The organism is Streptomyces indicus (genome assembly GCF_900100315.1).
GTDB classification, from domain to species: domain Bacteria; phylum Actinomycetota; class Actinomycetes; order Streptomycetales; family Streptomycetaceae; genus Streptomyces; species Streptomyces indicus.
The window spans coordinates 113,470-169,664 of sequence record NZ_FNFF01000013.1; the positions used below are offsets into that span (position 1 = coordinate 113,470).

General features: G+C 70.9%; 55 protein-coding genes and 1 pseudogene (2 of these 56 only partly in view). 22 read left to right on the top strand and 34 right to left on the bottom strand.

Features of this window, described 5'->3' with window-relative positions:
* Positions 1-781, top strand: partial view of a chymotrypsin family serine protease gene (locus BLT97_RS27065; protein WP_093614670.1) — the 3' portion only. 356 nt of this gene lie to the left of the window's left edge; only the last 781 of its 1,137 coding nucleotides appear in the window; its start codon lies beyond the left edge, outside the window; the stop codon is at positions 779-781.
* Positions 782-795: 14 nt separating this feature from the next.
* Positions 796-1,245: a hypothetical protein gene (locus tag BLT97_RS27070; RefSeq protein WP_093614672.1), complete on the top strand. Its 450-nt coding sequence runs from the start codon at positions 796-798 to the stop codon at positions 1,243-1,245.
* Between the two features lie 320 nt (positions 1,246-1,565).
* Here BLT97_RS27070 and BLT97_RS27075 read toward each other — a convergent pair whose 3' ends face one another.
* On the bottom strand, positions 1,566-3,011 hold the full coding sequence (locus BLT97_RS27075) for a hypothetical protein (RefSeq protein WP_093614674.1): 1,446 nt from the start codon (positions 3,009-3,011) through the stop codon (positions 1,566-1,568).
* A gap of 306 nt (positions 3,012-3,317) precedes the next feature.
* On the opposite strand from BLT97_RS27075, the gene BLT97_RS27080 reads away from it, so the two are divergent.
* The 3 genes from BLT97_RS27080 to BLT97_RS27090 all read left to right on the top strand — a co-directional run bounded on the left by BLT97_RS27080 (position 3,318) and on the right by BLT97_RS27090 (position 6,547).
* Entirely contained in the window at positions 3,318-5,150 is a 1,833-nt protein-coding gene (locus BLT97_RS27080) for an endonuclease/exonuclease/phosphatase family protein (RefSeq protein WP_093614676.1), read from the top strand.
* 135 nt (positions 5,151-5,285) lie between these two features.
* Complete coding sequence (locus BLT97_RS27085; protein ID WP_093614678.1) at positions 5,286-5,984, top strand: antibiotic biosynthesis monooxygenase; 699 nt, start codon at positions 5,286-5,288, stop codon at positions 5,982-5,984.
* A 98-nt stretch (positions 5,985-6,082) separates the two neighbouring features.
* Positions 6,083-6,547: a GNAT family N-acetyltransferase gene (locus tag BLT97_RS27090; RefSeq protein WP_093614680.1), complete on the top strand. Its 465-nt coding sequence runs from the start codon at positions 6,083-6,085 to the stop codon at positions 6,545-6,547.
* Positions 6,548-6,583: 36 nt separating this feature from the next.
* On the opposite strand, the gene BLT97_RS27095 is transcribed toward BLT97_RS27090, so the two are convergent.
* On the bottom strand, positions 6,584-7,318 hold the full coding sequence (locus BLT97_RS27095; RefSeq protein ID WP_093614871.1) for an SDR family NAD(P)-dependent oxidoreductase: 735 nt from the start codon (positions 7,316-7,318) through the stop codon (positions 6,584-6,586).
* Between the two features lie 204 nt (positions 7,319-7,522).
* Here BLT97_RS27095 and BLT97_RS27100 point away from each other — a divergent pair, with 204 nt between their 5' ends.
* The 5 genes from BLT97_RS27100 to dapA all read left to right on the top strand — a co-directional run bounded on the left by BLT97_RS27100 (position 7,523) and on the right by dapA (position 10,557).
* Positions 7,523-7,702, top strand: coding sequence for a hypothetical protein (locus BLT97_RS27100; protein WP_093614682.1), 180 nt, complete (start codon positions 7,523-7,525; stop codon positions 7,700-7,702).
* Positions 7,699-8,352, top strand: coding sequence for a hypothetical protein (locus BLT97_RS27105; protein WP_093614684.1), 654 nt, complete (start codon positions 7,699-7,701; stop codon positions 8,350-8,352). The genes BLT97_RS27100 and BLT97_RS27105 overlap by 4 nt, the downstream gene beginning before the upstream one ends.
* 105 nt (positions 8,353-8,457) lie before the next feature.
* Positions 8,458-8,862: a phage holin family protein gene (locus tag BLT97_RS27110; RefSeq protein WP_245769572.1), complete on the top strand. Its 405-nt coding sequence runs from the start codon at positions 8,458-8,460 to the stop codon at positions 8,860-8,862.
* A complete protein-coding gene (locus BLT97_RS27115) occupies positions 8,859-9,446 on the top strand; it encodes a DUF3618 domain-containing protein (protein ID WP_093614688.1) in 588 nt (195 codons plus the stop codon). The genes BLT97_RS27110 and BLT97_RS27115 overlap by 4 nt, the downstream gene beginning before the upstream one ends.
* 205 nt (positions 9,447-9,651) lie before the next feature.
* Positions 9,652-10,557, top strand: a complete 906-nt coding sequence (dapA, locus tag BLT97_RS27120; RefSeq protein ID WP_093614690.1) for a 4-hydroxy-tetrahydrodipicolinate synthase — start codon at positions 9,652-9,654, stop codon at positions 10,555-10,557.
* A 20-nt stretch (positions 10,558-10,577) separates the two neighbouring features.
* Here dapA and BLT97_RS27125 read toward each other — a convergent pair whose 3' ends face one another.
* From BLT97_RS27125 to BLT97_RS27140, 4 genes are all read right to left on the bottom strand, one after another.
* Positions 10,578-11,708 carry a sensor histidine kinase gene (locus BLT97_RS27125; protein WP_093614692.1) on the bottom strand — a complete coding sequence of 377 codons (1,131 nt, stop codon included), beginning with the start codon at positions 11,706-11,708 and terminating at the stop codon, positions 10,578-10,580.
* Positions 11,701-12,483 carry a response regulator transcription factor gene (locus BLT97_RS27130; protein ID WP_093614694.1) on the bottom strand — a complete coding sequence of 261 codons (783 nt, stop codon included), beginning with the start codon at positions 12,481-12,483 and terminating at the stop codon, positions 11,701-11,703. Before BLT97_RS27130 ends, BLT97_RS27125 begins: the two co-directional genes overlap by 8 nt.
* Positions 12,484-12,757: 274 nt before the next feature.
* Complete coding sequence (gene dapD, locus BLT97_RS27135; protein ID WP_093614696.1) at positions 12,758-13,747, bottom strand: 2,3,4,5-tetrahydropyridine-2,6-dicarboxylate N-succinyltransferase; 990 nt, start codon at positions 13,745-13,747, stop codon at positions 12,758-12,760.
* Between the two features lie 123 nt (positions 13,748-13,870).
* Positions 13,871-15,208, bottom strand: coding sequence for an MFS transporter (locus BLT97_RS27140; protein ID WP_093614698.1), 1,338 nt, complete (start codon positions 15,206-15,208; stop codon positions 13,871-13,873).
* 131 nt (positions 15,209-15,339) lie between these two features.
* Here BLT97_RS27140 and BLT97_RS27145 point away from each other — a divergent pair, with 131 nt between their 5' ends.
* Positions 15,340-16,248: a winged helix-turn-helix transcriptional regulator gene (locus BLT97_RS27145; protein ID WP_093614700.1), complete on the top strand. Its 909-nt coding sequence runs from the start codon at positions 15,340-15,342 to the stop codon at positions 16,246-16,248.
* Here the strand turns inward: BLT97_RS27145 and BLT97_RS27150 are convergent.
* Complete coding sequence (locus BLT97_RS27150; protein WP_093614702.1) at positions 16,221-16,787, bottom strand: TetR/AcrR family transcriptional regulator; 567 nt, start codon at positions 16,785-16,787, stop codon at positions 16,221-16,223. The genes BLT97_RS27145 and BLT97_RS27150 overlap by 28 nt on opposite strands.
* Before the next feature lie 67 nt (positions 16,788-16,854).
* The gene (locus tag BLT97_RS27155) at positions 16,855-17,175 is read right to left on the bottom strand and encodes a DMT family transporter (protein WP_093614704.1); all 321 of its coding nucleotides are present in this window, start codon (positions 17,173-17,175) and stop codon (positions 16,855-16,857) included.
* Between the two features lie 178 nt (positions 17,176-17,353).
* Between BLT97_RS27155 and BLT97_RS27160 the strand changes: the two genes are divergently transcribed.
* Together BLT97_RS27160 and BLT97_RS27165 are read left to right on the top strand one after the other, a co-directional pair.
* Complete coding sequence (locus tag BLT97_RS27160) at positions 17,354-18,298, top strand: DUF7847 domain-containing protein (protein WP_143041392.1); 945 nt, start codon at positions 17,354-17,356, stop codon at positions 18,296-18,298.
* Positions 18,299-18,520: 222 nt separating this feature from the next.
* Complete coding sequence (locus tag BLT97_RS27165; RefSeq protein ID WP_093614708.1) at positions 18,521-19,501, top strand: DUF7847 domain-containing protein; 981 nt, start codon at positions 18,521-18,523, stop codon at positions 19,499-19,501.
* Positions 19,502-19,644: 143 nt separating this feature from the next.
* Here the strand turns inward: BLT97_RS27165 and BLT97_RS27170 are convergent, their stop codons facing one another.
* From BLT97_RS27170 to BLT97_RS27210, 9 genes are all read right to left on the bottom strand, one after another.
* Positions 19,645-19,980, bottom strand: a complete 336-nt coding sequence (locus tag BLT97_RS27170; protein WP_093614710.1) for a metal-sulfur cluster assembly factor — start codon at positions 19,978-19,980, stop codon at positions 19,645-19,647.
* The gene (gene sufU / locus BLT97_RS27175) at positions 19,977-20,447 is read right to left on the bottom strand and encodes a Fe-S cluster assembly sulfur transfer protein SufU (protein ID WP_093614712.1); all 471 of its coding nucleotides are present in this window, start codon (positions 20,445-20,447) and stop codon (positions 19,977-19,979) included. Before sufU ends, BLT97_RS27170 begins: the two co-directional genes overlap by 4 nt.
* A gap of 16 nt (positions 20,448-20,463) precedes the next feature.
* Positions 20,464-21,720, bottom strand: a complete 1,257-nt coding sequence (locus BLT97_RS27180; protein WP_093614714.1) for a cysteine desulfurase — start codon at positions 21,718-21,720, stop codon at positions 20,464-20,466.
* Complete coding sequence (gene sufC / locus BLT97_RS27185) at positions 21,717-22,481, bottom strand: Fe-S cluster assembly ATPase SufC (protein WP_093614716.1); 765 nt, start codon at positions 22,479-22,481, stop codon at positions 21,717-21,719. Before sufC ends, BLT97_RS27180 begins: the two co-directional genes overlap by 4 nt.
* A 7-nt stretch (positions 22,482-22,488) precedes the next feature.
* Entirely contained in the window at positions 22,489-22,821 is a 333-nt protein-coding gene (locus BLT97_RS27190) for a non-heme iron oxygenase ferredoxin subunit (RefSeq protein WP_093614718.1), read from the bottom strand.
* Entirely contained in the window at positions 22,821-23,999 is a 1,179-nt protein-coding gene (gene sufD, locus BLT97_RS27195; RefSeq protein WP_093614720.1) for a Fe-S cluster assembly protein SufD, read from the bottom strand. Before sufD ends, BLT97_RS27190 begins: the two co-directional genes overlap by 1 nt.
* Positions 24,000-24,095: 96 nt before the next feature.
* Complete coding sequence (gene sufB / locus BLT97_RS27200) at positions 24,096-25,520, bottom strand: Fe-S cluster assembly protein SufB (protein WP_093614722.1); 1,425 nt, start codon at positions 25,518-25,520, stop codon at positions 24,096-24,098.
* Positions 25,517-26,293 (bottom strand): helix-turn-helix transcriptional regulator, encoded by a 777-nt coding sequence (locus BLT97_RS27205; RefSeq protein WP_093614724.1) that lies wholly within the window; start codon positions 26,291-26,293, stop codon positions 25,517-25,519. The genes sufB and BLT97_RS27205 overlap by 4 nt, the downstream gene beginning before the upstream one ends.
* A 175-nt stretch (positions 26,294-26,468) precedes the next feature.
* Positions 26,469-27,248: a formate/nitrite transporter family protein gene (locus tag BLT97_RS27210; RefSeq protein ID WP_093614726.1), complete on the bottom strand. Its 780-nt coding sequence runs from the start codon at positions 27,246-27,248 to the stop codon at positions 26,469-26,471.
* Between the two features lie 112 nt (positions 27,249-27,360).
* Between BLT97_RS27210 and BLT97_RS27215 the strand changes: the two genes are divergently transcribed.
* Both BLT97_RS27215 and BLT97_RS27220 read left to right on the top strand, forming a co-directional pair.
* Entirely contained in the window at positions 27,361-28,284 is a 924-nt protein-coding gene (locus tag BLT97_RS27215; protein ID WP_093614728.1) for an ABC transporter ATP-binding protein, read from the top strand.
* Positions 28,281-29,048 carry an ABC transporter permease gene (locus BLT97_RS27220; protein WP_093614730.1) on the top strand — a complete coding sequence of 256 codons (768 nt, stop codon included), beginning with the start codon at positions 28,281-28,283 and terminating at the stop codon, positions 29,046-29,048. The genes BLT97_RS27215 and BLT97_RS27220 overlap by 4 nt, the downstream gene beginning before the upstream one ends.
* A 22-nt stretch (positions 29,049-29,070) precedes the next feature.
* Here BLT97_RS27220 and BLT97_RS27225 read toward each other — a convergent pair whose 3' ends face one another.
* The 3 genes from BLT97_RS27225 to BLT97_RS27235 are packed head-to-tail and all read right to left on the bottom strand — an operon-like array spanning position 29,071 to position 31,378.
* Positions 29,071-30,090, bottom strand: a complete 1,020-nt coding sequence (locus BLT97_RS27225; RefSeq protein WP_093614732.1) for an ABC transporter permease subunit — start codon at positions 30,088-30,090, stop codon at positions 29,071-29,073.
* On the bottom strand, positions 30,087-30,992 hold the full coding sequence (locus BLT97_RS27230) for an ABC transporter ATP-binding protein (protein ID WP_093614734.1): 906 nt from the start codon (positions 30,990-30,992) through the stop codon (positions 30,087-30,089). The genes BLT97_RS27225 and BLT97_RS27230 overlap by 4 nt, the downstream gene beginning before the upstream one ends.
* Entirely contained in the window at positions 30,989-31,378 is a 390-nt protein-coding gene (locus BLT97_RS27235) for a GntR family transcriptional regulator (RefSeq protein WP_093614736.1), read from the bottom strand. The genes BLT97_RS27230 and BLT97_RS27235 overlap by 4 nt, the downstream gene beginning before the upstream one ends.
* Positions 31,379-31,547: 169 nt before the next feature.
* Between BLT97_RS27235 and BLT97_RS27240 the strand changes: the two genes are divergently transcribed.
* Complete coding sequence (locus BLT97_RS27240; RefSeq protein ID WP_176953904.1) at positions 31,548-32,546, top strand: COX15/CtaA family protein; 999 nt, start codon at positions 31,548-31,550, stop codon at positions 32,544-32,546.
* Positions 32,547-32,809: 263 nt separating this feature from the next.
* On the opposite strand, the pseudogene BLT97_RS27245 reads toward BLT97_RS27240, so the two are convergent.
* The 3 genes and pseudogenes from BLT97_RS27245 to BLT97_RS27255 all read right to left on the bottom strand — a co-directional run.
* Positions 32,810-33,886, bottom strand: a pseudogene (locus BLT97_RS27245) (amidohydrolase family protein); the annotation flags it as partial.
* Between the two features lie 189 nt (positions 33,887-34,075).
* Positions 34,076-34,429: a hypothetical protein gene (locus tag BLT97_RS27250; protein WP_093614740.1), complete on the bottom strand. Its 354-nt coding sequence runs from the start codon at positions 34,427-34,429 to the stop codon at positions 34,076-34,078.
* A gap of 90 nt (positions 34,430-34,519) precedes the next feature.
* Positions 34,520-35,470: a heme o synthase gene (locus BLT97_RS27255; RefSeq protein ID WP_093614742.1), complete on the bottom strand. Its 951-nt coding sequence runs from the start codon at positions 35,468-35,470 to the stop codon at positions 34,520-34,522.
* Between the two features lie 322 nt (positions 35,471-35,792).
* Here BLT97_RS27255 and tkt point away from each other — a divergent pair, with 322 nt between their 5' ends.
* The 6 genes from tkt to BLT97_RS27285 are packed head-to-tail and all read left to right on the top strand — an operon-like array spanning position 35,793 to position 42,828.
* Complete coding sequence (gene tkt, locus BLT97_RS27260) at positions 35,793-37,880, top strand: transketolase (protein ID WP_093614744.1); 2,088 nt, start codon at positions 35,793-35,795, stop codon at positions 37,878-37,880.
* A gap of 43 nt (positions 37,881-37,923) precedes the next feature.
* A complete protein-coding gene (gene tal / locus BLT97_RS27265; RefSeq protein WP_093614746.1) occupies positions 37,924-39,042 on the top strand; it encodes a transaldolase in 1,119 nt (372 codons plus the stop codon).
* Positions 39,043-39,046: 4 nt separating this feature from the next.
* Positions 39,047-40,576 carry a glucose-6-phosphate dehydrogenase gene (zwf, locus tag BLT97_RS27270; RefSeq protein ID WP_093614748.1) on the top strand — a complete coding sequence of 510 codons (1,530 nt, stop codon included), beginning with the start codon at positions 39,047-39,049 and terminating at the stop codon, positions 40,574-40,576.
* On the top strand, positions 40,573-41,679 hold the full coding sequence (gene opcA, locus BLT97_RS27275; protein ID WP_093614750.1) for a glucose-6-phosphate dehydrogenase assembly protein OpcA: 1,107 nt from the start codon (positions 40,573-40,575) through the stop codon (positions 41,677-41,679). Before zwf ends, opcA begins: the two co-directional genes overlap by 4 nt.
* Positions 41,676-42,461: a 6-phosphogluconolactonase gene (gene pgl / locus BLT97_RS27280; RefSeq protein WP_093614752.1), complete on the top strand. Its 786-nt coding sequence runs from the start codon at positions 41,676-41,678 to the stop codon at positions 42,459-42,461. The genes opcA and pgl overlap by 4 nt, the downstream gene beginning before the upstream one ends.
* Before the next feature lie 13 nt (positions 42,462-42,474).
* On the top strand, positions 42,475-42,828 hold the full coding sequence (locus BLT97_RS27285; RefSeq protein ID WP_176953905.1) for a DUF1801 domain-containing protein: 354 nt from the start codon (positions 42,475-42,477) through the stop codon (positions 42,826-42,828).
* A 72-nt stretch (positions 42,829-42,900) separates the two neighbouring features.
* Here BLT97_RS27285 and BLT97_RS27290 read toward each other — a convergent pair whose 3' ends face one another.
* From BLT97_RS27290 to whiA, 11 genes are all read right to left on the bottom strand, one after another.
* Positions 42,901-43,860 (bottom strand): hypothetical protein, encoded by a 960-nt coding sequence (locus tag BLT97_RS27290; protein ID WP_093614754.1) that lies wholly within the window; start codon positions 43,858-43,860, stop codon positions 42,901-42,903.
* 139 nt (positions 43,861-43,999) lie between these two features.
* Positions 44,000-44,485 (bottom strand): DUF2087 domain-containing protein, encoded by a 486-nt coding sequence (locus tag BLT97_RS38660; RefSeq protein WP_093614756.1) that lies wholly within the window; start codon positions 44,483-44,485, stop codon positions 44,000-44,002.
* A gap of 126 nt (positions 44,486-44,611) precedes the next feature.
* Positions 44,612-46,264, bottom strand: coding sequence for a glucose-6-phosphate isomerase (gene pgi / locus BLT97_RS27300; RefSeq protein WP_093614758.1), 1,653 nt, complete (start codon positions 46,262-46,264; stop codon positions 44,612-44,614).
* Between the two features lie 147 nt (positions 46,265-46,411).
* Complete coding sequence (locus tag BLT97_RS27305) at positions 46,412-47,656, bottom strand: MFS transporter (RefSeq protein WP_093614760.1); 1,245 nt, start codon at positions 47,654-47,656, stop codon at positions 46,412-46,414.
* 167 nt (positions 47,657-47,823) lie between these two features.
* Positions 47,824-48,111, bottom strand: coding sequence for an RNA polymerase-binding protein RbpA (locus BLT97_RS27310; RefSeq protein ID WP_245769573.1), 288 nt, complete (start codon positions 48,109-48,111; stop codon positions 47,824-47,826).
* A 328-nt stretch (positions 48,112-48,439) separates the two neighbouring features.
* Positions 48,440-48,670, bottom strand: a complete 231-nt coding sequence (secG, locus tag BLT97_RS27315; protein ID WP_018848634.1) for a preprotein translocase subunit SecG — start codon at positions 48,668-48,670, stop codon at positions 48,440-48,442.
* Between the two features lie 134 nt (positions 48,671-48,804).
* The gene (gene tpiA / locus BLT97_RS27320) at positions 48,805-49,581 is read right to left on the bottom strand and encodes a triose-phosphate isomerase (protein WP_093614875.1); all 777 of its coding nucleotides are present in this window, start codon (positions 49,579-49,581) and stop codon (positions 48,805-48,807) included.
* A 2-nt stretch (positions 49,582-49,583) separates the two neighbouring features.
* Positions 49,584-50,795 carry a phosphoglycerate kinase gene (locus BLT97_RS27325; protein WP_093614764.1) on the bottom strand — a complete coding sequence of 404 codons (1,212 nt, stop codon included), beginning with the start codon at positions 50,793-50,795 and terminating at the stop codon, positions 49,584-49,586.
* 180 nt (positions 50,796-50,975) lie between these two features.
* Positions 50,976-51,986 (bottom strand): type I glyceraldehyde-3-phosphate dehydrogenase, encoded by a 1,011-nt coding sequence (gene gap / locus BLT97_RS27330; protein ID WP_093614766.1) that lies wholly within the window; start codon positions 51,984-51,986, stop codon positions 50,976-50,978.
* A gap of 215 nt (positions 51,987-52,201) precedes the next feature.
* The gene (locus tag BLT97_RS27335) at positions 52,202-55,156 is read right to left on the bottom strand and encodes a M14 family metallopeptidase (protein WP_093614768.1); all 2,955 of its coding nucleotides are present in this window, start codon (positions 55,154-55,156) and stop codon (positions 52,202-52,204) included.
* Positions 55,157-55,302: 146 nt separating this feature from the next.
* Positions 55,303-56,195 carry the 3' portion of a DNA-binding protein WhiA gene (whiA, locus tag BLT97_RS27340; RefSeq protein WP_093614770.1) on the bottom strand. The gene runs 97 nt beyond the window's last position, so the window shows 893 of its 990 coding nt (coding positions 98-990); its start codon lies off the right edge, out of view; the stop codon is at positions 55,303-55,305.

Here is a 56,195-nt window from a genome sequence, read left to right on the forward strand (position 1 = left end):
GCTGTCGCAGCCGCTGCTCGAAGAGCTCGGCGGGCTCGGCGCGTTCGAGCCGCAGCTGCTCAAGCGCCGTATGCGGCCCTGCCCTTCCGGCTTCTCGGTGGGCAATGTGCGGGTGACCGCGGGCACGCTCGGCAGTGTGGTGTACGACTTCCTGCCCGGCGCCACGGTCGACCCGCCCGGGTCGGGCCTCGGCGTCCCGTCGAAGTTCTACATCCTCTCCAACAACCACGTGCTCGCCGACTCCAACCGGGCGCAGCTGGGCAGCGCGATCCTGCAGCCCGGCACGTTCGACGGCGGGCAGGACCCGGCCGACCGGATCGCGACCCTGGAGCGCTTCATCACGATCCAGTTCGCCCCGCAGATCCCGCTGGAGCGGCACAACAACGTGGTGGACGCGGCCCTGGCGGCCGTGGACTTCCAGGACGCCACGCGGGAGCAGTACTTCAGCGGCGCCCCGCGCGCCTGGCGCCGCAAGGCGAACGTGGCGGTCGGCGACCTGGTCAAGAAGACGGGCCGCACGACGAACATCTCCTTCGGCCGCATCATCGCCACCGACGCGACGATCGACGTCAACTACGGCACGGCGGGGACGGCCCGCTTCAAGGACCAGATCCTCACCACGAACATCTCGGCGGGCGGCGACTCGGGCTCCCTTGTCACCTCCCAGGACAACGTCGCGGTCGGCCTCCTGTTCGCCGGATCGTCCGTCGTCACGGTGGTCAACCACATCGAGAACGTACGCGCCCTGCTGCGCGTCGAGATCGCCGAACAACTGGCCTGAGGCGGGAGGGCACCATGACCACGCAGGCACGCAAGCAGAAGGGCGCGCAGCGGGCGGAGCACAAGTTCTTCAACCCGCAGGGCGCGGAGGTCAAGACGCGGGACGAGGCGTTCGCGTCGATGCAGCAGGACGTGGGGGCCGAGGCCGCCACGACCACCTGCAAGCTGACGCTCCACAACGGGCAGATCACCTTCGCCCTCGAAGTCCTCTACAACCCCAACACGTACCCGCACGTGGTGACCGGCGGCCAGATCACGTCCGGTATCTGCGGGGCGCCCTGGGACATCACGAGCGGCTTCATCGGCGAGTCGCTCCGCCTCGACGCGAAGCGCGCGGGCCAGGGCTCCTGCGCCTCGACGCTCACGATCGTCGGCGAGTACCAGAACCCGCCGGCCTTCCGCGGCACGTACGGCTTCGACGGCGCGACATCCTCCTTCAAACACACCACACGCTACGAGTGCTGACCCTGCTCCCCGCGGGGTGGTGGGCGGTCCCTTCGGAAGGGGGCCGCCCACCGATGGGGTGCCTGTCAGCCCGTGGGGCAACCTTCCAGCCCGTCCGGCGTTTGAGGACGAGCGCCGTCCAGGCGCGAAAGGGGGCAAGGGGCGAAGCCCCAAAGGGGGGTGCAGGGGGCGAAGCCCCCGCGTGGGTGCCCACCAAGGCAGGCCCAGGGGCGAAGCCCCAGTTCGGGTGCCCACCCAAGGGGGCCCGGGGGCGCAGCCCCCGGTTTCGGGAAGGGGCGGGTAGGGGAAACCACCTCACCCCGAACCCACCCGCACCCGAACTACCCCCGCGACCGAGCCTTGAACGCCGCCTTCCGCGCTTCCTTCGCCACCTTCTTGTCCGGATGCAACCGCCCCATCGCCTCCAGGACCTCCGCCGTCGCCGGGTGGTCCACCCGCCACGCCGTGTCGAAGAACCCGGCGTGCTGCGAGGCCAGCCCCTCGACCAGACCCTGGAGCTCCTCCGAGTTCCCCTCCGCCGCCAGCTGCGCGGCCAACGTGTCCACGGTCAGCCAGAAGATCATCGCCTCGTCGGGCGCCGGCACATCCGCGAACCCGTGCTCCACGAGCCACACCCGCGCGAGCCCGCCGAGCTCCGGATCCCCGAGCACCTCGCGCAGCGCGGGCTCGGCGGCCGGCCCCGCCAGGGACAGCGCCTGCTGGCAGCGCAGCCGCCGCAGCGGCCCCGACTCGTCGGACCCGCGCGCCGCCGCCAGCAACTCCCGTGCCGCCGCGACCGGTTCACGCCCCGCGAGCCACAGCTCGGTCTCCGCCTGCGCCGCGGCCTGCGGGAAGCCGGCCGTCGCGTCGAGCAGCACATCCGCGCCCTTGTCCGCGAGGTCGCCGACGGCCGGTGCGTCCACGCCGGCCTCCACCATCCGCGCGCGGACCCCGTACAGGCCGAGCGGCGTGAGGCGCACCATGCCGTAACGGCTGATGTCCTCGTCCTCGGGCAGCTCGGGCACCGCGACCTCGTCCCCGGCCTCCGCCATCAACTCCTCGTCCACCGGCCGGAATTCGACCAGGCCGATCGGTTCGAGGAGCCGGAACTGGTCGTCGAGCCGCATCATCGCGTCCGAGACCTGCTCCAGGATGTCGTCGGTGGGCTCGCCCATGTCGTCCGGCACGATCATCGACGCGGCGAGCGCCGGCAGCGGTACGGGCTCGTCGCCGGGGCCGTCCTCGCTGACGGTCAGCAGATACAGGTTGCCCAGCACGCCTTCGAGGAACTCGGCCTCCGCCTCGGGGTCCCAGCCCAGCGCGTCGAGGTCGATCTCGCCGCCCTCGCTGAGCGCGTCCACCAGATCGTCGAGGTCCGGCACGCTCGCGTCCGACAGGACCGTGTCGAGGGCGGACTGCCAGATGGCGAGGACGTCCGCCGGGGCGCCCGAGGTGATGAGCGCGAGCTCCTCGCCCGCGGTCACCGTGCCGTCCGACTCCTCGTCCCCGTCGGTGACCTCGACCAGGCCGGCGTCGACGGCGACCCGCCACGCCTCGCTGGCGAACGCGGGCCCGTCCTCGTCGTCCGCGGCGAACCCGAGCAGGGCGGCCGCCTCGGGCAGCTGCTCGTCGACGAGTTCACCGCCCGCGCCCACGCGCGTCGCGGGCCCGGCCCAGCGGGCGAGCCGTACCGCGCGGGCGAGCAGCGGTGCGGCGAGCGCGGCCCGCGCGAGCTCCGCCTCGGGGGCGAGGCGCGCCGGCGGCAGCGTGGTGCGTTCGGGGCTCATGTACTGGCTCTCCTCGTACGGTTCCCCGCGGGCAGTGCGGGCGGCCCCCAGGGTAGACGGATTCGGCCCGGGACCGGCCGGTTCATGTACCCGTCAGGAGTCGTACACCCGCCAAGCCTTGACAACTCCCCTGCCCGCACAAGAGATTGACGCGCGTAGATCCGCACGTGGCCCGGCCGGTCCGTCCACCGCCCGGGCTACGCGCGTCACGTTCACCACCGCACGGGCACCCGCCCCACCACCGCACCTCGCGTACCGGCACCACCAGCACCGTCACCACCCTCATCACGCCCTACGGAGAGTCCTATGCCGTCTCGTTCCGCTCACCCGCACGCCCTGCCCAGAACCGCCGCCGTCGTCGCGGCCGCCCTCGCCGCCGGTCTCCTGTCCGCCGGCAGCGCGGACGCCGCCCCGGTCCGCATCCACGACATCCAGGGCACGACCCGGCTCTCGCCGCTGGACGGTCAGCAGGTCAGCGAGGTCGAGGGGATAGTCACCGGGGTCCGTGCGTACGGGGCCCGCGGCTTCTGGATCCAGGACGCGCAGCCCGACACGGACCCCGCCACGAGCGAGGGCGTCTTCGTCTTCACGGGCTCGGCGCCCACGGTGAAGACGGGTGACGCGGTACGGGTCTCCGGCACCGTCACCGAGTACGTGCCGGGCGGCGCGAACTCCGGCAACCAGTCGCTCACGCAGATCACCAAGCCCACGGTCACCGTGGTCTCCGCCGGCAACGAGCTGCCCGCGGCCGTCACCATCGAGGGACGCAAGGTGCCCGCCGCCTACGCCCCCGAGGGCGACCCGGCGGAGGGCAACAGCATCAACAGGCTCCCGCTGCACCCGCGTTCGTACGCCCTCGACTACTACGAATCCCTCGAGGGGATGAACGTCGCGATCGGCACCTCGCGCGTGGTCGGCGCCACCGACCCGTACAACGAGCTGTGGGTGACGGTGAAGCCCTGGGAGAACCCGACCCACCGCGGCGGCGCCCGCTACGGCTCGTACACCTCGCAGAACACCGGCCGGCTCCAGATCCAGCAGCTCACGCCGATCTCCGAGAGCCCCTTCCCGAAGGCGGACGTGGGCGACCGGCTCACCGGCCGCACCGAAGGCCCCCTGGACTTCAACCAGTTCGGCGGCTACACCCTGACCGCCCGCACGCTCGGCACCGTCGAGGACCGCGACCTCCCGCGCGAGCGGACCCGCCGCCAGGACCGCGACGACCTGGCCGTGGCCACGTACAACGTGGAGAACCTGGACCCGAAGGACCCGCAGGCGAAGTTCGACGCGCTCGCCCAGGCCGTGGTGGAGAACCTCGCGAGCCCCGACATCCTCGCCCTGGAGGAGATCCAGGACGACAACGGCGCCACCAACGACGGCACGGTCGCGGCCGGCGAGACGCTGCGGAAGTTCACCGAGGCGATCAAGGCGGCGGGCGGCCCGGCGTACGAGTGGCGCTCGATCGACCCGGAGAACAACAAGGACGGCGGCGAGCCGGGCGGCAACATCCGCCAGGCCTTCCTCTTCAACCCGGCCCGCGTGTCCTTCACGGACCGCCCCGGCGGTGACGCCACGACGGCCACGGCGGTCGTACGGCACAAGGGCCGCGCGGCTCTCACCCTCTCCCCCGGCCGGATCGACCCGGCCAACCCGGCCTGGGAGAACAGCCGCAAGCCGCTCGCGGGCGAGTTCTCCTTCCGCGGCCGTCCGGTGATCGTGATCGCCAACCACTTCGGCTCCAAGGGCGGCGACGAGTCGCTGACCTCCCACCACCAGCCGCCGGTGCGCTCCTCGGAGGCGAAGCGAATTGAGCAGGCCCGGGCGGTGAACGGTTTCGTCAAGGACGTGCTCAAGGTGCAGCGCGGCGCGGACGTGCTGGTGGTCGGCGACATCAACGACTTCGAGTTCTCGGCCACGACCAAGGCGCTGACCGACGGCGGCGCCCTGGAGGCGGCGATCACGTCGCTGCCGCGCGCCGAGCGCTACTCGTACGTCTACCAGGGCAACTCGCAGGTGCTCGACCAGATCCTGACCAGCCCGTCGATCGACGACTACAGCTACGACAGCGTGCACATCAACGCGGAGTTCGCCGAGCAGAACAGCGACCACGACCCGCAGGTGCTGCGCTTCGAGCCGTAGGGGCCCGCGGCGTCCGTGCGGATCCGCGAGGAACCGTGCGCTCCTCCGGTCGCAGCCTCCGCCCCTTGACCTGAACCTCGCTTCAACTTTCAGGATGGGGATCACCAAGACGGCGGCTACGACCGGAGGTTGGCCATGACCCTGCGTATCGACACTGTTCCCGACCTGGACCGCCCGGGCATCGGGGCCGTGTTCGCCAGCACGTGGAACGTGCACACGCCCGAGCGGCAGGACGCGGCGGTCGCGGCGATCACGAAGACCTGGGAGAGCCGGCCCTGGCCCGAGGACGGGCCGGTCTCCTACAGCGTGTTCAAGGGCACGGACGGCGCCTCGCTCCTGCATCTGTCGCAGTGGCGCGAGCTGTCCGACTACGACGCCTTCGTGGCCGCACACCGCGCCGAGCGCAACAGCGAGATCGACGACGCCGTGCCGGGCATCGAGCGGCTGCGGCTCGACAAGTACGCGCCGTACCGCGGCACTTCACGCGATCCGGGGCGGGTGCCCGGGGCGTTCGTGACAGTGGAAGTGGAGTTCGACGGTCCCGACCCCGACCGTCAGCGGGCCTGGATCGACGCGGTCTTCGAGGCGCTCGGCTCGGATCCGGCGCCGCACCCGGGCGGCATCTCCGGCCACTTCCACACCGGCTTCGACGGCACGCGGGTGCTCAACTTCGCCCAGTGGGCGAGCGTCCAGGACCACATCGACGCCCTGGCCGCGCCCGGCGACGGCATCGGCTCCCCCACACCCGAGTGGCAGCGGGTGCAGAGCTTCCCCGGGGTGGTCGGGGGCGGGGTCCGCCGGTGGCTGCCGGGCGTGAGCCTGAGCGGCGGCTGACCTCCGGCCGCCGCGGGGCCCGCAGGCAGCGGCGTGCGGGCCGGACCGCCCCGAGGCCCGGGGGAGGCGGCGGGCGGTCCCCGTGCGAGACTCCGCCCATGCTCCTGCGCCCCGCCACCCGCCCCGACCTGCCCGCCGTCCTCGCCCTGCTCGCGGACGAGGACCGGGTCGTCGACCCGGCCTCCGTGGTCGTCGACGAGGCGCACGAGCGGGCGTTCGCGGCGATCGAGGACGACCCGCGCAACGAGATGCTCGTCCTCGTCGACGACAGCGACCGTGGCAGCGGCAGCGGCACGATCGTGGGCTGCGCCCAGCTCACGTACATCCCGGGGCTCGGGCAGGGCGGACGCGAGCGGGCGCTGGTCGAGGCCGTGCGCGTGCGGGCCGACCGGCGGGGCGGCGGCCTCGGCGCGCGGCTGATGGAGCTGGCGGTCGAGCGGGCCCGGGCGCGCGGCTGCGGGCTGATGCAGCTGACCAGCAACAAGCGCCGGGACGCCGCCCACCGTTTCTACGAGCGGCTCGGGTTCACCCGCAGCCACGAAGGGTTCAAGCTGCCGCTCTGAGGCGGCACGCGAGCCGCCTCTCCGAGACCCCAGGGGTCAGAGCAGATGCCCGCCCCCGTCCACCAGGACCACCTCGCCCGTGATGTACGAGGCGTTGGCGAGGTCCGTGATCGTCTCCGCGATGTCCTCGGCGGTGCCGACCCGGCGCAGCGGGAGCCGGGCGGCGACCTCGTCCATCGCCCTGTCGATCCCGTCGAGCCCCTCGTACCAGGGGGTCGCGATCATGCCGGGTGCGACGGCGTTCACCCGGATCTCCGGGCCGAGTTGCTTGGCGAGCAGGCGGGTCATGTGGTTGAGGGCCGCCTTGCTGACCGCGTACGGGACGGAGCTGCCGCCCGCGTTGATCCCGGCCTGGGACGAGACGTTGACGATGCTGCCGCGGCCGTGCGCGCGCAGGTGCGGGACGGCGGCGGTGACCGTGCGCCAGACGCCGATCACGTTGACCTCGTGGATCTCGCGCCAGACCTCCGGGCTCGCGGCGACCAGGTCCGCGTGGTCGATGAAGCGGGTCGTGCCCGCGTTGTTCACCAGGATGTCGAGCCGGCCGTACGCCGCGACGGCGGACTCGACCAGCGCCTCGGGGTCCTTCGCCACGTCGGCCTGGACGTAGACCGCGTCCGGGAGTTCGGCCGCGAGGGCCCGGCCCGCGGCGACGGAGGTGGCCGAGTTGACCACCACGCGGATGCCGGCGGCGGCCAGCCGGCGGGCCGTGGCCGCGCCGATCCCCGAGGACGACCCGGTGACCAGGGCGCCCCGCTGTTCCTTGCTCATGTGCTGCAGCGCCTTCTGTGTGTCGGCCCTGCCGCGCCCGTGCCGATCATGCCACGGGGTCTTCGCGGGCGGCCCGGCCGCCCGCACGGCGCCCGTACCGTGAGACGCCCTGGTGCCAACTCGCCCTCCTATGCGCCACTATGACGAGTGTCGTCCTGCGACGGGACTGTCGTCCCTCACTGTCGCCCCTTCTTGGAGGCCGCCATGCAGCTGGGCAAAGCCATCTCCACCGGGTACGCCGAGGAAGAGCCGCTCGTGAGCGGGGAACGCGAAGACCGCGAGCCGGCCGGCGCCGAGAGCGGGAACGCTTCCGGGGCCGTGTCCGGGGCCGACTCCGTACGGACCACGACCGCACCGGCACCCGCCGAGGTGCCCGCAGGATGAACCGGAGGCTCCCCGAGGAACGCCCGAAGGAGCCACCGACCGGTTACAAGATCGCCCACCCGGTGCTGTCCCAGGACGGCACCCGGGCGGGCTTCATCGGCGTCTCGCTGGGCGCCGCGCTCCCGTACGGCGTGCTCGACGAGGCGTCCTGCGTCTACGGTCTGCGCCACCGCGCGCCGCACCGCCGCTGCGACTGCGGCTTCCACTGCGTGCACGCGCGCCAGGACGCCGAGGCCCTGCTCACCACGGCCGACCACCGCAAGGCCGTGTTGCTCGAAGTGACGGTGCTCGGCGCCTATATCCGCTTCGAGCGCGGTTTCCGTTACGGCCGGCAGCGGGTGCGCACCATGACCGCGGGGCCGTGCGGCTGCGGCGCGGCGGGCGCCGTGCTCGCCGACGCCGGCTGGGGCCGGCCGGGCTGGCGCGTCCTGGAGAGCGCCTGCCCGGGGTGCGCGGGGGCGCGTCGGGGGGTGGCTCCGGCGGCGTTCGAGCGGCTCGCGGGCCAGGGCCTGAAGGTGCGGATCCTGCCGGTGGCGATGACCCCGGCGTACGGCGTGCCCGAACTGGTCGCCGAGGCGGCCCTGCTGCAGGCCCGGCTCGACTGGTTCCAGACCCAGCTGGCCCGAATCCAGGGCGGGCGCGGGGGATAGCTCCGCGCCGAGAGGGGTACCCGCCGCGTCCCCGAGACCAGGGAGGCGGGACACGTGAGCGGGCCAGGCAACGGGCAGCAAGGGGACACCGCGCACACCGCGCGGGTGCCGCAGGCGGCGGCGGACGGGCACGCCTCGGTGGGCGAGCTGGTCAGCCGCGCCTCGGAGCAGCTCTCCACGCTCGTACGACAGGAAATGCAGCTCGCCAAGGCCGAGTTGACCGAGAAGGGCAAGCAGGCCGGGTTCGGCGGCGGACTCTTCGGCGCGGCCGGCGCGGTCGCGTACGTCGGCTTCATGGTGCTCGCCGCGGCGGCCGTGGCGGCGCTCTCGCTCGCCCTGCCCGTGTGGGCGGGCGCGCTGATCGTGAGCGGTGTGCTGTTCCTGACGGCCGGGGTACTCGCGGCCGCGGGCCGGCAGCGGTTCACCAAGGCCGCTCCCCCGATGCCGGAGCGGGCGATCGACAGCGTGCGGGCCGATGTGGCGGAGATCAAGGAGAGGGCGGCGCGATGAGCGAACGGACGGCGGCCGGCGCCGGCACACCCGAGCAGCTGCGCCGCGACATCGAGCGGACACGCGGTGAACTGGGCGCCACCGTCGAGGAGTTGGCGGCCAAGGCCGATGTGAAGAGCCGCGCGCGGGAGCGGATGGCCGGGGTGCGGACGCGGATGAAGGAGAGGACGGAACGGATGAAGGGCAAGGCTCAGGCGCTCCAGGGCAAGGCATCCGAGGCGAAGGCGGGAGCGAAGGGCAAAACGGCCGGTGCGCGCGAGCAGGCGGGCGCGAAGATGCAGCAGGCCGGCGAGCTGAAGGACCAGGTCGCCCACCAGGCGGGCGAGCTGAAGACCCAGGCGATGGAGAAGGCCGCGCAGGCGGGCGGCCGCATCAAGGACGTCACCACGCAGGCGCAGGGCCGCGCCACCGATGCCGCACACCGGGTGCAGGAGAACACCCCGCAGCCGGTGCTCGACGTGGCAGCCTCGGTGGCCAGGACCGGCAGGCGGCACCGCCCGGTGCTGCTCATCGGCGCGGGCACCCTGCTCGTGGTGAGCGTCCTCCGCAAACGGCGCAACGGTCGCGGGCGACACGGCCGTTGAGCCGGGGTGAGGGAAGGGGCGCGGCCCACCGCACGGGTCGCGCCCCGCCTGTGTCTCCGGACGCCGCCCGCGGGACACCGCCCGGCGCACCCACACCGCCCGGCGCACCCACCGCACCCGCCACCCCGATTGCGTAGCACCCCTACCCCACACCCTGAAGCAGATTTAAGTGGAGCTTCACAGTGCACGCGCCGACACTTCTGCCATGACGACTTCGCCCTTCGGCCGCGCCCTGTGCGCGATGATCACCCCCTTCGACGCGACCGGCGCGCTCGACCTCGACGGCGCGCAGAAGCTGGCCGCGCATCTCGTGGCCGAGGGCTGCGACGGACTCGTCCTGTCCGGCACGACCGGCGAGTCACCGACCACCGGGGACGAGGAGAAGACCGCGCTGATCCGGGCGGTGCGCGAGGCGGTGGGCGACCGCGGCACCATCGTCGCGGGCGTCGGCACCTCGGACACGGAGCACACGGTCCGCCTGGCGCGCGCGGCCGAACAGGCGGGCGCCGACGGCCTGTTGGTGGTCACGCCGTACTACAGCAAGCCCCCGCAGGACGCCGTCGAGGCACACTTCCGCGAGATCGCCGGCCGCAGCGGTCTGCCCCTGATGCTGTACGACATCCCGGGCCGCACCGGCACCCGCATCGAACCGGCCACGATGCTGCGCCTCGCGGAGCACGAGCGGATCGTCGCGGTCAAGGACTGCGCATACGACGCACTCGGCAGCTCCAAGGTGATCGCCGCGAGCGGCCTCGCGTACTACGCGGGCTGCGAGGAGTGGATCCTGCCGCTGTACGCGGTGGGCGGCGCCGGCTTCGTCTCGACGGTGGCGAACGTGGCGCCCCGGCTGCTGCGTTCGCTGCTCGACGCGTACGACGCGGGCGACACCGCCCGCGCGACGGCCCTCCACCACCGGGTGCTCCCGCTGGTCGAGCGCATGATGGCGGCCGGCCTGCCGGGCACCGTCACGGCCAAGGCCCTGCTCGGCGAACTCGGCCTGCCCGCGGGGCCGGTGCGCGGGCCGTTGCTGCCCGCGACGGCCGAGCAGGTCAGGGCGCTCCTGTCGGCGTACGGGACGGCGACGGGCGAACGCATGGCGGCCGACGCCTAACCAGGGAGCGCGGCGCGGGTTCAGCGGGGCAGCGCGTCCGCCGCGGCCACGGGCAGCCGGACCTGGAAGCAGCAGCCGCCCTGCACGTTGTGCACCTCGGCGCTGCCCCGGTGGGCCTCCACGATGCCGCGCACGATCGCGAGCCCCAGGCCCGCCCCGGCCGGCGGGGTGCGGGCCGCGCTGCCGCGCCAGCCCGTGTCGAAGACGCGCGGCAGGTCCTCCTCCGGGATGCCGCCGCAGCCGTCGGTGACGGACAGGACGACCGCGTCGTCCTCGGCCCGCGTCGCCGCGACCGCGACCGTGCCGTCCGCGGGGGTACGGCGGATCGCGTTGACCAGGAGGTTGGCGAGCACCCGGGTCATCTCCTTGCCGTCCACCTCCACGGGCACCTCCTCGACCCGGTCGCCGACCAGCCGTACACCGTGCTCGCGCGCGAGCGGATCGGCGCCGGCCAGGGCGTCCCCCACCAGGTCGTAGACCGACATCCGGGTCCGCGTGAGCTGGAGGGCGCCCGCGTGGATACGGGAGAGCTCGAACAGGTCGCCGACCATGCCGTTGAGCCGCTCGACCTCGGTGCGGATCTGCCGGAAGTAGCGCTCGGGCTCGGCGGCCATGCCGTCCTCCAGCGCCTCGGCCATCGCCCGCAGCCCGGCGAGCGGGGTGCGCAGGTCGTGCGAGATCCAGGCGACCAGTTCGCGCCGCGAGGTCTCGAGGGCGCGCTCGCGTTCGCGTGAGGCGGCGAGTTTGGCGCTGGTGGCGGCCAACTCGCGGCTCAGCGCGTCCAGTTCGGCCGTGGCCGCGGAGCCCGGCGCGGCGAAGCTGCCGCCGTCGCCGAACGAGCGGGCGGCCTGCGCGAGTTCACGGGACCTCGCCACCACCCAGCGCCCCAGGAGCAGCGCGGTCGCGAACGAGACCACCGCGGCCATCACGATCACCAGCGTGACGACCGTCAGGTCGTGCGGCGACAGGAACATCGCCCAGGCCACGGCCAGGGTCCCGGCGAGCATCGCGGTGACGGCGGTGGCGGCGACCACGGCGAGCGAGACGGCCACGGACCGGTGGCGCAGCAGCCGCAGCGCGCCCACACCGAGCGCCCCGGCGACGGCGGCCCCGCACGCGGCGTACAGGGCGATGAGCAGCACCTCACGCATCGGGCAGCGCCTCCTCCGGCCGCTCGGGCCGCCCCGCGCCCTCGGGCGCACCGTCCTTCGCGAAGCGGTATCCGACGCCCCAGACGGTCTGGATCAGCCGGGGCCTGGCCGGATCCTCCTCGATCTTGCCGCGCAGCCGCCGCACATGCACGGTCACGGTGGACAGATCACCGAACTCCCAGCCCCACACCTCGTGCATCAGGCGTTCCCGGCTGCAGGCCTGGCCGGGATGCCGCAGGAAATAGGCGAGCAGGTCGAACTCCCGCAGAGTGAGGGAGAGTTCGCGCCCGTCCTTGAGGGCACGGCGCCCGCCCGGTTCGATCTCGATGCCCGCGTACGAGAGCACCGGCGCCTCGCCGCGCCGGGGCACGCGCGCGCGGCGCAGCACGGACTCGACGCGCAGCACCAGCTCGCGCGGGCTGAAGGGCTTGGTGACGTAGTCGTCGGCGCCCACTTCGAGGCCGAGGATGCGGTCGTCCTCGTCACCGCGCGCGGTGAGCATGATCACCGGCACGGGGGCGCGTTCGCGCAGCCTGCGGCAGACCTCCAGGCCGTCCATCCCGGGCAGCATCAGGTCGAGCACGACCAGATCCGGCATCCGCGCATCGGCCGCACGCAGCGCGCCCGGACCGTCGGCGGCACGGTCGACCACATGCCCGGCACGGTCGAGATAGCCGGCGACGACCTCGGAAACGGTCGGATCGTCATCGACGACCAGCACACGGGTCCGCGCCGGCTCGTCCCCGCCCGGCGCTGCCTGACCTGTCTGTTCCATGGGGCCAGCTTCCCATCGCGGCGCCCGGGACACCCCTCCCCCGGTGCGACGAGGACCCGCTGTCCTCGCTCCGTAAGATCCGAAACCCTGAATGCCCGAAACCCCCATGCTCGTTCCCCCGCCTCGGCGGCCACATCCGGGAGGCGGACTACGACGCGTCGGCCACCGTGATCGCGGTCGGCCGACCGCGGAACGGGACCGGCCGGCGGCCGCCTGATGAAACGCACACGCGCCCTCCCCCGGACCGGGGAAGGGCGCGCGGGGACGCGGGACGTCAGTTGTTGCTGTGCAGCACGTCGTTCAGACCGCCCCACACCGCGTTGTTCGGGCGGGCCTCGACCGTGCCCGTGACCGAGTTGCGGCGGAAGAGGATGTTGTTGGCGCCGGAGAGTTCGCGGGCCTTGACGATCTGGCCGTCGGGCATCGTGACGCGGGTGCCGGCGGTGACGTAGAGGCCGGCCTCGACCACGCACTCGTCGCCGAGCGCGATGCCCACGCCCGCCTCGGCGCCGACGAGGGAGCGCTCGCCGATCGCGACGCGCTGCGTGCCGCCGCCGGACAGGGTGCCCATCGTGGAGGCGCCGCCGCCGATGTCCGAGCCGTCGCCGACGACGACGCCCTGGGAGATGCGGCCCTCGATCATCGACGTGCCGAGCGTGCCGGCGTTGAAGTTGACGAAGCCCTCGTGCATCACGGTGGTGCCCGCGGCGAGGTGCGCGCCGAGGCGGACGCGGCCGGCGTCGGCGATACGGACGCCCTTCGGGGCCACGTAGTCGGTCATGCGCGGGAACTTGTCGACGCCGTGCACGACGAGGTGCAGGCCCTCGGCGCGGGCGTTGAGGCGGACCTGCTCGAGGGTGTCGACCGGGACCGGGCCCAGGGAGGTCCAGGCGACGTTGGCGAGGAGGCCGAAGAGGCCGTCGAGGTTCTGCTCGTTCGGCTTGACCAGCGTGTGGCTGAGCAGGTGCAGCCGCAGGTAGGCGTCGTGGGCGTCGAGCGGCTTGTCGTCCAGGGACGCGATCACCGTGCGGACGGCGACGATCTCCACGCCCCGGCGGTCGTCCTTGCGGACGGCCTTGGCGGCACCCTCACCGAGCAGTTCGACGGCGCGCTCGGCGCTCAGGCGCTCGGTGCCGGCCGGGCCGGGGGCCTCGCTGAGCTCGGGGGCGAGGAACCAGGTGTCGAGAACGGTGCCGTCGGCGGCGAGGGTGGCGAAACCCGCGGCTACGGCGCCGGTGGTACGGGGAGCAGTGGTGTCGGTCATGGGCAGAAACTTAACCGGCCCGCGCGCACGGAAGCGAACCGGTCTCAGGGTCCGGGCCGCCGCGCGCCGCGCCCTGCCGTAGGGCACGAATGCGCTCATCCCTGCCGTAGCGCACGAATGCGCTCACCCCTGCCCTACGGCACCGATGCGCTCACCCCCGGCCACCCGCACCGCCGCAGGCCGTTCCCGCATCCGGCCCGCGAGCAGCACCGCGCACCCCGCCCCCACGGCGAGCACGGCGCACAGCGGCCAGAGCAGTCCGGGTGCGGACTGGAGTACGGCGCCGCCGATCGGTGCCGCGAGGACCGTGCCGCTGACGGAGACTCCCGCGTACAGGCTCTGGAAGCGGCCCTGTACGTGGTCGGGTGCCTGGTCGGCGACGTAGGCGGTGGCGGTGGTCTTGTAGAGGATCTCGCCGAGGGTGAGCAGGGTCATCGTGGCGATCGCGGTGGCGAGGACGGTGCCGGGGATCAGCGCCGCGTAGCCCGCGCCGACCAGGACGAGGCCGCAGCCGACGATCCGCAGCGGCGGCCGGTCCTTGAGGGCGAGTGCCACGGGCAGTTCGAGCAGCAGGATCAGTCCGCCGTTGATGGCGATCATCCAGCCGTAGACGCGGGCGTCCATGCCGTGCTCGGCGAGGTGCACCGGGAAGGTCGTGTACTGCTGCCGGTAGACGAGGTCGACGAGCAGGATCGCGCCGAGCAGCACCAACACGGCGGGCCTGGAACGCAGTTCGGGCCACAGCTTCCCGCCCGCCGCCTCGGGCGCCGGCGGGTCCGCGTGCCCCGCCCCTGCGCCAGGCGCCCCCGCCTCGACCGAACGCTCCGGCGCCGCGACGGGAACCTCCGCCTGAACCCCCGCCGGCACCCTGCGCGCCGTCCACCAGGCGAAGAGCAGCGTGCCGATGCCGTCCGCGACGAACAGCCAGTCGTACGAGAACGAGGTCGCGACCAGCGCGCCGAGCGGCGGCCCGACCGTGATCCCGCCGTTGGACGCGGCCCGGATCACCGCGAAGGCCTGGCGGCGGGCGCCCTGCGGGACGAGGACCGCGACGAGCGCGGAGTTGGCGGCGCGCAGCACGCCCGCCGCGTACTGCGCGAGCGGCAGCGCCAGGTACAGGGCCGCGAACGGGAGCAGCGGCAGGACCGCGAGGACGAGGCCGGCGGCCACGGCCGCGGCGAGCAGGACGCGCCGGTGCCCGAAGTGGTCTCCGTACCAGCCGCCGGTGAAGTTGCCCGCGATGAGCCCGAGTCCGCCGAGTCCGCTGATCAGTCCGGCCTCCGCGACGGACAGGCCGCGCGGACCGGTGAGGTAGAGGAACACGTAGACGAACGTGAAGCTGACCAGCGCGTTGAAGAACACCCCCGCCGCGAGCAGCCACACGGACCGCGGCACCACCGCCCGTATCCCGCCCGCAGCCCCGCTCCTGCCCTCGCGCACCGCACCCACCCCTTGGACCATCGAGTCAGTTCCTTTTGGGAACTGACTATGGCAGCATGCGGAGCAGCAGGTCAACGGAGGCCGATAATGAGCGGCAGGCCGAGGCGAACGCGCGGCAGGCCGACGGGGGCAGGCACCGTGAAAGGACAGCCATGGCACGCAGGACGAGCCTGGGCGACGCCGACTGCGCCATCGCCCAGGCGCTGGACGTCGTCGGCGACTGGTGGACGCTGCTCATCGTGCGCGACAGCGCCCGCGGGGCCCACCGCTTCGAGGAGCTCCAGCGCGAACTGGGCATGTCCCGCAAGGTCCTGGCCGAACGGCTCAAGCTGCTCGTCGACGCGGGCGTCCTCGACAAGGTCCCGTACCAGGACCGCCCGCTGCGCCACGAGTACCGGCTCACGCCCCGCGGCCGCGCCCTGCTGCCGGTACTGATCGCACTCCAGGACTGGGGAGACACCTGGGTGCTCGGAGAGGGAGAAACCATGGCCACGACCACCGACAGCTCACGCGAAGCCGGGCGCGTCCACGCGCTGCGCGGCACGCGCATCCCGGACGACGTACAACTCGTCGACAGCGAAGGCGCGTTGCGCGACCCGGTGGCGCCGACCCCCTTCACGGTCCTGTACTGCTTCCCGGGCGCCTACGCCCGCAGCGAGTCCTATCCGCCGGGCTGGTCCGGCATCCCGGGCGCCCCCGGCTGCACGCTTGAGTCCTGCACGTACCGCGACCGGCTCGCCGAGTTCACCGCCGCGGGCGCGACGGTGCACGGCGTCTCGACCCAACGCCCGGACGAGCAGCGGGAGTTCGCCGCGAAGGAGCGGCTGCGCTTCCCGCTCCTGTCGGACGCCGACCTCGCCCTGGCCGCCGCCCTGCGCCTGCCGACCTTCCGCGCCGCCGGCGTGAGCCGCCTCAAGCGGCTGACCCTGGTGGTCGACCGGGAGCGGACGGTGCGCGAGGTGTTCTACCCGGTCACGGACATCGCGGCGAGTGTGGACGCGGCCCTGGAGGCGGTGCGGGAGCGGCAGGAGGGTCAGCCACCGGTCCGGGCCGAGGACTGATCCGCACACAGCACCCGGCGCAGCATCTCCCTCGTATACGCCTCGTCGAACTCCGCGCCCGTCAGGAGCACTTGGAGGCAGATCCCGTCGAGCAGCGCCACCACGGCACGGGCCGTGACGCGATCGGTCCGCCGGGCGAGGATCTCCTCGACGGAGGCGCACCACTCGGCGGCCACCGGACGCAGCGCGGGGCGGCGCAGCGCCGCGAGGTACAGCTCGTACTCGAGCTCGACTCCGGTACGGTCGCCCCCCAGCCACTCCCCCGTCAGCCGGGCCAGTTCCGCGGCGAGGTCGGCCTCGGGCCCGAGCAGCGACTCCCGCTCGCGCACCATCGCACCGAAGCCTTCGTTGGCCTGGCGCAGTGCGGCGACCAGCAGATCGTCGAGGGTCGCGAAGTGGTACGTGGTGGAGCCCAGCGGGACGTCGGCCTCGGCCGCGGCCGAGCGGTGGCTGAGCCCGCCGATCCCCTTGCTGCCCACGACGCGGATCGCGGCGTCGATGATCCGCTGCCGCCTACCGGGGTCGTACCGCCTGGCCATCAGCGCACCACCCCGACCGCGAGACCGCCCCTGCCGGGAGTCGCCCCGGGTACGCGCCCCACCCCCATCAGTGCGCCCCGCCCAGATTGAGCAGGACGACGCCGCCGATCACGAGCAGGATCCCGGCGAGTTTGGCGAGACTCGTGGACTCCCCGAGGAAGACCATCCCGATGACGGCCACGGCCGCGGTGCCCACGCCGGCCCAGATCGCATAGGCCGTGCCGACCTGCATCGTCTTGAGGGTCTGCGCGAGCAGCGTGAAGGCGAGCAGATACCCGGCGAGCGTCCCGAGCGAGGGCCACAGCTTGGTGAACCCCTCGCTGTACTTCATGGCCGTGGTGCCGGCCACCTCCGCCGCGATGGCCGCGGCCAGCAGTCCGTATCCCATGTGGACAAGGGTACGCATCGATGCGTACGGGTGTACATATCGCGAGCGCCGGTGTGTGCCGGCGGCCGGGCGATGTGACGTATCTCGTGCGGCCCTCGGGCCGTTCGGCCCTGTCCCGGGCCGCGGGTGCGCCGCGAACATGGGCCGGTTGACCGGACGAACCCCAGGAGCAGTGGACGTGTCGCACCCCGGCTGGGCCCCGCCGGCCCCGTACGCCCCCGCACCCCCGAAGCCGGGCGTGATACCCCTCGCCCCGCTCTCCCTGGGCGACTACTTCGGCGCGTTCGCGGATCTCGTACGCGGGTACGGGCGCCCCCTGATCGGTCTCGGCGCCGCCGTCGTCGGCGCCCTGTACGCCGTCACCTACGCCTGCTCCACCCTCGGTCTCCTGTACCTGGGATCGGACGACCCCTTCCTCACCGTCGACCAAGGGCTCAGCGGCGCCCTCGTCACGGTGATCGCCGCCGCGGTCCTGCTCGGCGCCGCGTCGACACTCGTCGCGTATACGACGGTGGCCGCCCTGTGTCCGGCCGTGCTCCGGTCCGCGGTGCTCGGCCACCGGGTGTCCGGTGCCGGGGTGTTCCGGCAGGCGGTCCGCCGCATTCCGGCCCTGACCGGCGCGCTGCTCCTCGCCGCACTCGCCTGCCTCACGCCCGTGCTGCTCGTCGCCGTGCTGGTCTTCTTCGCCGGTCCCGGCGCGGCCCTGCTCCTGGTCTGCGCGCTGCCCTTCGTCCTCTGGTTCTGGACCGCCTGCAGCCTGGCGCCCGCTGTGATCGTGATGGAGGGTGCGGGCCCGCTGACCGCGCTGCGCCGCTCGATGCGCCTCGTGCGCGGGAACTGGTGGCGGGTCTTCGGCATCCAGCTCCTGATGGCGCTCCTCGCCACGGTGGCGTCGATGGCCCTCGCGCTGCCCTTCGACCTGCTGAACTCATGGATCCCGACGTCCGGGAGCGACGCGGTGGAGATCGCGCTGGGCGCCGTGCTCCTCGTCCCCGCGGCGGCGGGCACGCTCGTCTCCGTCCTGCTGTCCCAGACGACCGCCGCCCTGCTCTACACGGACCGGCGCATCCGCTGCGAAGGCCTCGCCCCGGCCCTCGCCGAGGCGGCGCACTCCCCTCGCTGAGGCCCGCCGGCGCTCGGCTACCGTATGCCCTCCGATCAAGGGAAACGGAAGGCAGCGATGGCGTACCAGGGGTGGGGACCGCAGGGGCCGAACAGTCCGGCAGGGCCTGGCGGTCCGGCAGGTCCGAACGGCCCGGCAGCACCGCAGGGACCGTACGGCGGCTGGGGCGGAGCGCCGGGCTGGGGCGGCTGGCAGCCGGTTCCGCCGCCGCCGAAGCCGGGCGTGATCCCCCTGGCGCCGCTGCGCCTGAGCGACATCTACAACGGCGCGTTCTCGACCCTCGGCCGTTATGCGAAGCCGCTGTCGGGCGTGATGGGCGCGGCCCTCGTGGCGACGCTCGCCGTGGCCGCCGGTGCGCTCGCTCTCGTCTACGCCTTCGCACGGGACGACTGGGAGCGCGTCGCCTCGACGGGCGACCCGACGTGGAGCGAGCTGCGCTCGCTGCTGCTCGCCGTCGTGGTCGGCTACCTGGTCTTCGGCCTGCTCAGCGTCGTGATCAATGCGTTCCTGACCGCCGCGGCTCCTGTGGTCCTGGAAACCGCGGTGCTCGGCCGCCGTACGACGTTCGGTGCCGTGTGGCGGCGCGCATGGTCGCGGACCCCTTCCGTGCTCGGGGTGCTGGCCCTCGCCTACCTGCTGATGCTGATTCCGAGCGCACTGTGGCTCGTGCCCTCGTTCAGCACCTCGGCCTCGGCCGAGCCCGCCGACCTCGGGACGCTCCTGGTCTTCGGACTGCTGACGCTGGCCCTCATGCCCCTGGTGGCCTGGCTCTACGTGTCGATCAGCATGGCGCCCGCGGCGGCGGTCCTCGAGTCGGCGGGACCGCTGACCGCGCTGAAGCGCTCGTTCCGCCTCGTGCGCGGCACCTGGTGGCGCACGTGCGGCATCCTGCTGCTCACGGTGCTGATGCTCGGGGCCGTCGGCTGGACGGTGCAGATCCCGCTGCTGTTCCTGATGCCGCAGCCGGACTACGCGGCGGCCCTGGATCCGTACACCAGCACCGGTGAGCTGTACGCGGACATGTACGGCCACCTGGTGCCGGACCTGTGGCTGTGGCTCGGCGTCACGTTCGCGGTCCTCGCGGTGCTCCAGATGCTCTTCACCGTCTTCACCCAGCTGGTCTCCGCCCTGGTCTACATCGACCAGCGCATCCGCCGCGAGGGCCTCGCGGACAGCCTGGCCCGGGCCGCCGGACAGCAGTGACTCCCTCCCGGCATACGCAAGGGGACCCGCACCAGAACGGTGCGGGCCCCCTTCTTCGTACGGCTGAAGCAGCCGCACGCGCGGAACTCAGACGATGCAGCCGTACGCGCGGAACTCGGACGAAGCAGCTGTACGCGCGGTACTCAGACGTTGAACCCGAGCGCCCGAAGCTGCTCGCGGCCCTCGTCCGTGATCTTGTCCGGGCCCCACGGCGGCATCCAGACCCAGTTGATGCGCAGTTCGCTGACCAGGCCGTCGGTGGCCGACTTCGCCTGGTCCTCGATGACGTCCGTCAGCGGGCAGGCCGCCGACGTCAGGGTCATGTCGATCGTCGCGATGTTCGCGTCGTCGATGTGGATCCCGTAGATGAGGCCGAGGTTGACGACGTCGATGCCGAGCTCGGGGTCGACGACGTCCATCAGCGCCTCGCGCACCTCCTCCTCGGAGGCGGGCTTCAACGTAGCGGTCTCGTCGCTCATGCGGACTTCCTCTCGGCGGGCTCGGACTCCCCCAGAGCCTGGGCGGTCGCGTCCTTCCACGCCATCCAGCTCAGCAGCGCGCACTTCACACGCGCCGGGTACTTGGAGACACCGGCGAACGCGACCGCGTCCTCCAGGATCTCCTCCATCGCGTCGTCGGGCTCGATCCTGCCCTTGGACTGCATCAGCTCCAGGAAGGTGCCCTGGATCCGCTGCGCCTCGGTGACGTCCTTGCCGACCAGGAGGTCGTTGAGGACCGAGGCGGAGGCCTGGCTGATGGAGCAGCCCTGGCCCTCGTACGAGACGTCCGCGATCCGCGTGCCCTCGTACTTCACCCGCAGCGTGATCTCGTCGCCGCAGGTCGGGTTGACGTGGTGCACCTCGGCGTCGCCATCCCGAAGACCGCGCCCGTGCGGGTGCTTGTAGTGGTCCAGGATGACTTCCTGGTACATCGAGTCGAGCTTCACGATTCCAGCCAGCCCCTCAGCCGAAGAAGTTCCGTACGTGCTCCAGGCCCTCGACCAAGGCGTCGACCTCGGCCGGCGTGGAGTACAGATAGAACGACGCTCGCGTGGTCGCAGGAATTCCGTACCGCAGGCAGACAGGGCGGGCGCAGTGGTGTCCGACGCGGACCGCGATGCCCTGCTCGTCCAGGACCTGGCCCACGTCGTGCGGGTGGATGTCGCCGAGCGTGAAGGAGATCGCGGCGCCGCGGTCCTCCGCCGTGACCGGACCGATGATCTTGAGGTCCGGCACTTCGAGGAGCCGCTTGACCGCGTACGACGTGATCGCGTGCTCGTGGGCCTGGACCTTCTCCATGCCGATCGACTGGAGGTAGTCCACGGCCGCGCCCAGACCGACCGCCTGCGCGATCGGCGGGGTGCCCGCCTCGAACTTGTGCGGGGCCGGCGCGTACGTCGAGGACGACATCGAGACGGTCTCGATCATCTCGCCGCCGCCGAGGAACGGCGGCAGGTCCTCCAGGAGTTCCTGGCGTCCCCACAGCACACCGATGCCGGTCGGGCCGCACATCTTGTGGCCGGTGAAGGCCACGAAGTCGGCCTGCAGCGCCTGCACGTCCAGCGGCATGTGCGGCGCGGCCTGCGAGGCGTCGATGAGGACGAGGGCGCCGACCTCCTGGGCGCGGCGCACGATGGCCTCGACCGGGTTGTGCGTGCCCAGGATGTTGGAGACGAGCACGAAGGAGACGATCTTCGTCTTCTCCGTGATGACCTCGTCGATGTTCGACAGGTCGAGGCGGCCGTCGTCCGTGAGACCGAACCACTTCAGCTTCGCGCCGGTGCGCTGCGAGAGCAGCTGCCACGGAACGATGTTGGAGTGGTGCTCCATCTCCGTGATGACGATCTCGGTCTCGTGGTCGACCTTGTACGGCTCGTCGGCCCAACCGAGCATGTTGGCCACGAGGTTGAGGGACTCCGAGGCGTTCTTCGTGAAGATCACCTCGTCGCGGGAGGGCGCGTTGATGAACTCCGCGACCTTGTCCCGCGCGCCCTCGTACAGCGCCGTGGCCTCCTCGGCGAGGACGTGCACGCCGCGGTGGACATTGGCGTTGTGCCGCTCGTAGTACTCGGTGAGCGCGTCGAGCACCTGGCGCGGCTTCTGCGAGGTCGCCGCATTGTCCAGATACACAAGCTTCTTGCCGTCGTGGAGCACACGGTCCAGGGCGGGGAAGTCCTTGCGGATCGCCTCGGTGTCGAGGAGGCCCGGCAGCTGTGTCACGCGGATACGCCACCCTTCACGTACTTGTCGTAGCCCTCGGCCTCGAGCTGGTCGGCGAGCTCGGCGCCGCCGGACTCGGCGATCCGGCCGTTCGCGAACACGTGCACGAAGTCGGGCTTGATGTAGCGCAGGATGCGCGTGTAGTGGGTGATGAGGAGGGTGCCGACCTCGCCCGTCTCACGGACGCGGTTCACCCCTTCCGACACGATGCGCAGGGCGTCGACGTCGAGGCCGGAGTCGGTCTCGTCGAGGATCGCGATCTTCGGCTTGAGCAGCTCGAGCTGAAGGATCTCGTGGCGCTTCTTCTCACCGCCGGAGAAGCCCTCGTTGACGTTGCGCTCGGCGAAGGAGGGGTCCATCTGGAGACGCTCCATGGCCTCCTTGACCTCCTTCACCCAGGTGCGCAGCTTGGGGGCCTCGCCGCGGATCGCCGTGGCCGACGTACGCAGGAAGTTGGAGACCGAGACACCCGGGACCTCGACCGGGTACTGCATGGCGAGGAAGACGCCGGCGCGTGCGCGCTCGTCCACCTCCATCTCCAGGACGTCCTCGCCGTCGAGGGTGACGGTGCCGCCGGTGATCGTGTACTTCGGGTGACCCGCGAGCGAGTACGCGAGGGTCGACTTGCCGGAGCCGTTGGGGCCCATCACGGCGTGGGTCTCGCCCTGCTTGATGGTCAGGTCGACACCCTTGAGGATCTCCCGGGGGCCGTTCTCGGCCTCGACGGAGACGTGCAGGTCGTGGATTTCAAGCGTTGCCATGGGTGCCTCAGGACTCCTGGGTGAGGGAGGCGTTCACGTCGACGAGGACGCTGCCCCCTTCGATCTTTACGGGGTATACGGGGACGGGGCGCGTCGCGGGAAGGCCGGACGGCTTGCCGGTGCGGAGGTCGAACGCGGAGCCGTGCAGCCAGCACTCGATCTGGCAGTCCTCCACCTCGCCCTCGGACAGCGAGACGTTCGCGTGCGAGCAGATGTCGTAAATCGCGAACACCTCGCCCTCGGTCTTGACGAGCGAGACCGGCGTGCCGTCGAGTTCCACCCGCTTCGGGGTGTCCTCCTCCAGCTCGCTCAGCTCACAGGCTTTGACGAAGGCGCTCATCAGACGGACGCCTCGAGCTCTTCCTCGATCTTGGCGATGAGGCGCTCCTCGATGTCCTTGACACCGATCTGCTGGACCAGCTCGGCGAAGAAGCCGCGCACGACGAGGCGGCGGGCCTCCGTCGCGGGGATGCCGCGGGCCATCAGGTAGAAGAGCTGCTCGTCGTCGAAGCGGCCGGTCGCGCTCGCGTGACCGGCGCCGACAATCTCGCCGGTCTCGATCTCCAGGTTCGGCACCGAGTCGACGCGGGCGCCGTCGGTGAGAACCAGGTTGCGGTTCATCTCGTACGTGTCGGTGCCCTCGGCCGCGGCCTCGATGAGGACGTCGCCGATCCACACGGCGTGCGCGTTGTCGCCCTGGAGCGCGCCCTTGTAGACCACGTTGGACTTGCAGTTCGGCACATTGTGGTCGACCAGGAGGCGGTGCTCCTGGTGCTGGCCGGCGTCCGTGAAGTACAGGCCGAGCAGCTCGGCGTCGCCGCCGGGGCCGGTGTACTCGACGCGCGGGTGCAGCCGTACGACATCGCCGCCGAAGGTCACGACGACCGACTTGAAGGTGGCGTCGCGGCCGAGCTTGGCGTTGTGCTGCGAGCAGTGGACAGCCGTGTCGTCCCAGTCCTGGACGGAGACGAAGGTGACCTTGGCGCCGTCGCCGACGAGGAAGTCCACGTTGGCGGCGCGCACGCCGTCACCGGTGTGGTCGACGACGATGACGGCCTCGGCGAACGCACCGATGTCGAAGACGGTGTGCCCGAAGGTGGTGCCGCCCTCGCCGTGCAGGAGCACGCGCACCGGCTCGGTGAGTACGGTCTCCTTGGGGACCGAGATCACGGTGGCCTTCTCGAAGGAGGAGTAGGCCTGCGCGGCGATGCGGTCCACCGGCTTGCCGGCCTTGCCGACGCGCTCGTCGTCACGGGTCACCGACTCGACGGTGACGCCCTCGGGGGCGTCGACCTGCGCCTTGATGGCGCCGTCGGCCTTGGCGGTGCCGTCGTGCAGCCCCTTCAGACGCTCGAGGGGCGTGAACCGCCACTCCTCCTCGCGGCCGTGCGGGACCGGGAAGTCCTGCACGTCGTAGGACGGGGGCGCGCTCATGCGCGTGGCGACGGTGGACTCCGCCGCCACCGCTACAGCGCCGCCGGCGGTGGCACCGGCCGGGATGTTCTGAGCCTCAGCCATGGCTGTCGTAGTGCTCTCTTTCTTACGTAAGTGGCTTGATGGAGAAGGCGGTTGGTGGGCGGCCCCAGGGCAGGGGCCGCCGGCCCGGAGGGGGCCTTAACCGACCGCACCCTCCATCTGCAGCTCGATCAGCCGGTTGAGCTCCAGGGCGTACTCCATCGGGAGCTCCTTGGCGATCGGCTCGACGAAGCCGCGCACGATCATGGCCATGGCCTCGAACTCGGTCATGCCGCGGCTCATCAGGTAGAAGAGCTGGTCCTCGGAGACCTTGGAGACGGTCGCCTCGTGCCCCATGGACACGTCGTCCTCGCGCACGTCCACGTAGGGGTACGTGTCCGAGCGGGAGATCTGGTCCACGAGCAGCGCGTCGCAGAGCACGTTGGACTTCGAGCCCGGAGCGCCCTCGCCGATCTCGACCAGACCGCGGTACGAGGTGCGGCCGCCGCCACGGGCCACCGACTTCGACACGATGTTGGAGGAGGTGTTCGGCGCCATGTGGACCATCTTGGAACCGGCGTCCTGGTGCTGGCCCTCGCCCGCGAAGGCGATGGAGAGGGTCTCGCCCTTGGCGTGCTCGCCCATCAGGTAGACGGCCGGGTACTTCATGGTGACCTTGGAACCGATGTTGCCGTCGATCCACTCCATGGTCGCGCCCTCGTAGGCCACGGCGCGCTTGGTGACCAGGTTGTAGACGTTGTTCGACCAGTTCTGGATCGTCGTGTAGCGGCAGCGGCCGCCCTTCTTCACGATGATCTCGACCACGGCGGAGTGCAGCGAGTCGGAGGAGTAGATCGGCGCGGTGCAGCCCTCGACGTAGTGGACGTAGGCGTCCTCGTCGACGATGATCAGCGTCCGCTCGAACTGGCCCATGTTCTCCGTGTTGATACGGAAGTAGGCCTGCAGCGGGATCTCGACGTGCACGCCCTTCGGCACGTAGATGAAGGAACCGCCGGACCACACGGCCGTGTTCAGCGAGGCGAACTTGTTGTCGCCGACGGGGATGACGGTGCCGAAGTACTCCTTGAAGAGCTCCTCGTGCTCCTTCAGCGCGGTGTCGGTGTCGACGAAGATGACGCCCTGCTCCTCCAGGTCCTCACGGATCTGGTGGTAGACGACCTCGGACTCGTACTGGGCCGCGACACCGGCGACGAGGCGCTGCTTCTCCGCCTCCGGGATGCCGAGCTTGTCGTACGTGTTCTTGATGTCCTCCGGAAGCTCCTCCCAGGACTGGGCCTGCTTCTCGGTGGAGCGCACGAAGTACTTGATGTTGTCGAAGTCGATGCCCGACAGGTCCGAGCCCCAGGTGGGCATGGGCTTCTTGTCGAACAGGCGCAGGCCCTTGAGACGGAGCTTGGTCATCCACTCCGGCTCGTTCTTCTTCGCCGAGATGTCGCGGACGACATCCTCGTTCAGACCGCGCTTGGCAGCCTGGCCGGCCGCGTCGGAGTCGGCCCAGCCGTACTCGTACTTACCCAGGCCCTCGAGTTCGGGGTGGGCAGTCTCCTCGATGGGGAGAGTCATGCGGGGTTCCTCCCGGCCGTGCTTGCAGATGCTGTGGTGGCTTGGTCTGTGACTTGGTCTTGCGTGGTCTCTTTACGAGGGATGAACGTCGTACAGACGCCGTCCCCGTGGGCGATGGTGGCCAGTCGCTGCACATGAGTGCCGAGCAGGCGGCCGAAGAACTCCGTCTCCGCCTCACAGAGCTGTGGGAACTGCTCGGCGACATGGGCGACCGGGCAGTGGTGCTGACACAGCTGCTCGCCGACCGGTGCGCTACGCGCAGTTGCAGCGTACCCGTCGGCGGAGAGCGCCTTGGCCAGTGCCTCGGTGCGCTCCTGGGCCGGCACGTCCTCCAGCGCCGCGCGGTAGGTCTCGGCCTGGGCGGCGAGCCTGGCCCGGGCGAACGCCGCGACGGCCGCGTCCCCGAGCTCCCCGCCGCCGGCGGACTGCGAGATCCAGCGCAGGGCCTCGGCGGCGAGCTTGTCGTAGGACTGGTCGAAGGCGTCCCGGCCGCAGTCCGTCAGGGCGAACACCTTGGCGGGCCGGCCGCGCGTACGAGCGCCGTAGACCCGCTTCTCGCGGGGCTCCACGACATCGTCGGCGACCAGGGCGTCGAGGTGCCGGCGGACGGCGGCCTGCGTCAGTCCCAGGCGGGTGGCGAGGTCGGCCACGGTGGACGGGCCGTGGTCGAGGATGGAGCGCGCGACGCGGTTGCGGGTGCTCCGCTCACCGGTCCCGAGCTCCTCCTGCGGAGCCCCGGTGGGGGTCTCCGTAGCCTCGCCGACGTTTTTCACAACGCCATTGTTGCGTAATTCCTCAGGCCCCGACAACCGGCCTGGTGGCAGGCTCGGGGTGCCGTGCATCACTTAGGGATACCTAAGTGGATACGGAGGGTGACGGGCGGTGAACCCCGAGGTCAACGCCGCTGTCGTATCGACTGAAGCGGCGGCGGGAGATCCGTGGGATCCCTCAGAGGTCCTCTTCGCGCTCGGGCCGCCCCATGAACCAGTACGAGCCGGCCACGAGCAGCCCGCCGCCGACGATGTTGCCGGGGACGGTGAAGAGGAGGTTGCGGAGCAGATCGCCGAGGCCCGCGCCGCCGTCGAGGATCGACAGGGCGAACAGGGCCATGTTGGCCACGCAGTGCTCGAAGCCCACGGCCACGAACACCAGGACCGGGATCCAGAGCACGAAGATCTTCGCGCCGTCCCCCTTGGCCCGGTAGAACATCCAGATCGCCAGGCACACGAGGAAGTTGCAGAGCACGGCCCGCCAGAAGAGCTGGCCGCCGTCGAGCGTCTCCTTGCCGTGCACCATCTCGGCGAGCATCGCGCGGGCCGGCGCGGTGGAGACCACTCCGGAGGCGTGCACCATGGCGCCGAAGAGGAAGGCGCCGACGAAGTTCCCGAACAGGGAGAGCGACCAGCTGCCCACGAGATCGCGCGCTCCGGTGCGCCCGGTGAGCGAGCCGATCAGCATCACCATGACGTTGCTGGTGAACAGCTGGGCACCGGCGAACATCACGATGGTCAGCGCGATCGGGAAGACCAGGCCTTCGAGGAGTTTCGTGGCCGCCGAACCGGCCGACACGAAGGGCGAGACGGCGACCAGGAGCAGCACCTCGCCGATGCCGATGTACGCGCCCGCGAGGACCGCGGAGACGAAGTAGCGCGGGGTCCGCCGCAGGTCGTGCGCCTTGTGGGCGGCCTGCTCGGACGTCTCTGCCACGTTCTTCGCAATGCTGGTCACATATCGACGCTAGGCCCGCAAGGGACCCGCTTCGGACAGAAAAGGTCACCAATGACCGGACCTGCGGACCCGGCGGCCCGGGACCTGCGGCCCGTCCTTAGACTCTGACCTCATGCGAAGCGAGCCCGTCGTCCAGCTCACCTCCGTGGTGAAGCGGTACGGCAGCAAGACCGCCGTGGACGGCCTGGACCTGGAGGCCGCGGCGGGCATCACCGCCGTCCTCGGTCCCAACGGCGCCGGCAAGACCACCACGATCGAGACCTGCGAGGGCTACCGGAAGCCGGACGCCGGCACGGTCCGCGTCCTCGGCCTCGACCCGGTAGGGCAGGCCGCCGAGTTGCGGCCGCGGATCGGTGTGATGCTCCAGTCCGGCGGGGTCTACTCCGGCGCCCGCGCCGACGAGATGCTCCGCCATGTCGCCAAGCTGCACGCCCACCCGCTGGACGTGGATGCGCTCATCGAGCGTCTGGGGCTTGGCAGTTGCGGCCGTACGACGTATCGCCGGCTCTCCGGCGGCCAGCAGCAGCGCCTCGCGCTCGCGCTCGCCGTGGTGGGCCGTCCCGAGCTGGTCTTCCTCGACGAGCCCACCGCGGGCCTCGACCCGCAGGCCCGCCGCGCCACCTGGGATCTCGTACGGGAGCTGCGCGCCGACGGCGTGAGCGTCATCCTCACCACGCACCACATGGACGAGGCCGAGCAGCTCGCGGACGATGTCGCGATCATCGACGCGGGCAGGGTCATCGCGCAGGGCAGCCCGGAGCAGCTGTGCAAGGGCGGCGCCGAGAACACCCTGCGCTTCTCCGGACGCCCCGGCCTCGACATCGCCTCCCTCCTCAAGGCCCTCCCCATGGACACGCAGGCCGCCGAGCTCACCCCGGGCTCGTACCGCGTGACGGGGACGGTCGATCCCCAGCTGCTCGCGACCGTGACCACCTGGTGCGCCCAGCACGGCGTGATGCCCGACCGGATCTCGGTGGAGCGGCACACGCTCGAGGACGTCTTCCTGGAGCTGACCGGCAAGGAGCTGCGCGGATGAGCACCGGTACGTACAGCCCGAAGCCGGGGGCCGCCCCGATGGGGCGCATGATCACCGCCCAGGCGCTCTTCGAGACGAAGATGCTGCTGCGCAACGGCGAGCAACTGCTCCTGACGGTGGTCATCCCGTCGCTGCTCCTCGTGCTCTTCTCCTCGGTCGACATCATCGACACGGGCTCGGGCAAGTCGGTGGACTTCCTCGCCCCCGGCATCCTCGCGCTCGCGGTGATGTCCACGGCGTTCACCGGGCAGGCCATCTCCACCGGTTTCGAGCGGCGTTACGGAGTCCTCAAGCGCCTGGGCACCTCACCGCTCCCCCGCTGGGCCCTGATGACGGCCAAGACCTTGTCCGTCCTGGTCATCGAGGTCCTCCAGATCGCCCTGCTCACCGCCATCGCCTTCGCGCTCGGCTGGTCCCCGCAGGGCAACCCCTTCGCGGTCGTCCTGCTCCTGATCCTCGGCACGGCGGCCTTCTCCGGGCTCGGCCTGCTCATGGCGGGGACGCTCAAGGCCGAGGCGACGCTGGCCGCCGCCAACCTGGTCTTCCTGCTGCTCCTGGTCGGCGGCGGCGTGATCGTCCCGCTGGACAAGTTCCCTGACGCGGCCCAGAACGTGCTCGGGCTGCTGCCCATCTCGGCCCTGTCGGACGGGCTGCGCGATGTGCTGCAACACGGCGCGGGGATGCCCTGGGGGAACCTGGCGATCCTCGCGGTGTGGGCGGTGCTCGGGCTCGGTGCGGCGGCGCGGTTCTTCCGCTGGGAGTGAGGGCTCCCGCGGCGGCCCTCGCCTACAGCCGCCGCTTCGTCCACCAGAAGCAGAACCCGGTGAGCCCCAGCGCCAGCGCCGCGTAGATCCCGGTCTCGGCCCACTGGAACGGCCAGTACCGGCTCGCCGGGTGGTACGTGGCCTCCTGCCGGTACCCGAGTCGGTTGGCCGTGTCGGTCACGCACTGCATCGCCTCGCCCGGACTCGGCGCGCGGTCGCAGCGGGCCATGTCCGCGTCGGGCAGGTCGATCAGCGGCACCGTCCGGCCGTCCTTGTCGACGGTGCGGCTGGACAGGATCCACGCCCCGGGGTCCGCCACCCTGGCCTGCGTGTGCAGCAGCCCGCCCTCGCCCACCCCGTCGATGTTCCGGGTGGAGAAGGCCGAGGTGGTCGTCACCGGCTCGGCGAGCTGCGGCCGTACGAAGGTCGGCATCGCGATCTGGACCAGTGCGAACACGGCGAGCGTCAGCGCCATCGCGGGCAGCGCACGCCGTACGAGCATCCCGACGGTCACCCCGAGGGCGAACGCGAACGCCGCGTACCCGACCGGGACGATGCCCCGGGTGGCGAACACGATGGCCTCCAGACGCGGATAGCTGTCCACCGCGCTCTTGTCGAGCGGGCTCGCCCACCACGTCACCGCGAGCGTGCCGATCCCCGCCGCCGCCATCGCCGCGAGGCCGACGAGCGCCACCTTCGCCGCCAGCCAGCGGGTACGGCGCACGCTCTGCGTCCACGCCATGCGGAAGGTGCCGGTCTCCAGCTCGCGCGCCACCAGCGGCGCGCCCCAGAACAGCCCGATCAGGGCGGGCAGCAGGAGCAGCAGCCCGCTCACGCCGAGGAACGCGGACTGGTGGCTGTCGAGGAACCGGTCGAGGAACCGCGCGCATCCGTCGGCATGGCCCGCGCAGCCCGAGATCCCCTTCGCGTAGTCGTCCGCCAGGCCGGGGCCGGTCAGCGCGAGCGCGGCCCCGAACACCGTCAGGACACCGGCCATCATCAGGGCCGGGCCCCGGAACTGCCGCCAGGTCAGCCAGATCATCGCTGCACCTCCAGCCGGGGGCGCCGCACCGCGGGTGCGGTCCGGTCCATGTAGGCGAGGACCAGGTCCTCGAGGTTGATCCCGTCCACGCTCCAGCTCGGGTCATGGATCGGCTCCTCCGTGCGTACGAGGAGGGTGGTCTGGCGGTCGGTGTGGCGGGCGGAGATCACCTGCTGATGTGCGGGCAGCCGGTCCGGATCGCGCCGCGCCCCGACCAGGCGGTGGTGGGTGGCGAGCAGCTCGTCGAGGTCTCCGGCCACCTGGACGCGGGAGTCGACGAGCACCACGAGGTAGTCGCAGGCCCGCTCCACGTCGGAGACGAGGTGCGAGGAGAGCACCACGCTCAGCTCGTGCTCGGCGACGGCCTCCATGAGCAGCTGCATGAACTCCCGCCGCGCGAGGGGGTCGAGGGCCGCAACGGGCTCGTCGAGGATGAGCAGCTCGGGCCGTTTGGCGAGCGCCAGGGTGAGGGCGAGCTGGGCGCGCTGGCCGCCGGAGAGGGTGCCGGCGCGCTGCTTCGGGTCGAGCCCGAGGCGCGCGACGCGTTCCCGCGCCGCCGCGTCGTCCCACGCGGGGTTGAGCCGGCGGCCGAGCGCGAGGTGGTCGGCGACGGTGAGCCGTGCGTAGGCCGGGGTGTCCTGGGCGACGAAGCCGACCCGGGCGAGCTGGGCCACGTCGGCGGCGGACGGGCCGCCGCACACCTCGATGCTGCCCGCGCTCGGCGCGAGCAGCCCGGCCGCGAGGTTCAACAGGGTGGACTTGCCCGCCCCGTTGGGCCCGACGAGTCCGACGACCCGGCCCGCGGGCAGGTCGAGGTCGCAGTCCTGGAGCGCCCAGCGCTGCCGGTACTTCTTGCCGAGGCCGCGGGCGCGTATGACGGAGTCTCGTAAGCCGGTGCTCACGCTACGTCCTCTCCGGCACCTCGAAAGGTGCTCAGGAACAGGGCCTCGATGCTCTCCTCGTCGAGGCCGGCGAGACGTGCCTTGGTGAGCCAGCGCTCCAGGTCCTTGCGGAGCGGGCCGTGGGCCGACAGGGACTTGTCGGCGAGGGTGCGCGTCACGAAGGTGCCCACGCCGGGCCGCGCCGCGACGAGCCCCTTGTGCTCCAGCTCGCGATAGGCCTTGAGGACGGTGTTGGGGTTGATCGCCAACTGGCTCGCCACCTCCTTGACCGTCGGCAGCCGGTCCCCTTCCTTCAGCAGTCCGAGCCGCAGCGCGTGCCGCACCTGCTGGACGAGCTGCTGATACGGCGAGAGTCCGGAGCGCCCGTTCAGATGGAACTCGATCACGGCACCTCCATTTAGCTAGTTGGCTAGCACTTTAGGCTCCTGGGTTCCTGAGCCGTCAAGACCTGCGTCACGTATCGCCGTAGACAAAAAGGACTCAACTGTCACGTAACGGGCGCGAGATGGCGACCCTCGTGAAAACTTGCACAAGGCCGCCCCCTACGATGGGCCCGTGCCAAACGTGACCCGAGCCGACGTCGCTCAAGCCGTGCGCAACCCGCTCGCTTTCATCGCCGAGCGCTGGACCCCGTCACAGCGGATCCTCCAGCGGGCGATCCTCGCGTCCCTCGTGATGAACGTCCTCATCGTCGTGACCGGCGGCGCCGTCCGCCTCACGGGCTCGGGCCTCGGCTGCCCGACCTGGCCGAAGTGCACCGACGACTCGCTGACCGCGACCGCCGAGATGGGCTTCCACGGCGTCATCGAGTTCGGCAACCGCATGCTGACGTACGTGCTGTGCGCGGCGGTCGGCTGGGCGATCATCGCGGCACGCTCCACGAAGCCGCGCCGGCGCAGCCTCACGCGCCTGGGCTGGACGCAGTTCTGGCTGGTCATGAGCAACGCCGTGCTCGGCGGCATCGTGGTGCTCGTCGGCCTCAACCCGTACACGGTCGCGGCCCACTTCATGCTCTCCACCACGCTGATCACGGTCGCGACGGTGATGTGGCAGCGCGCCCGCGAGGGCGACGCGGCGCCGCGTCCGCTGGTGGGCAAGTCGGTGCAGCAGCTGGTGTGGTTCCTGACCGTCGCGGCCGGGCTGCTGGTCGCCGTCGGCACCGTGGTCACCGGCGCGGGCCCGCACGCGGGCGACTCGAGCGAGGTGCACCGCATCCCGCTGAACTGGGAGGACGTCTCCAAGCTGCACGCGGTCCTCGCGTGGGTCGTGGTCTCCCTGACCTTCGCCCTGTGGTTCGTCCTGAAGGCCGTCGACGCCCCGCCGGGACCGCTGCGCCGCACCCGCGACCTCTTCCTGATCCTCCTGGCCCAGGGCGTGATCGGCTACGTCCAGTACTTCACGGACCTCCCCGAGGTCCTGGTCGGCGCCCACATGCTCGGCTCGTGCCTGGTCTGGATCGCGATCGTCCGCGTCCTTCTCTCCCTGCGGGAGCGCCCGGAGCTCGAGCTCTCGCTGCCGTCCCAGGGCGAGGCCCAGCTGACGGGCGCGCGCTAGGCCGTTCCTGGCCCGGCCGGCGCGGAGCCGTCAGCGCCGTCGGCGCGGAGCCCTCAGCCGCGCCGCACCCGCGCGGCCGGATCGTCCTGAGCCGGGACCCGCGGCGTCGGCGCGGTGGGCGCGGGCCCTGTAAGCGTGGGTCCGGCGGGTCCTGTGGTTCCTGCGAGTCCGACGGGCATCAGGCGTGCGCCGGACCCGTGCGACACGTCCCTCCCCGCCTCGTACGGCGGGCGTGACACCGGCTGACCGGTCTGCCGTTCGGCCAGGCCGTACACTCGCTCCGCGTTCCCCGCCGCGATCATCGCCGCCACCCGCTCCGCGTCCGTGCGCGACCAGGCGCCGTCGGCGACCCAGCCGCCCAGGACCCGCCCCACGGCCTCGCGGTAGGCGCGGGCGGCGACCACGTGGAGTTCGGGCAGGCCGCGTGCGCCACTGGAGAACAACAGCTTTCCGAACGGGGCGAGTTCGAGCAGCTCCGCGAAGACCGCCGGGCCGCGCGCCCCCGACCGCACCAGAGCGGGGCCCAGATCCGCGTAGACATGCGGGAAGATCCCGGCCAGGTGGGCCGCGTGCCGGTGGTACGGGTAGCCGTGCAGCAGGACGAGGTCGGTGCCGAGCCCGGCCGTCGCCCGCGCGAACCGGGTCAGATAGGGGCCCGGATCGCCCGCCCCGGTGTGCAGTTGGAGCGGAAGCCCGCTGGCCACGCCCATCCACAGCAGGTGCCGCAGCAGCACCGGATCGGTCAGCTTCCCGCCGACCTGCCGCGCCGCCAGCCACCGCCCGGCGGCCCCGCCCACCTCCCCCGCGTCCGGCGGCTCGGGAGCGAGGGCCAGGCCGTGGCGTACGCCCGCCACCGAACTGAAGGCGATCGCTCCCGAGGCCGCGCCGTGCACGGACTCGGCCAGATTGCCCAGGAAGGACTCGACGGTCCCCGAGGTGTCGGCGACCTGTTCGGCGAGCAGCTCGAGGCGCACGATCTCGTGCGCCCGCGCCCCGCCCGCCGCGCCTAGCTCGGCCGGTCCCGTGAGGTCGTCGGGCAGTCCGGTGTCGACGAGGTACGCGGTGATGCCGCTGCCGCGCAGCAGCCGCCGCTCCGCCTCCACCACCCCGAGCTCGCGGCGCCGCGCGAGATAGTGCGGCGCAGGACAGTGCGGCTCGAGGTCGAGCAGGGGCGGGCACCAGCGGCGTACGGCGAAGCCCGTCTGGGTGTCGAAGAAGGTGGTGCCGGGCGCGGGCGGGCCTTCCCCGCGGCCGAGATGCGCCTCGAACGTGCCGAGCCCGAGCTCGGCGCGCAGCACGCCGTGGCAGTACTGGTCCACCAGGGACGGGGTGTCGATCATCCGGGGCTCCCTGTGCTGGACCGTTACTCCCTACGGTCCTAACGCCCGAGCCCCGCTCCAGGTGTTGCCCGCCGCCGATTCGGCAGGCCTGCCGTTGGGAGAACGGCAGACCGAAGGCCCGGCCACGCGGGAACGGCAGACCGAAGGCCCGGCAGCTCCTTGCAGAACGGCCGGGCCTTCCCGAACGTGTCAGCCGTTCTTCGGACCGCCGACCTGGATCCCGGCCATCCGCGACCACTCGTACGGGCCGGTCTTCACGCGCGCCGCGAACTCGCCGTCGAACTCCTCGTGCACGGTGACCCCGGCCTTCGCCACGGCCGCCTCGGCCACCACGTTGCTGGTGGCGACGAGGTCGCCCCAGGCGCCGTCCTGCCCGACGAGCACGATCCGCGTGCCGCGCTCGCCCATGTATGCGAGCTGGGCCTCGGCCCCGCCGTGCTCCTTGGCGAACGCGCCGATCCGCTTGGCCAGCTTGGCCGCGGTGCGCTCGTCCTTGGTGCCCTTGCCCTCGGGGGCCGCCGTATCCGTCTTGGTCTCTGCCATGAGCAGGATGCTACCGACGGGTAGTGAAACGCGCGACGCCCGGGTCACGTGGCCTCGGCCACGCCACCCGGGCGTTCGAAGAGCAGCGGCTCAGCGCAGGAACGGGTCCACCGCGACGGCCACGAAGAGCAGCGACACATAGGTGATGGACCAGTGGAACAGCCGCATCTCCTTGAGCTTCGCGCCCGTCACCTCGGCCTTCGCGCGGTTCTGCAGCGCGTGCGCCTCCCACAGCCAGAAACCGCCCGCGAGCAGCGCCACCAGCGTGTAGAACCAGCCGGTGTAGCCGAGCGGTGTGAGCAGCAGCGAGGCGCCGACCATGACCCAGCTGTAGAGGACGATCTGCCGGGCGACCACCTTGTTGGAGGCGAGCACCGGGAGCATGGGCACGCCGGCCCGCGCGTAGTCGTCCTTGACCTTCATCGACAGCGGCCAGTAGTGCGGCGGCGTCCAGAAGAACATCACCAGGAACAGGATGACCGGCGCGTACGACAGCGAGTTGGTGACCGAGGACCAGCCGATCAGGACCGGCATGCAGCCCGCGATGCCGCCCCACACGATGTTCTGCGAGGTCCGCCGCTTCAGGATCATCGTGTAGACGACCGAGTAGAAGAGCAGCGCCCCGAGCGCCAGCCAGGCCGACAGCCAGTTGACCGCGAAGCCGAAGAGCAGCGTGGAGCCGATCGCGAGCGTGATGCCGAAGACCAGGCACTCGGTCGGGCTCACCATGCCCGTGACCAGCGGCCGCTGCGACGTGCGCTCCATGAGCGCGTCGATGTCGCGGTCGTACCACATGTTCAGGGCGTTGGCCCCGCCCGCCGACAGGTAGCCGCCGAGGCAGGTCACGAGGACCAGCCACAGGTCGGGCACCCCTTGTTCGGCGAGGAACATGACCGGCACGGTCGTGATCAGCAGCAGTTCGATGATCCGCGGCTTGGTCAGCGCGATGAACGCCATGACCCGGGCCTTGAACGGCCGACGACTTGTGCTCGCATTCTCAAGCACGCCCGCAGGACGGGACTCAACGGCCGTCACGCACACCCCTGACAGAGACTCCCAGCGAGCACGCCGGACGTCTGTCGATGTGAACACCCGGTAAAGGCTCGCGCGTACCAGGCCACTGTAGAGGTTGGCCATACCTCGCCCTCCGCGGGGGTGGGTCGTGTTGCCCCGGCCGCACGCGGGCGCCTTCGACGGGCGGATCCCGCCCGGGCCCGGCAGTCTGGAATGACTCGAAAAAGTGCACGCCTGTGCAGCGGTAGGCTCGACCTCGCCCCGGTGGGCGCATCGCCTGCAACGACGCAGCGCACGGACAGCACCGGATTCGACATGTGCAGCATGTGGAGAGGAGCCCTGACCCAGGGTGAGCACCAAGCCGACCACCACAGACCTCGAGTGGACCGACCTCGACCAGCGCGCCGTGGACACCGGCCGCATTCTGGCCGCGGATGCCGTACAGAAGGTCGGTAACGGCCATCCTGGTACGGCGATGAGCCTGTCCCCGGCCGCGTACACCCTCTTCCAGAAGGTGATGCGACACGACCCGTCCGACCCGGACTGGGTGGGGCGCGACCGCTTCGTGCTCTCCGCGGGCCACTCGTCCCTGACGCTGTACATCCAGCTCTACCTGGCCGGCTTCGGCCTGGAGCTCGATGATCTGAAGGCGTTCCGGACCTGGGGCTCGAAGACCCCGGGGCACCCGGAGTACGGCCACACCGCCGGCGTCGAGACCACCACGGGCCCGCTCGGCCAGGGTGTCGCGAACGCCGTGGGCATGGCGATGGCCGCCCGCTACGAGCGCGGTCTGTTCGACCCGGAGACCCCGCTCGGGGAGTCCCCGTTCGACCACTTCGTGTACGCGATCGCCGGTGACGGCTGCCTCCAGGAGGGCATCTCCGCCGAGGCCTCCTCGCTCGCCGGCCATCAGAAGCTCGGCAACCTGATCCTGCTGTGGGACGACAACCACATCTCGATCGAGGGTGACACCGAGACCGCGGTCTCCGAGGACACCTGCAAGCGTTACGAGTCCTACGGCTGGCACGTGCAGCGCGTGGACCCGAAGCCGGACGGCGACCTGGACCCCGAGGCGCTCTACAACGCGATCGCCGCCGCCAAGGCCGTGACCGACAAGCCGTCGTTCATCGCGATGCGCTCGATCATCGCCTGGCCGGCCCCGAACGCGCAGAACACCGAGGCCGCGCACGGCTCGGCGCTCGGCGACGACGAGGTGGCCGCCACCAAGCGCGTCCTCGGCTTCGACCCGGAGCAGACCTTCGAGGTCGCCGACGAGGTCATCGCGCACACCCGCGGCGCCCTGGCGCGCGGCGCCGAGGCCCGCACCGAGTGGGAGAAGTCCCTCGCCGCCTGGCGCACCGCCAACCCGGAACGCGCCGCCGAGTTCGACCGGATCAACGCGGGCGAGCTGCCGGCCGGCTGGGAGGAGAAGCTCCCCGAGTTCGAGACCGGAAAGGGCGTCGCCACGCGTGCCGCCTCCGGCAAGGTCCTGCAGGCGCTCGGCGCGGTGATCCCGGAACTGTGGGGCGGCTCGGCAGACCTCGCGGGCTCCAACAACACCACGATCGACAAGACGAGTTCCTTCCTTCCCGAGGGCAACCCGCTGCCGGAGGCCGACCCGTACGGCCGCACGATCCACTTCGGCATCCGCGAGCACGCCATGGCCGCGGCCATGAACGGCATCGCGCTGCACGGCCACACCCGTATCTACGGCGGCACCTTCCTGGTGTTCTCGGACTACATGCGCAACGCGGTGCGCCTGTCGGCCCTGATGCACCTGCCCGTCACGTACGTGTGGACCCACGACTCCATCGGTCTGGGCGAGGACGGCCCGACGCACCAGCCGGTCGAGCACCTGGCCGCGCTGCGCGCGATCCCGGGTCTCAACCTGGTCCGCCCGGCCGACGCCAACGAGACGGCGATCGCCTGGCGCGAGATCCTGCGCCGCGGCAAGAAGGACTACGGCAAGAGCGCCCCGCACGGCCTCGCGCTGACCCGTCAGGGCGTGCCGACGTACGAGCGCAACGAGGACGCCGCCAAGGGCGGTTACGTCCTGTTCGCGGCCTCCAAGGAGACCCCGGACGTGGTGCTCATCGCCACCGGCTCCGAGGTGCAGCTGGCCGTCGGCGCCCGCGAGGCCCTGGAGGCCGAGGGTGTCGCCACCCGCGTCGTCTCGATGCCGTGTGTCGAGTGGTTCGAGGCCCAGGACCAGGGGTACCGGGACAGCGTCCTGCCCCCGTCGGTCAAGGCGCGGGTCGCGGTCGAGGCCGGGATCGGTCTGACCTGGCACCGCTTCGTCGGGGACGCCGGCCGCATCGTCTCGCTCGAGCACTTCGGTGCCTCGGCCGACGGCAAGGTGCTGTTCCAGGAGTTCGGTCTGACCGCAGATGCAGTCACCGCCGCGGCGAAGGAATCTCTCGCCGCCGTTCAGCGCTGACGCCCGTAGACGCTTCATACGACACGTAGGAGATGCAATTCCCATGACAGACGCACTCAAGCGCCTCTCCGAAGAGGGCGTCGCGATCTGGCTGGACGACCTGTCGCGCAAGCGCATCACGTCCGGCAACCTGGCCGAGCTCATCGACCAGAGCCATGTCGTGGGCGTCACGACCAACCCGTCGATCTTCCAGAAGGCGATCAGCAGCGGTGACGGTTACGAGCAGCAGCTCGCCGACCTCGCCGCCCGCAAGGTGACCGTCGAGGAAGCCATCCGCATGATCACCACCGCGGATGTACGGGACGCCGCCGACATCCTGCGCCCGGTCTTCGACGCGACCGACGGCCAGGACGGCCGCGTGTCCATCGAGGTCGACCCGCGCCTGGCCCACAACACCAAGGCCACCGTCGCCGAGGCCAAGCAGCTGGCGTGGCTGGTGGACCGGCCGAACACCCTCATCAAGATCCCGGCCACCAAGGCGGGTCTGCCGGCCATCACCGAGACGATCGGCCGCGGCATCAGTGTCAACGTCACGCTGATCTTCTCGCTCGAGCGCTACCGCGAGGTCATGGACGCCTACCTCGCGGGTCTGGAGCAGGCCAAGTCCAAGGGCCTGGACCTGTCCAAGATCCACTCGGTGGCCTCGTTCTTCGTGTCCCGCGTGGACACCGAGATCGACAAGCGCCTCACCGCGCTCGGCACCGACGAGGCCACCGCCCTCAAGGGCAAGGCCGCCCTCGCCAACGCGCGGCTCGCGTACCAGGCGTACGAAGAGGTCTTCGGCTCCGACCGCTGGGGCGCCCTCGACAAGGCCGGCGCCAACAAGCAGCGTCCGCTGTGGGCCTCGACCGGCGTCAAGGACCCGGCGTACAAGGACACGCTGTACGTGGACGACCTGGTCGCGCCCGGCACGGTGAACACCATGCCGGAGGCCACCCTGGAGGCCACCGCCGACCACGGCGAGATCGTGGGCAACACCATCGCCGGCACCTACGAGCAGGCCCGCGCCGAGCTCGACGCCGTCGAGAAGCTCGGGATCAGTTACGACGACGTCGTGCAGCTCCTGGAGGACGAGGGCGTCGAGAAGTTCGAGGCGTCCTGGAACGACCTGCTCAAGTCGACCGAGGCGGAGCTCAAGCGGCTCGCCCCTTCGGAGGGCTGACACCTTGACCGCACTCGGAGCGAACCCGCTCCGTGACGCAGCGGACCGACGGCTCCCGCGTATCGCGGGGCCGTCGGGCCTGGTGATCTTCGGCGTCACGGGCGATTTGTCGCGCAAAAAGCTGATGCCTGCCGTGTACGACCTGGCCAACCGCGGCCTGCTGCCGCCGGGCTTCTCGCTCATCGGCTTCGCCCGCCGCGAGTGGCAGGACGAGGACTTCGCGCAAGAGGTGCACGACGCCGTCAAGCAGCACTCGCGGACCCCGTTCCGCGAGGAGGTCTGGCAGCAGCTCATCCAGGGGATGCGCTTCGTCCAGGGCGACTTCGACGACGACGAGGCCTTCGAGACGCTGAAGTCCACGATCGAGGACCTCGACAAGAAGCAGGGCACGGGCGGCAACTTCGCCTTCTACCTCTCCGTACCGCCGAAGTTCTTCCCCAAGGTCGTCCAGCAGCTCAAGAAGCACGGGCTCGCCGACCAGTCCGGCGACTCGTGGCGGCGTGCCGTCATCGAGAAGCCCTTCGGGCACGATCTGGCCTCCGCCCAGGAGCTCAACTCGATCGTGCACGAGGTGTTCAAGCCGGACCAGGTCTTCCGGATCGACCACTACCTCGGCAAGGAGACCGTCCAGAACATCCTGGCGCTCCGCTTCGCCAACACGCTCTTCGAGCCGCTGTGGAACCGGTCGTACGTCGACCACGTACAGATCACGATGGCCGAGGACATCGGCATCGGCGGCCGCGCCGGCTACTACGACGGCATCGGCGCCGCGCGTGACGTGATCCAGAACCACCTGCTCCAGCTGCTCGCGCTGACTGCGATGGAGGAGCCCGCCTCCTTCGACGCGGATGCGCTCGCGGCCGAGAAGACCAAGGTGCTCGGCGCGGTGAAGCTGCCCGACGACCTGTCGACCGGCACGGTCCGCGGCCAGTACACGGCCGGCTGGCAGGGCGGCGAGAAGGTCATCGGCTACCTCCAGGAAGAGGGCATCGACCCCTCGTCGAAGACCGACACCTACGCCGCGGTGAAGCTCCAGATCGACAACCGCCGCTGGGCGGGCGTGCCGTTCTATCTCCGTACGGGCAAGCGCCTCGGCCGCCGTGTCACCGAGATCGCCGTGGTCTTCCAGCGTGCGCCGCACTCCCCCTTCGACCACACGGCGACGGAGGAGCTGGGCCGCAACGCGCTGGTCATCCGCGTCCAGCCGGACGAGGGCGTCACCGTGCGCTTCGGATCCAAGGTGCCGGGCACCTCGATGGAGGTCCGGGACGTGTCCATGGACTTCGCGTACGGCGAGTCCTTCACGGAGTCGAGCCCCGAGGCGTACGAGCGCCTCATCCTCGACGTCCTGCTCGGCGACTCCAACCTCTTCCCGCGTACGGAGGAGGTCGAGCTGTCCTGGAAGATCCTCGACCCGATCGAGCAGTTCTGGGACACCAACGGCAAGGCCGCCGAGTACCAGGCGGGCACCTGGGGTCCCGCCGAGGCGGACGAAATGCTCGAACGAGACGGACGGAGCTGGCGTCGGCCATGAAGATCGACCTCACGGACACCACCTCCAGCAAGATCAACAAGGCGCTCGTGCAGGGCCGCCGCGCGATCGGCACCCCGGCCGTCGGCATGGTGCTCACCCTCGTCATCGTCACCGACGAGGAGAACGCCTACGACGCGCTCAAGGCCGCCAGCGACGCCTCGCGCGAGCACCCCTCGCGCACGCTCGTGGTCATCAAGCGCGCCTCGCGCACCCCGCGCGACCGCACGCAGTCCCGGCTCGACGCCGAGGTGCGGGTGGGCGCCGACGCGGGCACGGGCGAGACGGTGGTGCTCCGCCTGCACGGCGAGATCATCAACCACGCCCAGTCCGTGGTGCTCCCGCTGCTGCTGCCCGACGCCCCCGTGGTCGTCTGGTGGCCGGTGAACGCGCCGCTGTCGCCCGCCACCGACCCGCTCGGTGCGCTGGCCCAGCGCCGTGTCACCGACACGTACGCGGCGGAGCAGCCGATCCACGAACTGACCGCGCGCGCCGAGACGTACACCCCCGGCGACACGGATCTGTCGTGGACCCGCATCACGCCGTGGCGCTCGATGCTGGCCGCCGCGCTCGACCAGGTCACCTGCAAGGTGAACGAAGTCGAGGTCGAGGGCGAGGAGTTCAACCCGAGCTGCGAGCTGCTCGCGATGTGGCTCGCGGACCGGCTCCAGGTCCCGGTGAAGCGTTCGCTGTCGGCGGGCCCGGGTCTGACGGCCGTACGGATGCAGACCGACTGCGGCCCGATCACCCTGGACCGCGCGGACGGCTCGCTCGCCACGCTCTCCATGCAGGGCCAGCCCGACCGTGCGGTGGCGCTGAAGCGGCGCGACACGGCCGAGCTGATCGCCGAGGAGCTGCGGCGGCTCGACCCGGACGACACGTACGCGTCCGCCCTGAAGTTCGGCGTGGACCGGCTCGGCGAGACGGCGGCGATGCAGACGGCGCCGTCGGCCTCGGACGAGAAGCAGTCCGACGGGAAGCAGTCGGACGGGCAGCAGTCGGAGGACAAGCCGGCCGAGACCTCCTCCGAGTCGGGGTCCGCCCCGGCCAGGAAGAAGGCGGTCGCGAACGGCTCCCGTACGGCCAAGAAGGCGGCGGGCAAGTGAGCACAGCGCCCCAGCTGGTCGTCCACCGCGACAAGGACCTGATGGCCCAGGCCGCGGCGGCCCGCCTGCTCACGAAGATCGTGGACGCGCAGGCCGCCCGCGGCTCGGCGTCGGTGGTCCTCACGGGCGGCCGCAACGGCAACGGGCTGCTCGCCGCACTCGCCTCGTCCCCGGCCCGGGACGCGATCGACTGGTCACACCTCGATCTGTGGTGGGGCGACGAAAGGTTCCTGCCCGAGGGCGACCCGGACCGCAATGTCACGCAGGCCCGCGAGGCCCTGCTCGACGCGGTGCCGCTCGACCCGGCGCGGGTGCACGCGATGCCGGCCTCGGACGGCGCGTACGGGGACGACGCGGACGCGGCGGCCGCCGCCTACGCGGAGGAGCTCGCGGCAGCCGCACGCCCCGAGAACCACGCCCAAGTCCCCTCCTTCGACGTGCTGTTGCTCGGCGTCGGCCCGGACACGCATGTGGCCTCGCTCTTCCCCGAGCACCCGGGCGTCCGTGAGACGGAGCGCATGGTCATCGGTGTGCACGGCGCGCCCAAGCCCCCGCCCACCCGCATCTCGCTCACGCTCCCCGCGATCCGCGCAGCGCGTGAGGTGTGGCTCCTCGCGGCGGGCGAGGACAAGGCGAAGGCCGCGGCCATCGCCCTGTCCGGCACCGGTGAGCTCCAGGCTCCGGCGGCGGGCGCGTACGGCCGCGCCCGCACCCTCTGGCTCCTGGACTCGGCGGCGGCGTCCCAGCTCCCCCGCGAGCTGTACCCGCCGTCCCTCGCGTGACCCGGGCCCACGCGTGAACCCCGAGGTACAGACCCTGCTCGCCCGCCAGTCCCCCGCAGTCGCGGAAACGGCCTGGCGGGCGGTCGGCCTGATCCTCGAGCTGTACCCCGACGCGGTGGTCACCGTGGACGGCGGCGACATCGGCTTCGGCTCGGGCACCGGCTACAGGGGCCTGGTCTTCGTGCTGTCGCCGCACACGTCCTGGGTCACGCTGGGTCTGGCGAACGGCGCGACACTGCCGGACCCTTCGGGCTTGCTGCAGGGCAAGGGCAAGGTCCACCGCCACGTCAAACTGCACACGCCGTCCGACGTCGACCGCCCGGCGCTGCGCGCCGTGATGGGTGAGGCGCTGGCGCGGCAGGCGTAGGCCGGCTCCGAGTACCGCCCGGAACCGCCTTCCGGGTGCAGGCCGCCGCCTGCACCCATGGGTTACAGCCCGTCAGCTGCCGTATGGGTTACGGGGGTTGGGGCCCCCGGCTCCGTACGGATGCGTCTGCGGAGGCCCGTACGGCTGCCCCTGGGGTGGACCGTACGGATTCCCCTGGGGTGGACCGTACGGATTCCCCTGCGGCTGACCGTAGGGATGGCCGTGCCCCGCCGGCGGACCGTGCGGCGGCCTGGGCGGTGGGACCGTCGGTGTGGCGCGGACGTGCGGGTGGGCGCCGAGGCGGATGCCGTGGTGGCGACGCAGGCGGCTCATTTCGAACCAGGCGATCCCCGTCACCGTCAGGGGCGCGCCCAGAATGAACAGGACTCCCGCCGCGAGCCCGAGACCGTGCAGATCGCCGGTGAGCAGGTCGGGCAGGGCCATCAGCCAGCTCGTGACGGTCGCGAGCAAGGGCGGCAGGCACCGGTGGATGGCCGCCGTACCGAAGAAGTTGCTGTTGACCTGGATGGCCGCCTGGGCGAGGAAGATCAGCGACCAGATGCCGCCGAAGGCCATGAAGAACGAGAACACCAGACCGCCGCCACCGTTGCGGTTGCTGTGTGCGGCGGCCAGCGACAGCACTCCGAGGATCACGACCAGCGCGGCGACGAAGGAGAGCAGCACGCGCAGCGAGCCCAGAAGCGGCGACTTCAGGACTCCCAGCGGGCCGCTGCGGCGCCACACCAGCAGCATGCCCCCGACCGTGATCGGCGTGATGACCAGGAGGACCACGCCGGCGATGAGCACGTTCTCCATGACCTGCTCGAAATCGAAGCCGCGCACCACGAACATGTAGACGCCGACCGTCGCGATCATTCCCGCGATGATCCGGTAGCGCTTCAGGCGGTCGGCGACCGGGTCGAGCGATTCCGGGATCCAGGACGGATGAAAGAGCGCATAGGCGGCGCCTCTGGGCCACCAGCGTGACGTCTCCGCCGCGCTGCGCCGGTATCCGTACCGCCGTCTCACCATGCCCACTCCCCCGAGTGCCGTGCCGTTCGCAGACCCGCGATCTTAGCGGTCCGCAGGGAACACTCAACTCCGTTTCGGGGATGTGCACTTGACCCGGTTCCGAGGATGTGGCCCCGGGGGTGCCTGGGCAGCCTGGCGGCTAAGCCGCCTGGTAGCTCGCGCCGTCCTTCGTCCGCCGCAGGAGCCCGCCCTCCACGCAATACCGCCGCAGCATCGCACTGTCGTCGTGGACGGTGGCGAAGCGCTGGTTGACCTCGGGTTCGGTGTACGGATGCGCCTCCTCGAAGAGGGACCGTACGAGATACGCAAGCAGCTCGTGCCGTACGGCGGGCCGCATCGGCATGGATCGCAGCCGCCCTTCGGTGAAGAAGGGACGCAGCTCCTTGGGGACGCCCTGCTCCTCCCCCTGCGTCTCGGCCGCGAGGGCGTCCTGGAAGACGGACGCGTCCGCCTTGAACGAGCCGTCCGGCAGCGGTTCGATGAGGCCTGCCTTGATCAGCCGGGCCAGATGCTTCTGCCCGGCCTTCCCGGCGGCCGCCTCCGCGGCGTCACCGAAGCGGACGATGCTCGCGTACAGCTTGAGGCGTTCGGGATCGGCGAGGGCGGAGAGCAGAGCGCGGCTCATGGCGGGCCTTCCGGGGGTGGGAACGGACCGCAGCAGTCTCACCCCGCACGGGTCTGCCGCGCACCCGATTAACGGGCGCGCGGCAGACCGCGTATCCGCTCACCGCACGGACGGCGGCCGGGCGGCTCAACGCCCGCGCAGCTCCCGGTACTTGGCGACCAGGGCCTTCGACGAGGCGTCCAGACCGGGGACCTCGGCGCCCTCGGTCAGGGCCGGCTCGACGCGCTTGGCGAGCACCTTGCCGAGCTCCACGCCCCACTGGTCGAACGAGTCGATGTTCCAGATCGCGCCCTGCACGAACACCTTGTGCTCGTAGAGGGCGATCAGCTGGCCCAGCACGGACGGCGTGAGCTCCGACGCCAGGATCGTGGTCGTCGGGTGGTTGCCCTGGAAGGTCTTGTGCGCGACCAGCTCCTCGGGCACGCCCTCGGCCCGGACCTCGTCCGGCGTCTTGCCGAACGCGAGCGCCTGGGTCTGGGCGAAGAAGTTGGCCATGAGGAGATCGTGCTGGGCGACCAGGCCCGGAAGCAGGTCGTCCACCGGCTTGGCGAAGCCGATGAAGTCCGCCGGGATGACCTTCGTGCCCTGGTGGATCAACTGGTAGTAGGCGTGCTGCCCGTTGGTGCCGGGCGTGCCCCACACGACGGGGCCGGTCTGCCAGTCGACAGGGTTGCCCTCGCGGTCCACGGACTTGCCGTTGGACTCCATGTCCAGCTGCTGGAGGTAGGCCGTGAACTTGGAGAGGTAGTGCGAGTACGGGAGCACGGCGTGCGACTGCGCGTCGAAGAACGCCCCGTACCAGACGCCCAACAGGCCGAGCAGGAGCGGCGCGTTGGCCTCCGCGGGCGCGGTGCGGAAGTGCTCGTCGACCAGGCGGAAGCCGTCGAGCATCTCACGGAAGCGGTCCGGCCCGATGGCGATCATCAGCGAGAGACCGATCGCGGAGTCGTACGAGTAGCGGCCGCCGACCCAGTCCCAGAACTCGAACATGTTGGCCGTGTCGATGCCGAACTCGGAGACCTTCTCGGCGTTCGTGGAGAGCGCCACGAAGTGCTTGGCCACGGCTTCCTGGCCGGCGCGCAGCCCGGTGAGCAGCCAGTCGCGGGCCGAGGTGGCGTTGGTGATCGTCTCGATGGTGGTGAAGGTCTTCGAGGCGATGATGAACAGCGTCTCGGCCGGGTCCAGGTCCCGTACGGCCTCGTGCAGATCGGCGCCGTCCACGTTGGAGACGAAGCGCACGGTCAGGTCGCGCTGCGTGTAGGAGCGGAGCACCTCGTACGCCATCGCGGGGCCGAGGTCGGAGCCGCCGATGCCGATGTTGACGATGTTCCTGATCCGCTTGCCGGTGTGGCCGGTCCACTCGCCCGAGCGCACCTTCTCGGAGAAGGCGCTCATCTTGTCGAGCACCGCGTGCACACCCGGGACGACGTTCTCGCCGTCGACCTCGATCACGGCGTCGCGCGGCGCGCGCAGGGCCGTGTGCAGGACGGCCCGGTCCTCGGTCGTGTTGATCTTGTCCCCGCGGAACATGGCGTCGCGCAGCCCGAAGACATCGGTGGCGGCGGCCAGCTCGCGCAGCAGGGACAGGGTCTCGTCGGTGACGAGCTGCTTCGAGTAGTCCAGGTGCAGATCACCGACCTGAAGGGTGTAGCCGGTGCCACGCCCGGGGTCGCTCGCGAAGAGATCGCGCAGATGCGTCTCGCCCAGCTGCTCCCGGTGCTTGGCCAGCGCGGCCCACTCGGGCATCTGGTTCAGCCGCGTACGGTCACTTGCGTTCATCTCGGACTTCCAGCCTTCTTGTCGTCCTGAGCACTCGTCCCGAGTGCTGCGCCCCGCTCCCCCCAACCTAATTGATCAGCTGTCGCTTCGAGTCGTCCGTCCGGTGGCGTGCGGGTTACGGCCCGGGGCGGATCCGGCCGTACGGAGTCAGCCCTCCGACGCCGCACGGGCCTCAGCGCTCTGGCCCCGTACCGGAACCAGCACCCCGACCGCGAGCACGAACACCCCGGCCGCGAGCAGCACCGGGGCGTTGAACCCCCAGGCCGTGGCCACCGCCCCGCCGAGCAGGGCGCCCAGCGGTGCGCCGGCCACCGCGAGAGTGCGATAGGCGGCACTGATCCTGCCCAGCATCTCGCGCGGGCTGCGCTCCTGCATCAGGGTGCGCTGGCTGACGTTCCACACGATGCTCATCACGCCGAAGAGCGCCAGGCACGCCAGCGCCGCCCACAAGGCCCTGACCAGGCCCATCGCCAGGAGGCAGACCAGCTGCACGACCCCGGCGACGAGGACGCTCCGCAGCCGACCCAGCCGCGCCGCGATCCGCCCGGCCACGAAGCCGCCGGCCACACTGCCCGCCGAGAAGGCCGTGAGCGCCGCCGCGTACCCGCCGTCGCCCGCGTCCAGCCACCACTTCACATGCATCACGAGGGTGGCGATGAGGGCGCCCATGCCGATGTTGCTGAGCGTGGTCGCCCAGCACAGGGCCCGCAGCGGCCGGTCCCGCCACAGCACCCGCACGCCCGCGGCGATGTCCCCGCGCAGGGTCGCCCCGGCGGGCCTGGGCGCCCGCTCAGGGGCCGGTATCCGCAGCGAGGCGATGAGGAACGCCCCCACGACGTATGTGGCCGCGTCCACCCCGTACGGCAGCGCGACCCCGCCCGCGAGCAGCACCGGCACCAGCGGCGCGGCCACGAAGCCGCCGGCGATCTGCTGTCCGGTCATCAGCCGCGCGTTGGCACTGCCCAGGGCGCTCTCGGGCACCAGCGAGGGCAGCAGGGCCGTGGCGGCATTGTCGAAGAGCGTCTGGAGCGTGGTCAGCACGAAGGCCAGGGCTATGAGCAGCGCGATCGAGGCGTGCCCGAGGGCGACGGCCACCGCGAAGGCGGCCATGAGGATCCCTCGTACGACATCGACGGCCCACATCGCGCGCCGCTGGTCCACGCGGTCCGCCACCGCGCCGCCGAGCAGCCCGAAGAGCAACCACGGCAGATATCCGCACGCGCTCACCAGGGTGATCAGAAGCGGATCGTCGGTGAGCGAGGCGGCGAGCAGCGGCAGCGCGGCCGTCCGCAGCGAATCGCCGAACTTGGACAGCACCGCGGCCGTCCACAGCCGTCCGAACCCGCCGCGCCACGTGGGCACTTGCACACCCACGGCCTCGACCGCAGTCACAACTCCCCCTTCGGTTCCACTGATCGAAACCGTAGAGGGCACCACTGACAATCGAGGGCGCGCGCGATGCGCACCGCATCGGTACGGGTGCGCGAACCCATGAAGCACACCGGTACAAAACAGGTCCGGCCGGACACTCCGCAAAGTGGCCGACCGGACCTCAAGTCCTAGATCTCGCCCCGCAGTTTCGCGAGCGCCTCGGCCAGGATCGCCTCGCCGTCCGCGTCGCTGCGCCGCTCCCGCACGTAGGCGAGGTGCGTCTTGTACGGCTCGGTGCGCGGCGGGTCCGGCGGATTGTCCCGGTCCTGACCTGCCGGGAAGCCGCAGCGCGGGCAGTCCCACGTCTCGGGGACCTGCGCGTCGCTGGCGAAACTGGGCTTCGTCTCATGCCCGTTGGAGCACCAGAAGGAGATGCGCAGGCGCGGCGCTGACTCGCCCCGCTCGGCCTCGCCCATCGGCCCCGCCCCGACCCGACTTCCACGGATCGCGTTGCCACTTGCCACGGTCGTAACTCCCTGCGTAACGGTGCTGCACAGCGTTGCCCACCGGCGGCTGCGCCGCGGGTGCCACCAGCCTGAGCCAGTCTACGGAAGGCCCAACGCGCGTCCAGTGATTGGAGTTACACCCCCACCCCGAGACGTACGCCCCATATTAAGCACAGCGTAAGTGCCGATGTGGACAGGGGAACCAACTCGGGCTCATAACAAAAGAGGCGGCCGCCTCGAAAAACGAGGCGGCCGCCAAAAAGACGAACTCGTGGACGAAAACCCACGAACTACGCGGTCAGCTGTCCAGCTTCATCAGCAGGCCGAGCACCACGATGCAGGCGAACCACAGCAGACCGACCACGACGGTGATCCGGTCGAGGTTGCGCTCGGCGACGGAGGAACCGCCGACGGAGGACTGCATACCGCCACCGAACATGTCGGAGAGGCCGCCGCCCTTTCCCTTGTGCATCAGGACAAGGAGCATCAGCAGCAGGCTGAAGACGATCAGGGCGATCGAGAAGCCCATAACCACGGCTGGACCAACTTCCTCGGATTCGGACAACGTGTGCGTCGCGCGTCACGACGTGTACGGAGCAACATACGCGACGACGGGGGCCGGCCCTCGAAAGAGGGAGCCGACCCCCGTCAGGGTACCGGACCTTACTGGTCGCGGAACCGGACGATCTTGACGAACTCGTCCGCGTCGAGGGCGGCACCGCCCACGAGCGCACCGTCCACGTCGGGCTGCGCCATGATCGCGGCGACATTGCCGGACTTCACGGAGCCGCCGTACTGGATGCGGACCTTGTCGGCCAGCTCCTGCGAGTACAGCTCGGCCAGGCGCCCACGGATCGCACCGCAGACCTCCTGGGCGTCCTCGGGGGTGGCGACCTCGCCGGTGCCGATGGCCCAGACCGGCTCGTACGCGATCACGATGGACTCGGCCTGCTCGGCCGGGATGTCCTTGAGCGCGCCGTCGACCTGGTTCAGCGTGTACTGGACCTGCTGGCCGGCCTTGCGGATCTCCAGGCCCTCGCCGACGCAGAGGATCGGCGTGAGGCCGTGCCGGTAGGCGGCCTTGACCTTGGCGTTGCACAGGTCGTCGGTCTCGTTGTGGTACTGGCGGCGCTCCGAGTGGCCGATGGCCACGTAGGTGCACTTCAGCTTCGAGAGCATCGCGCCCGAGATCTCGCCGGTGTAGGCGCCGGAGTCGTGCGCCGAGATGTCCTGGGCGCCGTACTTGATCTTGAGCTTGTCGCCGTCGACCAGGGTCTGGACCCCGCGCAGGTCGGTGAAGGGCGGCAGGACGGCGACCTCGACGGCCTCGTAGTCCTTGTCGGCGAGCGCGAAGGCGAGCTTCTGGGTGTGGGCGATGGCCTCGAGGTGGTTGAGGTTCATCTTCCAGTTGCCCGCCATGAGGGGCATGCGCGTCATGATCTTCACTTCTCCAGTGCTACGAGGCCGGGGAGGGACTTGCCCTCGAGGTACTCAAGCGAGGCGCCGCCGCCGGTCGAGATGTGGCCGACCTTGTCCTCGCTGAAGCCGAGGATGCGGAACGCGGCGGCCGAGTCGCCGCCGCCGACCACGGAGAACGCGTCGGAGTCGACGAGCGCCTGGGCCACGGCACGCGTGCCGTTCGCGAAGTCCTTGTGCTCGAAGACGCCCATCGGGCCGTTCCAGAACACGGTGGCGGCGTCCTGCAGCTTGGCAGCGTACAGTTCCTCGGTCTTCGGGCCGATGTCCAGGCCCTCCTGGTCCGCCGGGATGGCCGTGGCGGCCACGATGTCGGGGTTCATGTCGACCTGGTTCTTCAGGTCGGGGAAGTCCGCGGAGACCCGGACGTCCACCGGCAGGACGAACTCGACGCCCTTGTCGGCGGCGCGCTTGAGGTAGTCCTGGCAGGCCGGGATCTGGTCCTTCTGGAGCAGCGAGAGGCCGACCTCGTGGCCCTGGGCCGCGAGGAAGGTGTACGCCATGCCGCCGCCGATGAGGATCCGGTCGGCCTTCTCGATCAGGTTGTCGATGACGGCCAGCTTGTCGGAGACCTTGGCGCCGCCGAGCACGACCGCGTAGGGGCGCTTGACGTCGTCGGTGAGCTTCTTGAGGACGCCGACCTCGGTGGCGATCAGGTAGCCGGCGGCGTGCGGCAGGCGGGCCGGCAGGTCGAAGACCGAGGCGTGCTTGCGGTGCACGGCGCCGAATCCGTCGCCGACGTACACGTCCGCGAGGGCCGCGAGCTGGTCCGCGAAGGCGCCGCGCTCGGCGTCGTCCTTGGAGGTCTCGCCGGCGTTGAAGCGCAGGTTCTCGATGACGGCGACCTGGCCGTCGCTCAGGCCCGCGACGGTCGACGTGGCGGACTCGCCCACCGTGTCGGTCGCGAACGCCACGTCGGCGCCGAGGAGTTCACCGAGGCGCGTTGCGGCGGGGGCCAGCGAGAAGGCCGGGTCCGGCGCGCCCTTGGGGCGGCCGAGGTGCGAGGCGACGACCACGCGGGCGCCCGCGTCGGCCAGGGCCTTCACGGTGGGCGTCACGGCGCGGATGCGGCCGTCGTCGGTGATGGTGCTGCCGTCCAGCGGCACGTTGAGGTCGGCGCGGACGAAGACCCGCTTGCCGGCGACTCCTTCGGCGAGAAGTTCGTCGATCGTCTTCATGACTCAAGGACTCCTTGGGTGAACAACAAGGGAAAGCTACAGGCCGGACGGACCCGTGCGGTCACGGGCCGCGGCGGCCCGCGAAGCCACAGGCCAACGGGGCCCGGCCGACGCGCGAACTGCGCGCCGCCCGAGCCCCGTTGCTCACATCGAGGTGCCTGACTGACCTTCAGCGACAGCTCAGAGCTGGCCGCCGACGAACTCCGTCAGGTCGACGAGGCGGTTGGAGTAGCCCCACTCGTTGTCGTACCAGCCGAGGATCTTCACCGTCTTGCCCTCCTGGACCATGGTCATGGAGGAGTCGAAGGTGCAGGAGGCCGGGTCGCTCACGATGTCCGAGGACACGATCGGGTCCTCGGTGTAGAACAGGCGGCCCTTGAGCGGGCCGTCGTCGGCGGCCTTCTTGAACGCGGCGTTGACCTCGTCCTTGGTGACCTCGCGCTGCAGCTCGACGACCAGGTCCGTGGCGGAGCCGGTCGGGACCGGCACGCGCATGGCGATGCCGTCGAGCTTGCCCTTGAGCTGCGGGAGCACGAGGGCGGTGGCCTTGGCGGCACCGGTGGTCGTCGGGATGATGTTCTCCGCGGCGGCACGGGCGCGGCGCAGGTCCTTGTGCGGGAAGTCGAGGATGCGCTGGTCGTTCGTGTACGCGTGGACCGTCGTCATCAGGCCCTTGACGATGCCGAAGTTCTCGTCGAGAACCTTGGCCATCGGCGCCACGCAGTTGGTGGTGCAGGAGGCGTTGGAGATGACGTGGTGGTTCGCGGCGTCGTACTTGTCCTCGTTGACGCCCATCACGATGGTGATGTCCTCGTCCTTGGCCGGAGCCGAGATGAGGACCTTCTTCGCACCACCGGCGATGTGCTTGGCGGCGTCTTCCTTCTTCGTGAAGATGCCGGTCGACTCGATGACGATGTCGACGCCCAGGTCGCCCCACGGGATGTCGGCGGGGTTGCGCTCGGAGAGGACCTTGATGGTGTGGCCGTCGACGGTGATGGTGTCGGCGGTGTGGGTGACCTCGGCCTTGAGGCGGCCCAGGATCGTGTCGTACTTCAGGAGGTGTGCGGTGGTCGCGGTGTCACCCAGGTCGTTGACCGCGACGACCTCGATGTCCGCGCCCTGCTCCAGAAGCGCCCGGAAGTAGTTGCGGCCGATACGACCAAAGCCATTGATGCCTACGCGGATCGTCACGAACCGATCTCCTCGTTGGTACGCCGGACTGTCCGCCGGCGAGCTGTATGGGATGTCCCCGACCGCCTTCGACCCTACCTCTCCGGAGCCCTTCGGGTGACATCGAGCAGGTCCGTACGAGTACGGATGTCCCGCACCGGTTCGCCGGAATAGAGCCGCAGGGACCTTGGGCCCGGCCACTGTCCGTGACCGGGCCCAAGATTTTCAACAAACTGTCAACGCCTCAGTGCGGCAAGGGCCTTGCCCATGAGCGCGTTGCGTACCGCCTGGCCTGGGACGTGCTCCAGACCGAAGCCCACGAGCACGCTGTCACGCGTGGTGACCGCCGCGTAGGGCTTGTAGAGCTCGCCGGTCCTGGACCAATCGCCCGTGATGTTGGGACTTCCGGCCGGTGGCGCTGACACGGCCCATACACCGAGGGAGGACTCGAAGCCCTCAGTCTCGGTGACATTGCCGCCGACCACCACCTGGGCGTTGTCCACAAAGGCGCCGCGCAGTCCGAACGAGGGGTCGGTGACATTGCTGATCGACACCTCGAGCTTCTTGCCCGCGTACGCCGCGAGGTCGAAGGCCACCGGCTTCCAGCCGTCGGAGGCGCCCGTGAAGCTGTGCCACGCCCCGCTCGTGCCGCCGGCGGTGCAGGTGGTGCCGCTGCGGGTCAGATAGCTCGCCAGGAACGGGTGCTCCTTGAGGAAGAACCCGGCCCCGCACTCCTCGGGCACGGTCTGCGAGGTGTTCCCGTTCTTGTCGGCCAGCGTGGTCCAGTCGCTGCCGCCGGCCGTACGGGCTTCCAGCAGGACGTGGTCGTAGCCGGGCTCGACGTTCCAGTTCATGACGAACCGCAGCTCGGGCACCTGGGCCGCGGTGACCCCGGTCAGGTCGATGGTCCGGGTGAGCCGCTGCCAGTCGCGGTCCGCGTGCACCGAGGAGGCCATGCCGGAGCCCTCGTACGGCGCGTACGGGTTGGCCACGCCGGGATACGCACCGGCCTGCGCGCTCTTGAACAGCGGGAACTCGTCCGCCGGCAGCGTGTCCGAGGTGACGGTGTAGCGGCCGGCGCTGTCGAGCGGGTTGCCTTCGGCCCCGGCGATCGGGGTGTCGACGCCGGCGAGGGCGCCGTCGCCGTCGAAGGTGGTGGCCCCGGGCGCCGCCAGACGCTCGTACGCCCCGAGGTAGTACTGCCCGAAGTCGTTGGAGTTCGCGCGTCCGATCCGGACGTTCCCGCCCGCGCGCTCACCGGCGACGATCACCTTGCCGCCCTCGTTCAGGTACGAGCGGAGGGCGAGGGTGGTGGGACCGCCGGGCGCCGGGTCGCCGGTGTAGTGCACGACCGTGCCGAAGTGCGCGAGGACGGCCAGCGGGTGCGGGGCGCCCTGCGTGGCCACGTCCCAGACGACGGCGCTGCGGCCGTTGGCCTTGAGCGCGTCCACGTACTTCTGCGCGTGCTTCTGCGCGGCGCCTTCCTCGGCGAGGACGAGCGTGGAGGCACGGGGCCGCTCGGCCACGGTGTACGTGAAGTGCTCGCTGGAGACGCGCTGGCCCTTCTTCGTCCGTCCCGTGTACCAGACCTCGACCTTGTCGCCCGGTTCCGCGTCCTCGATCTCGGCGCGGTACTCGTCGAAGTAGTGGTTGTCCTCGCCGCCGAAGCGTTCGCCGCCGCGCCAGGACTCCAGGTCCTCATCGTGCGTACGGCCGCCGTTGACGCGGTAGTTGAGCTCCTTGTCGCGCACCGACTTGCGGACGGTGACACGGACTTCCTGGTCCTCGCCGCGTGCGTACGAGGTGGCGAACGGGTCGACCGTGAAGTCCGGCGCCTCGATGCCCACCGGCGAGGAGGGCTGGTCGGGGTGCATCGCGGTCTCGGCCACGGCGAGCGCGAACGGGATGTTCTTGGCGAACTCGTCCTGGATCAGCTTCTCGTCGTCCGGGAAGGTGAAGACCGACTCGCAGTCCTCGGAGTTCCAGGGGTCGTTCGGGTCCAGCTCGGAGATGGTCTGGCAGGTGGACATCTCCGGCGTGAACATCGCGATGCCGTTGACGTTGCCTGCGTGGCCGTCGGCCTCGCCGTTGGTGGTGTACAGCTCGGAGGAGAGCTGCGGGCGGTAGCCGGGCACCGCGGGGTTCTCCGGCGTACCGGCAAGTGCCTTGTAGAGCACGTCGTCCGGGGTCGGCGTGGCGACCTGCCAGCCGACTCCGTAGAGGATCAGCTCGGCGGCGGAGTGGTAGTTGATGCCGTACGTGAAGCCGATCCGCTTCTGGAAGCGGTCGATGGCGACCGTCTCGGGCTCCGAGTTGGGACCGGAGCCGCGGTAGGTCTCGCTGGAGACGTCGGGGGACGAACCCTCGTTGTCGTAGCCCCACTTGTAGGCGAAGTTGCGGTTGAGGTCGACGCCGTCGGCGGCGGTGTGCTTGCCGTCCTTGTCGTTGTCCCGCATGTTCTTGCGCCACTGCCGGTCGCCGTCGGCGGCGTGCGTGTAGTCGTAGCCGTCCGGGTTGGCGGAGAGGACGAACCACAGCTCGGTGTTGTCGACGATCTTGGTGATCCTCGGGTCCTTGCCGTAGTTGTCGAGATAGTGGTGCATGAGGCGGCGGGTCATCTCGGGGGTGATCCACTCGCGCGCGTGCTGGTTGGACAGGTAGAGCGTGGAGGGCTTGGCGCCGTCGCGGACCTTGTCGGCACCCTTGCTGATCTTGATCGCGAGGATGTCCTGGCCCTTGACGCTCTTCCCGATCGAGACGACCTTCGTCAGGCTGTCGTGCGCCTGACCGGTCTTGACGATCTCCTCCTTGAGCCCGCCCTTGCCGCTGTACGGGCGGAACACCCCGTCCCCCGCGGCCTCGAGCTTCTTCAGGGCCTGGGCCGAGACCTTGTGCTCCTTCATCTCGATGCCCTGCTCGCGGAGCTGCCCGGCCTGCTGGTCGGTCAGATAGAGCTCGACGCTCGCGGTGCCCTTCTGCGGCGCCTGCTCGGCCAGTTCGTGCCCGTCCTGACCGGCCTGGAGAAGGAGCGGCACCTGCTCCTTGGTGACTTCGGCGCGGAACACCTTCACGGCGTCCGCTGCGGCGGGGTCGTCGGCCGCGGGCCCCTTGGCCTGGGCCAGTGGCGCGGCGAGTAATCCGCCCGCCAGGAGTGCGGCGGCGGTGAGCACCGCGTTCGCTCTTCGTCTCATGAGCCCCCCTTGCGGTTGTCCGGCACATTTGTGCGCGGATGCCAGGCTCATGACACTCCATGATCATGTCAATACGGCGGTACGAAGGAGGGGTGCGAGGGACTCGGCCCTCGCACCCCTGTGCCCTGCGTGTGTCCTACGGGACCTCAGCCCGCCAGGTTGTCCGCCATCTCCTCGGTGAGGTTGGACTCCGTGCCCGGGATGCCCAGGTCCTGGGCCCGCTTGTCGGCCATCGCGAGCAGGCGGCGGATGCGGCCCGCGACCGCGTCCTTCGTCAGCGGCGGGTCGGCGAGCGCGCCCAGCTCCTCCAGGGAGGCCTGCTTGTGCTCCATGCGCAGCCGGCCGGCCGCGGCGAGGTGCTCGGGCACCTCGTCCTGGAGGATCTCCAGGGCCCGCTGCACGCGCGCACCGGCCGCGACCGCGGCACGGGCCGAGCGGCGCAGGTTGGCGTCGTCGAAGTTGGCGAGGCGGTTGGCGGTGGCGCGGACCTCGCGGCGCATCCGCCGCTCCTCCCAGGCCAGCACCGACTCGTGCGCACCCAGGCGCGTCAACAGCGCGCCGATCGCGTCACCGTCACGGACGACCACGCGGTCCACGCCGCGCACCTCGCGGGCCTTCGCCGCGATCGAGAGGCGACGGGCCGCGCCGACGAGGGCGAGGGCCGCCTCCGGGCCGGGGCAGGTCACCTCGAGGGACGAGGAGCGGCCCGGCTCGGTGAGCGAGCCGTGCGCGAGGAACGCCCCGCGCCACGCGGCCTCGGCGTCACAGGTCGCGCCCGAGACCACCTGCGGCGGCAGGCCGCGGATGGGCCGGCCGCGGCCGTCGACCAGGCCGGTCTGGCGCGCCAGCTGGTCGCCGCCCGCGACGACCCGTACGACATAACGCGAACCGCGGCGCAGACCGCCCGCGGCCATCACCATCAGCTCCGAGCTGTGCCCGAAGATCTCCAGGATGTCCTTCTTGAGCCGGCGCGCGGCCATCGCCGTGTCCAGCTCCGCCTCGATCACAATGCGGCCGCTCACCAGGTGCAGCCCGCCGG

Excerpts from the sequence above, each read along its gene's own strand:
- BLT97_RS27070 (WP_093614672.1), top strand. The coding sequence starts at position 796 with ATGACCACGCAGGCACGCAAGCAGAAGGGCGCGCAGCGGGCGGAGCAC.
- BLT97_RS27075 (WP_093614674.1), bottom strand. The coding sequence starts at position 3,011 with ATGAGCCCCGAACGCACCACGCTGCCGCCGGCGCGCCTCGCCCCCGAG.
- BLT97_RS27080 (WP_093614676.1), top strand. The coding sequence starts at position 3,318 with ATGCCGTCTCGTTCCGCTCACCCGCACGCCCTGCCCAGAACCGCCGCC.
- BLT97_RS27085 (WP_093614678.1), top strand. The coding sequence starts at position 5,286 with ATGACCCTGCGTATCGACACTGTTCCCGACCTGGACCGCCCGGGCATC.
- BLT97_RS27090 (WP_093614680.1), top strand. The coding sequence starts at position 6,083 with ATGCTCCTGCGCCCCGCCACCCGCCCCGACCTGCCCGCCGTCCTCGCC.
- BLT97_RS27095 (WP_093614871.1), bottom strand. The coding sequence starts at position 7,318 with ATGAGCAAGGAACAGCGGGGCGCCCTGGTCACCGGGTCGTCCTCGGGG.
- BLT97_RS27100 (WP_093614682.1), top strand. The coding sequence starts at position 7,523 with ATGCAGCTGGGCAAAGCCATCTCCACCGGGTACGCCGAGGAAGAGCCG.
- BLT97_RS27105 (WP_093614684.1), top strand. The coding sequence starts at position 7,699 with ATGAACCGGAGGCTCCCCGAGGAACGCCCGAAGGAGCCACCGACCGGT.
- BLT97_RS27115 (WP_093614688.1), top strand. The coding sequence starts at position 8,859 with ATGAGCGAACGGACGGCGGCCGGCGCCGGCACACCCGAGCAGCTGCGC.
- dapA (WP_093614690.1), top strand. The coding sequence starts at position 9,652 with ATGACGACTTCGCCCTTCGGCCGCGCCCTGTGCGCGATGATCACCCCC.
- BLT97_RS27125 (WP_093614692.1), bottom strand. The coding sequence starts at position 11,708 with ATGCGTGAGGTGCTGCTCATCGCCCTGTACGCCGCGTGCGGGGCCGCC.
- BLT97_RS27130 (WP_093614694.1), bottom strand. The coding sequence starts at position 12,483 with ATGGAACAGACAGGTCAGGCAGCGCCGGGCGGGGACGAGCCGGCGCGG.
- dapD (WP_093614696.1), bottom strand. The coding sequence starts at position 13,747 with ATGACCGACACCACTGCTCCCCGTACCACCGGCGCCGTAGCCGCGGGT.
- BLT97_RS27140 (WP_093614698.1), bottom strand. The coding sequence starts at position 15,208 with ATGGTCCAAGGGGTGGGTGCGGTGCGCGAGGGCAGGAGCGGGGCTGCG.
- BLT97_RS27145 (WP_093614700.1), top strand. The coding sequence starts at position 15,340 with ATGGCACGCAGGACGAGCCTGGGCGACGCCGACTGCGCCATCGCCCAG.
- BLT97_RS27150 (WP_093614702.1), bottom strand. The coding sequence starts at position 16,787 with ATGGCCAGGCGGTACGACCCCGGTAGGCGGCAGCGGATCATCGACGCC.
- BLT97_RS27155 (WP_093614704.1), bottom strand. The coding sequence starts at position 17,175 with ATGGGATACGGACTGCTGGCCGCGGCCATCGCGGCGGAGGTGGCCGGC.
- BLT97_RS27170 (WP_093614710.1), bottom strand. The coding sequence starts at position 19,980 with ATGAGCGACGAGACCGCTACGTTGAAGCCCGCCTCCGAGGAGGAGGTG.
- sufC (WP_093614716.1), bottom strand. The coding sequence starts at position 22,481 with ATGGCAACGCTTGAAATCCACGACCTGCACGTCTCCGTCGAGGCCGAG.
- BLT97_RS27190 (WP_093614718.1), bottom strand. The coding sequence starts at position 22,821 with ATGAGCGCCTTCGTCAAAGCCTGTGAGCTGAGCGAGCTGGAGGAGGAC.
- sufD (WP_093614720.1), bottom strand. The coding sequence starts at position 23,999 with ATGGCTGAGGCTCAGAACATCCCGGCCGGTGCCACCGCCGGCGGCGCT.
- sufB (WP_093614722.1), bottom strand. The coding sequence starts at position 25,520 with ATGACTCTCCCCATCGAGGAGACTGCCCACCCCGAACTCGAGGGCCTG.
- BLT97_RS27215 (WP_093614728.1), top strand. The coding sequence starts at position 27,361 with ATGCGAAGCGAGCCCGTCGTCCAGCTCACCTCCGTGGTGAAGCGGTAC.
- BLT97_RS27220 (WP_093614730.1), top strand. The coding sequence starts at position 28,281 with ATGAGCACCGGTACGTACAGCCCGAAGCCGGGGGCCGCCCCGATGGGG.
- BLT97_RS27225 (WP_093614732.1), bottom strand. The coding sequence starts at position 30,090 with ATGATCTGGCTGACCTGGCGGCAGTTCCGGGGCCCGGCCCTGATGATG.
- BLT97_RS27250 (WP_093614740.1), bottom strand. The coding sequence starts at position 34,429 with ATGGCAGAGACCAAGACGGATACGGCGGCCCCCGAGGGCAAGGGCACC.
- tal (WP_093614746.1), top strand. The coding sequence starts at position 37,924 with ATGACAGACGCACTCAAGCGCCTCTCCGAAGAGGGCGTCGCGATCTGG.
- opcA (WP_093614750.1), top strand. The coding sequence starts at position 40,573 with ATGAAGATCGACCTCACGGACACCACCTCCAGCAAGATCAACAAGGCG.
- BLT97_RS27290 (WP_093614754.1), bottom strand. The coding sequence starts at position 43,860 with ATGGTGAGACGGCGGTACGGATACCGGCGCAGCGCGGCGGAGACGTCA.
- BLT97_RS38660 (WP_093614756.1), bottom strand. The coding sequence starts at position 44,485 with ATGAGCCGCGCTCTGCTCTCCGCCCTCGCCGATCCCGAACGCCTCAAG.
- pgi (WP_093614758.1), bottom strand. The coding sequence starts at position 46,264 with ATGAACGCAAGTGACCGTACGCGGCTGAACCAGATGCCCGAGTGGGCC.
- BLT97_RS27310 (WP_245769573.1), bottom strand. The coding sequence starts at position 48,111 with ATGGGCGAGGCCGAGCGGGGCGAGTCAGCGCCGCGCCTGCGCATCTCC.
- secG (WP_018848634.1), bottom strand. The coding sequence starts at position 48,670 with ATGGGCTTCTCGATCGCCCTGATCGTCTTCAGCCTGCTGCTGATGCTC.
- BLT97_RS27325 (WP_093614764.1), bottom strand. The coding sequence starts at position 50,795 with ATGAAGACGATCGACGAACTTCTCGCCGAAGGAGTCGCCGGCAAGCGG.
- BLT97_RS27335 (WP_093614768.1), bottom strand. The coding sequence starts at position 55,156 with ATGAGACGAAGAGCGAACGCGGTGCTCACCGCCGCCGCACTCCTGGCG.